58 protein-coding genes and 3 pseudogenes (1 of these 61 only partly in view) are annotated in these 55,315 nt (G+C 57.6%); 30 read left to right on the top strand and 31 right to left on the bottom strand.

Annotation, left to right across the window (positions count from 1 at the left end; all coding sequences use genetic code 11):
• Window positions 1–23: 23 nt before the first annotated feature.
• Together GHN92_RS07425 and GHN92_RS07420 are read right to left on the bottom strand one after the other, a co-directional pair.
• Window positions 24–920, bottom strand: coding sequence for a sigma 54-interacting transcriptional regulator (locus tag GHN92_RS07425; RefSeq protein WP_153379787.1), 897 nt, complete (start codon window positions 918–920; stop codon window positions 24–26).
• A gap of 49 nt (window positions 921–969) precedes the next feature.
• Window positions 970–1,551, bottom strand: a complete 582-nt coding sequence (locus tag GHN92_RS07420) for an alpha/beta hydrolase (RefSeq protein ID WP_153379785.1) — start codon at window positions 1,549–1,551, stop codon at window positions 970–972.
• 120 nt (window positions 1,552–1,671) lie between these two features.
• Between GHN92_RS07420 and GHN92_RS07415 the strand changes: the two genes are divergently transcribed.
• A complete protein-coding gene (locus GHN92_RS07415; RefSeq protein WP_094999762.1) occupies window positions 1,672–2,151 on the top strand; it encodes a DUF962 domain-containing protein in 480 nt (159 codons plus the stop codon).
• Between the two features lie 100 nt (window positions 2,152–2,251).
• Here GHN92_RS07415 and GHN92_RS07410 read toward each other — a convergent pair whose 3' ends face one another.
• A complete protein-coding gene (locus GHN92_RS07410) occupies window positions 2,252–2,899 on the bottom strand; it encodes an HAD family hydrolase (protein WP_094999761.1) in 648 nt (215 codons plus the stop codon).
• 22 nt (window positions 2,900–2,921) lie between these two features.
• Complete coding sequence (locus tag GHN92_RS07405) at window positions 2,922–3,470, bottom strand: gamma carbonic anhydrase family protein (protein WP_095017850.1); 549 nt, start codon at window positions 3,468–3,470, stop codon at window positions 2,922–2,924.
• Between the two features lie 102 nt (window positions 3,471–3,572).
• On the opposite strand from GHN92_RS07405, the gene prlC reads away from it, so the two are divergent.
• Window positions 3,573–5,624 carry an oligopeptidase A gene (gene prlC, locus GHN92_RS07400; protein WP_094999976.1) on the top strand — a complete coding sequence of 684 codons (2,052 nt, stop codon included), beginning with the start codon at window positions 3,573–3,575 and terminating at the stop codon, window positions 5,622–5,624.
• Entirely contained in the window at window positions 5,621–5,899 is a 279-nt protein-coding gene (locus GHN92_RS07395) for a YheV family putative zinc ribbon protein (RefSeq protein WP_094999759.1), read from the top strand. The genes prlC and GHN92_RS07395 overlap by 4 nt, the downstream gene beginning before the upstream one ends.
• Before the next feature lie 126 nt (window positions 5,900–6,025).
• On the opposite strand, the gene GHN92_RS07390 is transcribed toward GHN92_RS07395, so the two are convergent.
• The 5 genes from GHN92_RS07390 to oscA form a co-directional block, all read right to left on the bottom strand.
• The gene (locus GHN92_RS07390; protein ID WP_094999758.1) at window positions 6,026–7,006 is read right to left on the bottom strand and encodes a sulfate/molybdate ABC transporter ATP-binding protein; all 981 of its coding nucleotides are present in this window, start codon (window positions 7,004–7,006) and stop codon (window positions 6,026–6,028) included.
• A gap of 3 nt (window positions 7,007–7,009) precedes the next feature.
• Window positions 7,010–7,882, bottom strand: coding sequence for a sulfate ABC transporter permease subunit CysW (cysW, locus tag GHN92_RS07385; RefSeq protein ID WP_094999757.1), 873 nt, complete (start codon window positions 7,880–7,882; stop codon window positions 7,010–7,012).
• A 13-nt stretch (window positions 7,883–7,895) separates the two neighbouring features.
• Window positions 7,896–8,714: a sulfate ABC transporter permease subunit CysT gene (cysT, locus tag GHN92_RS07380; RefSeq protein ID WP_095017851.1), complete on the bottom strand. Its 819-nt coding sequence runs from the start codon at window positions 8,712–8,714 to the stop codon at window positions 7,896–7,898.
• A 90-nt stretch (window positions 8,715–8,804) separates the two neighbouring features.
• A complete protein-coding gene (locus GHN92_RS07375; RefSeq protein ID WP_095017852.1) occupies window positions 8,805–9,818 on the bottom strand; it encodes a sulfate ABC transporter substrate-binding protein in 1,014 nt (337 codons plus the stop codon).
• 65 nt (window positions 9,819–9,883) lie between these two features.
• On the bottom strand, window positions 9,884–10,066 hold the full coding sequence (oscA, locus tag GHN92_RS07370; protein WP_016782652.1) for a sulfur starvation response protein OscA: 183 nt from the start codon (window positions 10,064–10,066) through the stop codon (window positions 9,884–9,886).
• A gap of 431 nt (window positions 10,067–10,497) precedes the next feature.
• Between oscA and GHN92_RS07365 the strand changes: the two genes are divergently transcribed.
• The gene (locus GHN92_RS07365) at window positions 10,498–10,746 is read left to right on the top strand and encodes a TIGR02647 family protein (RefSeq protein ID WP_094999754.1); all 249 of its coding nucleotides are present in this window, start codon (window positions 10,498–10,500) and stop codon (window positions 10,744–10,746) included.
• A 36-nt stretch (window positions 10,747–10,782) separates the two neighbouring features.
• Window positions 10,783–12,024 (top strand): annotated as a pseudogene (locus tag GHN92_RS07360) (class I adenylate cyclase); the annotation flags it as partial.
• 23 nt (window positions 12,025–12,047) lie between these two features.
• On the opposite strand, the gene rnk reads toward GHN92_RS07360, so the two are convergent.
• The 3 genes from rnk to cyaY all read right to left on the bottom strand — a co-directional run bounded on the left by rnk (window position 12,048) and on the right by cyaY (window position 13,301).
• Window positions 12,048–12,461, bottom strand: coding sequence for a nucleoside diphosphate kinase regulator (gene rnk, locus GHN92_RS07355; RefSeq protein WP_019828269.1), 414 nt, complete (start codon window positions 12,459–12,461; stop codon window positions 12,048–12,050).
• A gap of 292 nt (window positions 12,462–12,753) precedes the next feature.
• Window positions 12,754–12,972: a DUF1289 domain-containing protein gene (locus GHN92_RS07350; protein WP_153326713.1), complete on the bottom strand. Its 219-nt coding sequence runs from the start codon at window positions 12,970–12,972 to the stop codon at window positions 12,754–12,756.
• Window positions 12,969–13,301 carry an iron donor protein CyaY gene (gene cyaY, locus GHN92_RS07345; RefSeq protein ID WP_094999751.1) on the bottom strand — a complete coding sequence of 111 codons (333 nt, stop codon included), beginning with the start codon at window positions 13,299–13,301 and terminating at the stop codon, window positions 12,969–12,971. The genes GHN92_RS07350 and cyaY overlap by 4 nt, the downstream gene beginning before the upstream one ends.
• 203 nt (window positions 13,302–13,504) lie before the next feature.
• Here cyaY and GHN92_RS07340 point away from each other — a divergent pair, with 203 nt between their 5' ends.
• From GHN92_RS07340 to GHN92_RS07315, 6 genes are read left to right on the top strand one after another with little or no spacing between them, the layout of a single operon-like run.
• Window positions 13,505–13,660, top strand: coding sequence for a lipoprotein (locus GHN92_RS07340; RefSeq protein WP_019828266.1), 156 nt, complete (start codon window positions 13,505–13,507; stop codon window positions 13,658–13,660).
• A 9-nt stretch (window positions 13,661–13,669) separates the two neighbouring features.
• On the top strand, window positions 13,670–14,917 hold the full coding sequence (lysA, locus tag GHN92_RS07335; RefSeq protein WP_153379783.1) for a diaminopimelate decarboxylase: 1,248 nt from the start codon (window positions 13,670–13,672) through the stop codon (window positions 14,915–14,917).
• 4 nt (window positions 14,918–14,921) lie between these two features.
• Window positions 14,922–15,752: a diaminopimelate epimerase gene (dapF, locus tag GHN92_RS07330; RefSeq protein WP_094999749.1), complete on the top strand. Its 831-nt coding sequence runs from the start codon at window positions 14,922–14,924 to the stop codon at window positions 15,750–15,752.
• A 13-nt stretch (window positions 15,753–15,765) separates the two neighbouring features.
• Window positions 15,766–16,482, top strand: coding sequence for a DUF484 family protein (locus GHN92_RS07325; RefSeq protein ID WP_094999748.1), 717 nt, complete (start codon window positions 15,766–15,768; stop codon window positions 16,480–16,482).
• Entirely contained in the window at window positions 16,483–17,379 is an 897-nt protein-coding gene (gene xerC / locus GHN92_RS07320; RefSeq protein ID WP_153379781.1) for a tyrosine recombinase XerC, read from the top strand.
• Window positions 17,376–18,062 carry an HAD family hydrolase gene (locus GHN92_RS07315; protein ID WP_094999746.1) on the top strand — a complete coding sequence of 229 codons (687 nt, stop codon included), beginning with the start codon at window positions 17,376–17,378 and terminating at the stop codon, window positions 18,060–18,062. Before xerC ends, GHN92_RS07315 begins: the two co-directional genes overlap by 4 nt.
• Window positions 18,063–18,230: 168 nt before the next feature.
• Here GHN92_RS07315 and sutA read toward each other — a convergent pair whose 3' ends face one another.
• The 3 genes from sutA to glnK all read right to left on the bottom strand — a co-directional run bounded on the left by sutA (window position 18,231) and on the right by glnK (window position 20,749).
• The gene (gene sutA, locus GHN92_RS07310; protein WP_094999745.1) at window positions 18,231–18,557 is read right to left on the bottom strand and encodes a transcriptional regulator SutA; all 327 of its coding nucleotides are present in this window, start codon (window positions 18,555–18,557) and stop codon (window positions 18,231–18,233) included.
• 482 nt (window positions 18,558–19,039) lie between these two features.
• Window positions 19,040–20,377 (bottom strand): ammonium transporter, encoded by a 1,338-nt coding sequence (locus GHN92_RS07305; RefSeq protein ID WP_094999744.1) that lies wholly within the window; start codon window positions 20,375–20,377, stop codon window positions 19,040–19,042.
• A gap of 33 nt (window positions 20,378–20,410) precedes the next feature.
• Window positions 20,411–20,749 carry a P-II family nitrogen regulator gene (glnK, locus tag GHN92_RS07300; protein ID WP_002555808.1) on the bottom strand — a complete coding sequence of 113 codons (339 nt, stop codon included), beginning with the start codon at window positions 20,747–20,749 and terminating at the stop codon, window positions 20,411–20,413.
• A gap of 416 nt (window positions 20,750–21,165) precedes the next feature.
• On the opposite strand from glnK, the gene GHN92_RS07295 reads away from it, so the two are divergent.
• Together GHN92_RS07295 and GHN92_RS07290 are read left to right on the top strand one after the other, a co-directional pair.
• Window positions 21,166–21,426 (top strand): accessory factor UbiK family protein, encoded by a 261-nt coding sequence (locus tag GHN92_RS07295; protein WP_094999743.1) that lies wholly within the window; start codon window positions 21,166–21,168, stop codon window positions 21,424–21,426.
• A 46-nt stretch (window positions 21,427–21,472) separates the two neighbouring features.
• On the top strand, window positions 21,473–21,901 hold the full coding sequence (locus GHN92_RS07290; protein ID WP_095017856.1) for a VOC family protein: 429 nt from the start codon (window positions 21,473–21,475) through the stop codon (window positions 21,899–21,901).
• A gap of 1 nt (window position 21,902) precedes the next feature.
• On the opposite strand, the gene GHN92_RS07285 is transcribed toward GHN92_RS07290, so the two are convergent.
• Together GHN92_RS07285 and GHN92_RS07280 are read right to left on the bottom strand one after the other, a co-directional pair.
• Window positions 21,903–22,208 (bottom strand): HigA family addiction module antitoxin, encoded by a 306-nt coding sequence (locus tag GHN92_RS07285; RefSeq protein WP_094999741.1) that lies wholly within the window; start codon window positions 22,206–22,208, stop codon window positions 21,903–21,905.
• Window positions 22,209–22,215: 7 nt separating this feature from the next.
• Window positions 22,216–22,494 (bottom strand): type II toxin-antitoxin system RelE/ParE family toxin, encoded by a 279-nt coding sequence (locus GHN92_RS07280; RefSeq protein ID WP_153379779.1) that lies wholly within the window; start codon window positions 22,492–22,494, stop codon window positions 22,216–22,218.
• Between the two features lie 175 nt (window positions 22,495–22,669).
• Between GHN92_RS07280 and GHN92_RS07275 the strand changes: the two are divergent.
• The 6 genes and pseudogenes from GHN92_RS07275 to GHN92_RS07250 all read left to right on the top strand — a co-directional run.
• Window positions 22,670–22,906: pseudogene (locus tag GHN92_RS07275) on the top strand (magnesium chelatase domain-containing protein); the annotation flags it as partial.
• 101 nt (window positions 22,907–23,007) lie between these two features.
• Complete coding sequence (locus GHN92_RS07270) at window positions 23,008–24,282, top strand: site-specific integrase (RefSeq protein ID WP_153379777.1); 1,275 nt, start codon at window positions 23,008–23,010, stop codon at window positions 24,280–24,282.
• Window positions 24,283–24,383: 101 nt separating this feature from the next.
• On the top strand, window positions 24,384–25,952 hold the full coding sequence (locus tag GHN92_RS07265) for a hypothetical protein (RefSeq protein ID WP_153379775.1): 1,569 nt from the start codon (window positions 24,384–24,386) through the stop codon (window positions 25,950–25,952).
• A gap of 3 nt (window positions 25,953–25,955) precedes the next feature.
• Entirely contained in the window at window positions 25,956–27,971 is a 2,016-nt protein-coding gene (locus GHN92_RS07260; protein WP_153379773.1) for a hypothetical protein, read from the top strand.
• Entirely contained in the window at window positions 27,968–28,372 is a 405-nt protein-coding gene (locus GHN92_RS07255) for a hypothetical protein (protein WP_218580730.1), read from the top strand. Before GHN92_RS07260 ends, GHN92_RS07255 begins: the two co-directional genes overlap by 4 nt.
• Window positions 28,373–28,501: 129 nt before the next feature.
• Window positions 28,502–29,761: pseudogene (locus tag GHN92_RS07250) on the top strand (YifB family Mg chelatase-like AAA ATPase); the annotation flags it as partial.
• A gap of 9 nt (window positions 29,762–29,770) precedes the next feature.
• On the opposite strand, the gene GHN92_RS07245 reads toward GHN92_RS07250, so the two are convergent.
• Window positions 29,771–30,691 (bottom strand): LysR substrate-binding domain-containing protein, encoded by a 921-nt coding sequence (locus GHN92_RS07245; protein ID WP_094999739.1) that lies wholly within the window; start codon window positions 30,689–30,691, stop codon window positions 29,771–29,773.
• A gap of 152 nt (window positions 30,692–30,843) precedes the next feature.
• Between GHN92_RS07245 and GHN92_RS07240 the strand changes: the two genes are divergently transcribed.
• A complete protein-coding gene (locus tag GHN92_RS07240) occupies window positions 30,844–32,241 on the top strand; it encodes a NorM family multidrug efflux MATE transporter (RefSeq protein WP_095026821.1) in 1,398 nt (465 codons plus the stop codon).
• A gap of 45 nt (window positions 32,242–32,286) precedes the next feature.
• Here the strand turns inward: GHN92_RS07240 and GHN92_RS07235 are convergent, their stop codons facing one another.
• A complete protein-coding gene (locus tag GHN92_RS07235) occupies window positions 32,287–33,954 on the bottom strand; it encodes a bifunctional diguanylate cyclase/phosphodiesterase (protein WP_094999737.1) in 1,668 nt (555 codons plus the stop codon).
• Between the two features lie 261 nt (window positions 33,955–34,215).
• Between GHN92_RS07235 and rep the strand changes: the two genes are divergently transcribed.
• Entirely contained in the window at window positions 34,216–36,225 is a 2,010-nt protein-coding gene (gene rep, locus GHN92_RS07230) for a DNA helicase Rep (protein WP_016782673.1), read from the top strand.
• A 56-nt stretch (window positions 36,226–36,281) separates the two neighbouring features.
• Window positions 36,282–36,854 carry a xanthine phosphoribosyltransferase gene (locus GHN92_RS07225; RefSeq protein ID WP_016782674.1) on the top strand — a complete coding sequence of 191 codons (573 nt, stop codon included), beginning with the start codon at window positions 36,282–36,284 and terminating at the stop codon, window positions 36,852–36,854.
• Between the two features lie 82 nt (window positions 36,855–36,936).
• On the opposite strand, the gene GHN92_RS07220 is transcribed toward GHN92_RS07225, so the two are convergent.
• The 6 genes from GHN92_RS07220 to dadA all read right to left on the bottom strand — a co-directional run bounded on the left by GHN92_RS07220 (window position 36,937) and on the right by dadA (window position 43,051).
• Entirely contained in the window at window positions 36,937–38,865 is a 1,929-nt protein-coding gene (locus tag GHN92_RS07220; protein ID WP_095023182.1) for an acetyl-CoA hydrolase/transferase C-terminal domain-containing protein, read from the bottom strand.
• A gap of 115 nt (window positions 38,866–38,980) precedes the next feature.
• A complete protein-coding gene (locus tag GHN92_RS07215) occupies window positions 38,981–39,394 on the bottom strand; it encodes a cytochrome c5 family protein (protein WP_094999735.1) in 414 nt (137 codons plus the stop codon).
• A gap of 180 nt (window positions 39,395–39,574) precedes the next feature.
• Complete coding sequence (locus GHN92_RS07210; protein WP_016782677.1) at window positions 39,575–40,123, bottom strand: cupin domain-containing protein; 549 nt, start codon at window positions 40,121–40,123, stop codon at window positions 39,575–39,577.
• Window positions 40,124–40,250: 127 nt separating this feature from the next.
• On the bottom strand, window positions 40,251–41,324 hold the full coding sequence (gene alr / locus GHN92_RS07205) for an alanine racemase (RefSeq protein ID WP_153379772.1): 1,074 nt from the start codon (window positions 41,322–41,324) through the stop codon (window positions 40,251–40,253).
• 100 nt (window positions 41,325–41,424) lie between these two features.
• Window positions 41,425–41,778: a RidA family protein gene (locus GHN92_RS07200; RefSeq protein ID WP_094999733.1), complete on the bottom strand. Its 354-nt coding sequence runs from the start codon at window positions 41,776–41,778 to the stop codon at window positions 41,425–41,427.
• Window positions 41,750–43,051, bottom strand: coding sequence for a D-amino acid dehydrogenase (gene dadA, locus GHN92_RS07195; protein WP_095017863.1), 1,302 nt, complete (start codon window positions 43,049–43,051; stop codon window positions 41,750–41,752). Before dadA ends, GHN92_RS07200 begins: the two co-directional genes overlap by 29 nt.
• Window positions 43,052–43,206: 155 nt before the next feature.
• On the opposite strand from dadA, the gene GHN92_RS07190 reads away from it, so the two are divergent.
• Window positions 43,207–43,695: an Lrp/AsnC ligand binding domain-containing protein gene (locus GHN92_RS07190; RefSeq protein ID WP_016782681.1), complete on the top strand. Its 489-nt coding sequence runs from the start codon at window positions 43,207–43,209 to the stop codon at window positions 43,693–43,695.
• A 90-nt stretch (window positions 43,696–43,785) separates the two neighbouring features.
• On the opposite strand, the gene GHN92_RS07185 is transcribed toward GHN92_RS07190, so the two are convergent.
• Window positions 43,786–44,139: a YkgJ family cysteine cluster protein gene (locus GHN92_RS07185; RefSeq protein WP_003437837.1), complete on the bottom strand. Its 354-nt coding sequence runs from the start codon at window positions 44,137–44,139 to the stop codon at window positions 43,786–43,788.
• Window positions 44,140–44,286: 147 nt separating this feature from the next.
• Between GHN92_RS07185 and GHN92_RS07180 the strand changes: the two genes are divergently transcribed.
• Window positions 44,287–45,588 (top strand): FAD-binding oxidoreductase, encoded by a 1,302-nt coding sequence (locus GHN92_RS07180; protein WP_153379770.1) that lies wholly within the window; start codon window positions 44,287–44,289, stop codon window positions 45,586–45,588.
• Between the two features lie 31 nt (window positions 45,589–45,619).
• Here the strand turns inward: GHN92_RS07180 and GHN92_RS07175 are convergent, their stop codons facing one another.
• Window positions 45,620–45,853, bottom strand: coding sequence for a DUF1127 domain-containing protein (locus GHN92_RS07175; protein WP_150629260.1), 234 nt, complete (start codon window positions 45,851–45,853; stop codon window positions 45,620–45,622).
• Window positions 45,854–46,022: 169 nt separating this feature from the next.
• Between GHN92_RS07175 and GHN92_RS07170 the strand changes: the two genes are divergently transcribed.
• Window positions 46,023–47,444: a PLP-dependent aminotransferase family protein gene (locus GHN92_RS07170; protein WP_094999730.1), complete on the top strand. Its 1,422-nt coding sequence runs from the start codon at window positions 46,023–46,025 to the stop codon at window positions 47,442–47,444.
• 32 nt (window positions 47,445–47,476) lie between these two features.
• Complete coding sequence (locus tag GHN92_RS07165; protein ID WP_153379767.1) at window positions 47,477–49,027, top strand: phospholipase D family protein; 1,551 nt, start codon at window positions 47,477–47,479, stop codon at window positions 49,025–49,027.
• Window positions 49,028–49,273: 246 nt separating this feature from the next.
• Here GHN92_RS07165 and GHN92_RS07160 read toward each other — a convergent pair whose 3' ends face one another.
• The gene (locus GHN92_RS07160; protein WP_130872184.1) at window positions 49,274–50,767 is read right to left on the bottom strand and encodes an aldehyde dehydrogenase; all 1,494 of its coding nucleotides are present in this window, start codon (window positions 50,765–50,767) and stop codon (window positions 49,274–49,276) included.
• A 169-nt stretch (window positions 50,768–50,936) separates the two neighbouring features.
• Here GHN92_RS07160 and GHN92_RS07155 point away from each other — a divergent pair, with 169 nt between their 5' ends.
• Both GHN92_RS07155 and GHN92_RS07150 read left to right on the top strand, forming a co-directional pair.
• Window positions 50,937–51,299 (top strand): cupin domain-containing protein, encoded by a 363-nt coding sequence (locus GHN92_RS07155; RefSeq protein WP_094999727.1) that lies wholly within the window; start codon window positions 50,937–50,939, stop codon window positions 51,297–51,299.
• A gap of 211 nt (window positions 51,300–51,510) precedes the next feature.
• Complete coding sequence (locus GHN92_RS07150; RefSeq protein WP_094999726.1) at window positions 51,511–51,804, top strand: I78 family peptidase inhibitor; 294 nt, start codon at window positions 51,511–51,513, stop codon at window positions 51,802–51,804.
• Window positions 51,805–51,874: 70 nt separating this feature from the next.
• Here GHN92_RS07150 and rpmG read toward each other — a convergent pair whose 3' ends face one another.
• Together rpmG and rpmB are read right to left on the bottom strand one after the other, a co-directional pair.
• On the bottom strand, window positions 51,875–52,030 hold the full coding sequence (gene rpmG, locus GHN92_RS07145; protein ID WP_003437824.1) for a 50S ribosomal protein L33: 156 nt from the start codon (window positions 52,028–52,030) through the stop codon (window positions 51,875–51,877).
• 11 nt (window positions 52,031–52,041) lie between these two features.
• Entirely contained in the window at window positions 52,042–52,275 is a 234-nt protein-coding gene (rpmB, locus tag GHN92_RS07140; protein WP_019410280.1) for a 50S ribosomal protein L28, read from the bottom strand.
• 512 nt (window positions 52,276–52,787) lie between these two features.
• Here rpmB and GHN92_RS07135 point away from each other — a divergent pair.
• Window positions 52,788–54,374: an ABC transporter substrate-binding protein gene (locus tag GHN92_RS07135; RefSeq protein ID WP_094999725.1), complete on the top strand. Its 1,587-nt coding sequence runs from the start codon at window positions 52,788–52,790 to the stop codon at window positions 54,372–54,374.
• A gap of 3 nt (window positions 54,375–54,377) precedes the next feature.
• Here the strand turns inward: GHN92_RS07135 and radC are convergent, their stop codons facing one another.
• Window positions 54,378–55,052, bottom strand: coding sequence for a DNA repair protein RadC (radC, locus tag GHN92_RS07130; protein ID WP_095017867.1), 675 nt, complete (start codon window positions 55,050–55,052; stop codon window positions 54,378–54,380).
• Between the two features lie 122 nt (window positions 55,053–55,174).
• On the opposite strand from radC, the gene coaBC reads away from it, so the two are divergent.
• On the top strand, window positions 55,175–55,315 hold the 5' end (the start) of the coding sequence (coaBC, locus tag GHN92_RS07125) for a bifunctional phosphopantothenoylcysteine decarboxylase/phosphopantothenate--cysteine ligase CoaBC (protein WP_095024854.1). It continues 1,068 nt past the right edge of the window; only the first 141 of its 1,209 coding nucleotides appear in the window; it begins with the start codon at window positions 55,175–55,177; its stop codon lies off the right edge, out of view.

Below are 55,315 nucleotides of genomic sequence, written 5' to 3'. Positions count from 1 at the left end.
CGGGCAAGCCCGCTCCCACAGGGTCAAGGCAACAACTGCCTGATCGCCGCCAACTCCTGTGCCGTGGCGCTTTTTACAAACAGCTCGATCTGGCTCAGGGCGTCAGGCAGGTTCAAGTGCTCGGGCTGGATCTCCTCGCCCGTGCTCACCAGCAAAGCAAAATGAATCACGTTTTCCAGCTCACGGGTATTGCCCGGCCAGCTGTGGCGCTCAAGTACCCGCTGGGCTCTGTCGCTGATAAACGGCACGGGCAGGTTCAGGCGCTGGCTGTAAATGCCCAGGAAATATTCGGCCAGCGAAAGGATGTCCCCCGGCCGCTCGCGCAACGCGGGTAAGTCCAGCCGCCCTTCGCTGAGGTAGTGATACAGCCGCTCGTGGAATTTTCCGGCAGCCACCGCCTGCGCCAGATCGATACTGGTGGCCGCCACCAGGCGCACGTCCACCGGGCTCGGTTGATGGGCGCCCACACGGGTGACTTCGTGGGTTTCCAGGGCCGCCAGCAGCTTGGTCTGGATTGCCCACGGCAAGTCGCCGATTTCGTCCAGATAAAGAGTCCCGCCATTGGCCGAACCAAACCACCCGGCGCGGCTGCTGGCCGAACTGCTGTGTGTTCCGGCGGCATAGCCAAACAGCTCGGCGTCAGCGTAAGTGGGGCTGATGGCACCGCAATTGACTGACACAAACAGGCCGGTGCGGTCACTGGCGCGGTGGATATGTCGAGCGAGCAGCTCTTTGCCGCTGCCGGTTTCACCACGAATCAGCACGGGCAAGGCGCGCGGCGCGAGCAGCTCCAGATCGTTGCGTAATTGGCGCGAGCGGGGGTCGACAAACACCAGCGCTTTGGCGCGAATGCTCAGCGGGCTTTTTTCCGCGTCAGGAAAGGTCAGCAGCGGCTGACCGAAGGTTTCATGCAGGCTCATGGCAGGCTCCCGCCCGCCGCCGGAGGGTGGGCGCGGGCGTTACAGGAATTCACGCGCGACGCAGGGCGCCGTGCTCGATACGGGTTTGCAGGCGGTATAAAAAGGCGAAGCCTTGCTCCCAGCGCTGGTGTCCGGATTTAACGTTGATATGCCCGGCGCCGCTGATGATGCCGATCTCGGCGCCCCATTGACGGGCAAATTCCATAGCCCGTGGCGCGCTGACAGCACCATCGTTATCCGAGCTGACGATGTGGCTTGGAAAAGGCAACGACCGGGTCGGGATCGGGGGAAAGTTGCGCAAGGCCGGCGCACAGGCCGGGCGCTCGACGTCTGCCGGGGCCACCAGCAACGCGCCGCGCACTTGGTTTAACAGGCTTTCTGGCGCACGCTCGGCCCAATGGGCTACGGTAATGCAACCCAGGCTGTGGGCGATCAGGATCACGGGGGTGCTGTCGGCAGCAATGGCTTCGGCCAGGGCGGCGATCCAGTCTTCGCGGCGGGGCGTCAGCCAGTCGGCCTGCTCCACCCGAGCACTGTTCGGCAAGCTGTTTTGCCAGTGGGTTTGCCAATGATCGTCGGACGAACCTTGCCAGCCCGGCACTATCAAATAGCGAATCGAATCGTTGCCCATGGGTGTGCGCCTCCAGCGGTATGTGTGTTACCGAGTCAGTATAGGGACGGTTTTTAGATTCGCTAAGGAATAAGAAGCTATTTGTTTATAACTAAAAATAAAATTTGAGGGTTCTGCACCATGAAAAGCCTGGTCGACCATTTGAGCCAATATGCTGCCTATCACCGCGACCCGCACAATATCGCCACGCATTTCGTGGGCATCCCGCTGATCGTGATTGCCGTTGCAACGCTGCTGTCGCGCCCGCAATGGATGGGTATTTCACCGGCAGTGCTGGTGATGCTGGCCAGTGCCGTGTTTTACCTGCGCCTTGAGTTGCGCCTGGGGTTGTTGATGACGCTGCTGCTGGCTTTGACGGTGTGGCTGGGGCACGCGCTGGCGGGGTTGGGCACCGCTGCCTGGCTAGGCTGGGGCATTGGACTGTTTGTGGTGGGCTGGGTGTTTCAGTTTGTCGGGCATTACTACGAGGGGCGCAAGCCGGCGTTTATCGATGACGTCACCGGGCTGATCGTGGGACCGCTGTTTGTGGTGGTGGAACTGGGGTTTTTGCTGGGCTGGCGCGAGGATTTGCGTCGAGAGATGGCGCTGCGCGCCGGTTAGCGCATTGTGGGAGCGGGCTTGCTCGCGATTGGGCCACCGCAGGGTGAAAGAGTCACCGCGTCGTGGCCATCGCGGGCAAGCCCGCTCCCACAAGGGCAGGTCAGCGCTTGAACGCCTGATGCAACTGCGCCAGGGTTTCGAAGTGGTACTTGGGTGCAAACGAGTTCAGCTCTTCAAAGCTGCCAAAGCCATAGCCCACCGCCGCTGCGTCCATGCCGTTGTCGCGGGCACCGATCAGGTCGTGCTTGCGATCACCGATCATCAGGGTTTGCGCCGGGTCCAGTCCTTGTTCGTTGACCAGATGGGCAATCAGCTCAACCTTGTTGGTGCGGGTACCGTCCAGTTCGCTACCGTAGATCACCTTGAAGTGCCTGGCGAAATCAAAGTGGCGGGCAATTTCGCGGGCATAGATATGCGGCTTTGAGGTAGCGATAAACAGTTGGCGGCCCTGTGCAACCAGCTCTTCCAGCAAGGGAGTGACACCCTCGAACACTTCATTTTCGTACAGCCCGGTCACGGCAAAACGCTCGCGGTAAAAGCCCATCGCTTCCCACGCCTTCGCCTCGTCGAAGCCATAACTGGCCATGAACTGTTGCAGCAGCGGCGGGCCTATGAAGTGCTCGAGTTTGCTCAGGTCTGGCTCATCAATGCCCAGTTTGCTCAAACCGAACTGGATCGAGCGGGTGATCCCTTCCCGTGGGTCGGTCAGGGTGCCATCGAGGTCGAACAATACGTTCTGGTAATGCATGCAGGGCTCCAAAAAGGGGGGCTTAAACGGGCTGGGCGTAGCCTTCGGCCAAGTGCTGGTCCTTGAGCTTGACGTAATTGCCGGCACTGTAGGTAAAGAAGGCCTTTTCTTTTTCGGTCAATTCGCGCACTTGCTTCACCGGGCTGCCCACATACAGAAAGCCGCTGGCCAGGCGTTTGCCCGGTGGCACCAGACTGCCCGCACCGACGATCACGTCGTCTTCAATCACGGCGCCGTCCATCACGATGCTACCCATGCCGATCAGGATGCGGCTGCCCACGTTACAGCCGTGCAACATGACTTTGTGGGCGATGGTCACGTCATCACCGATCAGCAGCGGGAAGCCTTCAGGGTTGAAGGGCCCGGCGTGGGTGATGTGGAGTACGCAACCGTCCTGCACGCTGGTGCGCGCACCGATGCGGATGCGGTGCATATCGCCGCGAATCACGGTCAGTGGCCAGATGGAACTGTCGGCGCCGATTTCGACGTCACCGATCACCACCGCCGAGCGATCGACAAAGGCACGCTCTCCCAAGGTCGGTGTGTGCTGCTGGAATGGACGAATGGACACAAATAGCTTCCTTCTTTAGCCGTAATAGGGCGTTGCAATGCTGCGGTCAGCGTCGATTGTAATTAAGATGAGCCAATGTTTCTTCCAGCCAAGGTGCCAAACGTGAGCGAGAACAACCCTCTATTGCAGCCCTATGACCTGCCGCCGTTCTCGGCGATCCGTCCTGAGCACGTACAGCCGGCCATCGAGCAGATCCTCGCCGACAACCGTGCCGGCATTCAAGCCATCCTCAAGGATCAGGGCCAGAACCCGACATGGGCAGGCCTGGTATTGGCGATGGATGAGTTGAACGACCGGCTGGGCGCGGCCTGGAGCCCGGTCAGCCACCTTAACGCGGTGTGCAACAGCGCAGAGCTGCGTGAAGCCTATGAGGCCTGCCTGCCGGCATTGAGCGCTTACTCCACCGAGATGGGCCAGAACCGTGAACTGTTCCAGGCCTTTGAAGCCCTGGCCCACAGCCCGCAAGTCGGCGACTTCGACCAGGCCCAGAAAACCATTCTTGAGCATTCGCTGCGCGACTTCCGCCTGTCGGGTATCGACCTGCCGGAGGCCGAGCAAAAGCGTTACGCCGAGGTACAAAGCAAGCTTTCCGAGTTGGGCAGCAAGTTCTCCAACCAGTTGCTGGACGCCACCCAGGCCTGGACCAAGCACATCACCGACGAAACAGCACTGGCGGGCCTGACCGACTCGGCCAAGGCGCAAATGGCGGCTGCCGCACAGGCCAAGGGCTTGGACGGCTGGCTGATCAGCCTCGAGTTCCCCAGCTACTTCCCGGTGATGACCTACGCCGAAGACCGCGCCCTGCGCGAAGAAGTCTACGCGGCTTACTGCACCCGCGCCTCGGACCAGGGCCCGAATGCCGGCAAGTTCGACAACGGCCCGGTAATGGAAGAAATTCTCGACCTGCGTCAGGAGCTGGCCAAGCTGCTGGGTTTTGCCAGCTTCGCCGAGCTGAGCCTGGCCACCAAAATGGCCGAGACACCGGATCAGGTGCTGACCTTCCTGCGTGACCTGGCCAAGCGCAGCAAGCCGTTCGCTGCCCGCGACCTTGAGCAACTGCAAGCCTACGCCAGCGAGCAAGGTACCCCTGAGCTGAAAAGCTGGGACACCGGCTTCTTTGGCGAAAAACTGCGTGAGCAGCGCTACAGCGTGTCGCAAGAAGCCCTGCGCGCCTACTTCCCGATCGACAAGGTACTGGGCGGGCTGTTCGCCATTGTCCAGCGCCTGTACGGCATCGAAATTGCCGAAATCAAAGGTTTCGATACCTGGCACCCGGATGTTCGCCTGTTCGAAATCAAGGAAAACGGCCAGCACGTCGGGCGCTTCTTCTTCGACCTCTATGCCCGCGCCAACAAGCGTGGCGGTGCCTGGATGGACGGTGCTCGCGACCGTCGCCGCACCGCAGCCGGCAAGCTGCAAAGCCCGGTGGCCAACCTGGTGTGCAACTTCACTCCAGCCGTTGCGGGCAAGCCTGCACTGCTGACCCACGACGAAGTGACCACCCTGTTCCACGAATTCGGCCACGGCTTGCACCATATGCTGACCGAGATCGAACACGCGGGTGTGTCGGGCATCAACGGCGTAGCCTGGGATGCGGTCGAGCTGCCGAGCCAGTTCATGGAGAACTGGTGCTGGGAACCTGAAGGCCTGGCGCTGATTTCCAGCCACTACGAAACCGGCGAAGCACTGCCAAAAGACCTGCTGGATAAAATGCTCGCAGCCAAGAACTTCCAGTCCGGGCTGATGATGATTCGTCAGCTGGAGTTCTCGTTGTTTGACTTCGAACTGCACGCCACCCACGGTGACGGTCGCAGCGTTGCGCAGGTGCTTGACGGCATCCGCGACGAAGTTTCGGTGATGCGTCCGCCTGCCTACAATCGCTTCCCGAACAGCTTTGCGCATATTTTCGCCGGCGGTTACGCCGCGGGTTACTACAGCTACAAGTGGGCAGAAGTGCTGTCGGCCGATGCGTTCTCGCGTTTTGAAGAAGAAGGCGTGTTCAACCCGCACACCGGCAAAGCGTTCCGCCAGGCGATCCTGGCCCGCGGCGGCTCGAAGGCCCCGATGGAGCTGTTCAAGGACTTCCGTGGCCGTGAGCCGTCGATTGACGCCCTGTTGCGTCACAGCGGCCTGACCGAGGACTCGGCAGCATGAGTGATGCACCGGTGAACGTGAGCAAAAAACGCTTTATCGCCGGGGCTGTCTGCCCGGCGTGCAGCGAACCTGACAAGTTGATGATGTGGAACGAAGACGAAGTGCCGCACCGCGAATGCGTGGCCTGCGGTTATTCGGATACGTTGAATGAACAGGGTTTGTCGGTGCCCAAGGAGTTGGGTACGCGGGTCAATACGTCAGCGCTGAAAAAAGCACCGGATCCCAAGGTGCAGGCGGTGCAGTTTTTTCCTAATCCGAAACTGAAAAAGCCCTGAAGATCAACAGCCCCTCACCCTCTCCCGGAGGGAGAGGGGGCTGAAGTCAAAAGCAGATTCACGCAACGCCATAGATCAAGCCCCCTCTCCCTCCGGGAGAGGGTTGGGGTGAGGGCGCTCGTGCTTTTAAGCCTTCTGCCACACCTTGGGCTTGAAGAACAACGTCTCGCCCCGCGCCAGATCGGTCAGGCTGTCATGGTCCTTGACCACTTCCACTTCGATCAACTCGCTCTGCCCTTCAACCTTCAATGTCACCCGGGTGGTTGCACCCAATGGGCGAATGTCACGCACCTCTGCAGCATGATGGTCTTCGATCTCGTGACGCGACAGTGACACTTCATGCGGACGGAACAGCACATGCTGGTCCTCACCGATATGCAGGCGGTTGGAGTCACCCAGGAAGTGATACACAAAGTCGCTGGCCGGGTTTTCATAGACTTCGCCCGGTGAGCCGATCTGCTCGATTACACCCTTGTTCATCACCACGATACGGTCGGCGACTTCCATCGCTTCTTCCTGGTCATGGGTCACGAACACGGAGGTCAGGTTGATATCTTCGTGCAGGCGCGCCAGCCAGCGGCGCAGTTCTTTGCGCACCTTGGCGTCCAACGCACCAAACGGTTCGTCCAGCAGCAGTACCTTGGGTTCTACCGCCAGGGCACGGGCCAGGGCGATACGCTGACGCTGACCGCCTGACAGCTGCTCAGGGTAGCGATCCGACAGCCAGTCCAGCTGCACCATGTTCAGCAACTCGTGGACTTTTTCAGCGATGCGGGTTTCGCTCGGGCGTTCCTTTTTCGGCTTCATGCGCAGGCCGAAAGCCACGTTATCGAACACCGTCATATGGCGGAACAGGGCGTAATGCTGGAACACAAAACCGACGTTGCGATCACGCACATCGTGCCCAGAGACGTCTTCACCGTGGAACACGATGTTGCCTTCGTCCGGGGTTTCGAGGCCGGCGATAATGCGCAGCAAAGTGGTCTTGCCGCAGCCCGACGGGCCGAGCAGGGCCACCAGCTCACCGCTATGAATGTCCAGATTGATGCTGTTCAGGGCCTTGAAGGCATTGAAATTCTTGCTGACGTTACGGACTTCGATCGACATGGTTTATTCCTCCGCGGCGCTGGCGCGCAGGCGGTTAATACGGGATTCGCTCCACTGCTTGAGCAGCAGGATGAAGAGCGCCAGGATCAGCAACAGGGTGGCCACGGCGAAGGCGGCAACGTGGTTGTATTCGTTGTAGAGAATCTCGACGTGCAGCGGCAGGGTGTTGGTCACCCCGCGAATGTGCCCGGAAACCACCGACACCGCACCGAACTCACCCATCGCCCGCGCAGTACACAGCACCACGCCGTAGATCAGGCCCCATTTGATATTGGGTACGGTCACGTGCCAGAACATTTGCCAGCCGTTGGCGCCCAGCAGGCGTGCGGCCTCCTCTTCCTGAGTGCCCTGCTCCTGCATCAGCGGGATCAGTTCCCGGGCCACAAAGGGCACGGTCACGAAGATGGTGGCCAGCACGATACCCGGCAAGGCGAATACGATCTGGATGTCGTGGTCCTGCAACCACGGACCGAGAAAGCCCTGCGCGCCAAACATCAGCACGTAGACCAGACCGGCGATCACCGGTGAGACTGAAAACGGCAGGTCGATCAGGGTGACCAGGATGCTCTTGCCGCGAAAGCTGTACTTGCTCACGCACCAGGCCGCGCTGACGCCGAAGACCACGTTCAGTGGCACCGAAATCACCACGGCGATAATGGTCAGCTTGAGGGCCGACAGGGCGTCGGGTTCGAGGATGGCGTCGAAAAAAGTACCGACCCCCATTTTCAAACCCTGGGACACCACGATCAGCAGCGGCAGCAGCAGGAACAGGGTGAAAAACAACCAGCCGAAGCCGATCAGCAGGCGCCGCGACAGCGGGCTGCCACGGCGGGCGGCATTGGCCACGGATGAAGCGCTCTGTGTTGAGCTGGACATGGTCAGGCCTCCTTCACGGTTTTTCGATGCGACGCTGAATCAAATTGATGATCAGCAGCAAAATGAAGGAAACCACCAGCATCATCACGCCAATGGCCGTGGCGCCGGTGTAGTCGTACTGGTCCAGCTTGACCATGATCAGCAGCGGCAGTATTTCGGTTTTGAACGGCATGTTACCCGCGATAAAAATCACCGAGCCGTACTCGCCCACACCGCGGGCAAAGGCCAGGGCAAAACCGGTCAACCAGGCGGGCAGCAAGGCTGGCACCAGGATGTAGCGGAACACTTGCAGGGGCTTGGCGCCCAGGCAGGCAGCGGCTTCTTCGATTTCACGGGGGATATCGGCCAGCACTGGCTGCACGGTGCGCACCACAAACGGCAGCGTGACGAACGTCAGTGCCAGGGTGATGCCCATCGGGGTGTAGGCAATCTTGAAACCCAGGTCGTTGGCGAACTGGCCGATCCAGCCGTTGGGGGCGTACAGGGCTGTCAGAGCGATACCGGCCACGGCAGTCGGCAGGGCAAACGGCAGGTCGATCATGGCATCGATGACCTTGCGTCCGGGGAAGGTATAGCGCACCAGCACCCAGGCCAGCACGGTGCCGATCACGCCGTTGATAATGGCGGCGACAAAGGCGGTGCCAAAGCTCAGTTGCAGGGCGGCCAGCACCCGGGGGGCAGTGATAATGGCCCAGAACTGGTCCCAGGTCAGTTGGGCGGCATGCACGAACATCGCAGCCAGCGGGATCAGCACAATCAGACTGAGGTACACCAAGGTGTAGCCCAGTGTCAGCCCGAAGCCGGGTATGACGGGGGAGATACGACGAGACATAAGAGTCCTTGGTTAACGCACGAAGCCCGCAACTCGGTCGCGGGCTCTATGTTCTAGCTTTCAGCGAGGCCAAAGGCCCCACCCCACAGGTTACTGCGCCTGGTAGATCTGGTCGAACACACCACCGTCATTGAAAAATTTCGGCTGCGCAGTTTTCCAGCCACCGAAGTCTTTGTCGATAGTCACAAGTTCCAGTTTCGGAAACTGCTGTGCGTACTTGGCAGCGATTGCTGCGTCACGCGGGCGGTAGAAATTTTTTGCAGCAATTTCCTGGCCGGCCGGGCTGTACAGGTGTTCGAGGTAGGCTTTGGCGATTTCGGCATTGCCCTTTTTATCGGCGTTTTTGTCGACTACAGCCACTGGCGGCTCAGCCAGGATCGACAGGGAAGGTACGACGATGTCGAATTTATCGGTACCGCCATCCTCCTTGAGTGCCAGGAATGCTTCGTTTTCCCAGGCCAGCAACACATCACCCTGACCGTTGTTGACGAAGGTGATGGTCGAACCGCGTGCACCGGTGTCCAGCACTGGCACGTGTTTGAACAGGGTTTTTACATATTCTTTGGCTTTTTCTTCGTTGCCGCCGTTGGCTTTCAGGCCGTAAGCGTAGGCTGCAAGGAAGTTCCAGCGCGCGCCGCCGCTGGTTTTAGGATTCGGGGTAATGACCGATACGCCGTCCTTGGTCAGGTCGCCCCAGTCCTTGATGCCTTTAGGGTTGCCCTTGCGCACCAGGAACACGATGGTCGAGGTGTACGGGGTGCTGGCGTCCGGCAGGCGGGTTTGCCAGTTTTCCGGCAGCGAGCCCTTGTTCAGCCTGGCGATTTCGTCGATGTCACCGGCCAGGGCCAGGGTTACCACGTCAGCGCGCAGGCCGTCGACCACGCCGCGGGCCTGTTTGCCCGAGCCGCCGTGGGATTGCTGGATTTTGACGTTGTCACCCGGGTGGCTGGCTTTCCAGAACTGGGTGAACTCAGTGTTGTAATCCTGGTACAGCTCGCGGGTTGGATCGTAGGAAACGTTCAACAACTCGTAATCTTTGGCTACAGCGGAGCCAGCAAAAATGGCACTGGCCAGCGCGGCCAAAGCGTAACGGCGTAGGGACATAGGTGAGGCTCCAAAGCATTTTTTAATTTTTATTGAGCGCACTCAGGTGAATGCGCTTGAACGATTCAGGCGTTTTTCTGACTCGGGTTTTGCAGGCGGAATTTCTCTTTGCGTTCGATCTGCACCACTTGCGCGTTATGCACAGTGATTTCCACAGCACCAAAGCGCAGGTCTCGCAGCGCGCTCTGGATTTCCCGCAGGATGGTTGCTTCGTCCTGGCCGTCAACGCTACGCAGAGATGCGCTCATGGTGCTGCTCCTGAAAAATGGGGTGCCGACAGGGTTGCTGGCGTAGGGGCAATAGTAGTGAGGTGTAGATATTCTTAAAAATACTATTTAAGAATGTTTATATAACTGAAAGCTCAAAATAGGCGCTTGAGCACCATGTGTAGCAGCTGCCGAGGGCTGCGTCCGGTTGCGAAGCGACCGTAAATACTGCGCGCGATGTTTTTCTGACACAGCCCAGGGTTCGGTTTTACGACCGCGGCGCGGCCGGACGCAGCCTCGTTCCTTCGGCAGCTGCTACGAATTTCCCAGCGGCAAAGTGGGACGCGACTACACTCCAACTGCCTTATAACGACAGGATGTTTTGCAAAGGTGGGAACTGTTGCTGGACAGTCAGCACAAGTGGGATCACCTTAGAGCGGCTGTCGTCTTTTCCTGCATAGTCTGGAGTCTTTATGTCGTTTACCCCTGAGTTGGTTGCCGAACTGGAAGTCCTTGCACTGTTTGACTTGGAAAGTACCCTTGAGGGCCTGAAGATTCATCAACATGCCGCGCCAGAAAAAGTCGCCGCGGCGCAGCGCCTGTTCGAGAAAAAACTGATCGATCAACCCGATGGTGGCTATCTGACAAGCCTGGGACGTGATGCTGCCGAAAGTGTCCAAGTACTGCTGTCGATTCTTGTTGAATCCAAAGAAGTTGCCTGACGCCACGCCCCGCCCTCGGGATCTGAACGATTAATGATTCCGCGGGCACACTTATCTCCGCCCGCACTGAACCAGAGAACTGAGCGACAGGTTCTCCAGCAGTTGCGTGGGCGCTTTTTGCGCGTCAATCAGGGTCGCCTGGCCCGAGCGGTAGAGGGGCTGGCCCCTCGTCAACAAGCGCTACTGAACCTGTTGGCGCTGCTCTTTCATATCAATCACCCGCTCTTGCCCGGTTATGTGTCTGACTGCACTCCCGCCGGGGTGTCGGGTTATAAACCTGACGCACTCGCCCTCGCCTCTGCCCGACATCTGGTTCACGACTTTTCTTGCAGCATGGGCAACGCTTGCCAGTCACAACCGATCCATGGGCTTTTTTTGATGGGCAGCCTCGGCACATTGGCCCAGACCGCGCAAAGCGATATGGACGTGTGGGTTTGCCTCGCTCCGGACTTGAATGATGCCGCCGTGTCGGCCTTACGCAAAAAATGCCGACGCCTGGAAGCCTGGGCGACGAGCCAGGGCTGTGAAGCACACTTCTTTTTGATCGATGCACAATTGCGCAACGACGAGGGCGACGAGCCACGACAGAGGTTGTTGCTCGATGAGTTTTATCGCACCGCCATCTGGCTCGCCGGGCGCACACCGATGTGGTGGTGGGTGCCGGTGCATGAGGAAGCGCGGTACGCTGAATTCGCCTGTGGGCTACTGGAAACAGGGGTAATCGACCGTGACGAAACCATTGATCTTGGCCACCTGGCCCATATTGCCCCCGGCGAGTTTCTGGGCGCCGGGCTGTGGCAATTGCTCAAGGGCATTGAGGCGCCCTACAAGTCGCTGCTCAAGCTGCTGCTGATTGAGGTGTACGCCAGCGAGCACCCGCAGGTGAGCTGCCTGAGCCTGGGGTTCAAACAGAGGGTGTACGCCAATCAACTGGACCTGGATGAGATGGACCCCTACGTGGTGGTTTACCGACGTATTGAGCGTTACCTGGAGGGCCGGGGTGAGTTGCAGCGACTGGAACTGGTTCGCCGCAGCCTCTACCTGAAGGTCGGCCACGAGTTGAGCAATGGCGAGGCAGGCATGTTGTGGCAGCGGCGGTTACTCAAGCGCCTGACCCGCGAATGGGGCTGGGATGAGCAGCACCTGGCAATGCTCGACAATCGCTCGCAATGGCAGGCGCAGCAGGTCAGTCATGAGCGTCGGGCCCTGGCCCGGGAGCTGAGCGTCAGCTACCGGTCTTTGCGTCAGTTTGCCCGTGACGAGCAAACGCCTGCGCTGTGACATGACTGATCCGGAAGGTCTTAAGCGCTGAAATCGCTTGCTGCTTTTGGCTGGTATTCCACTTCAAGCAGTTCCAGCTTGAGGGTCTTGCCACCCGGAGCAGGCCAGTTGATGTGCTGGCCAACTTGCAGCCCCAGCAACGCGCTGCCCACAGGGGCCAGAATCGAAATCTTGCCTTCGTCGGCGTTGGCGTCTTTTGGGTATACCAGCGTCAGGCGGTAGTCCTTGCCACTGCTTTCTTCGCGACAATGCACACGGGAATTCATGGTCACGACGCCGGCAGGCACTTCTTCGTGGCCAACGATGGTTTCGGCGCGATCGAGCTCGGCTTGCAGTGCCTCAATGCCAGGAGTCGTTTCTGGCAAGCTGTCGATCAATTGCTCCAGACGCTGTACGTCCAGGCGGGTGAGGATGAGTGGGGTTGGTGTGCTCATGACCTGGCAGACTCCTTTTTTCTGCACGAAAAAGCAAAACCCCGCCGGAATATGGCGGGGTTTTGACGAACCTCGTTAGTGCGAGGCGAACCCGGACACTACCACAGCAAAATAAATACACAAGCAGGGGGGACACTGCCCCCTGATTGCGTACGACGATTATTCGTAGCAGCTGCCGCAGGCTGCGTTCGGCGACGCAGTCGTCGTAAAGTCAGGCTCTGCGGTGTGTCAGTTGAACAAAGGGCTCAGGTTTTGCGATTGCTACGCAATCGAACGCAGCCTGCGGCAGCTGCTACGGGAGCCGCTGCCGCAATTGGGCCTGTTCACAAATCACCCGGCGCCGCTGGTCGTCTGCCGAGCGCCACTCGCGAATATCTTCAACGTGGCGAAAACAGCCCAGGCAGACTTTGTGCTCATCCAGCCGGCAGGTGCTGATGCAGGGGGACGGCACTGCCGGACTGACGTTACTGTAGAGCGGTTTTGCAGGTTTAGCAGAAGCGGTCACTGTCAGATCTCTTCAAATTCCAGCTCGGCGCCTGCGTGTTCCAGTGTCAGGCGCTGAACCATTTCGCTGAGCAGCTCGTCGCTTTTATCGCACTTCCACGAACTGCGTTTTTCATCGTAGTCGAAGTGAAAACCGCCGCTGGGGGCCGCCAGCCAGAGCTGCAGCAGCGGCGCCTGACGGCTGAAGATCAGGGCTTTGCCATTCTCGAACTTGATTGTCAGGATGCCGGCGGAATTCTCTACATCTACATCCAGATCAGAGTCATCAAAGATGTCTTCCAGATTTTCCTGGGTGGCATCGACCAGATCGTGAAAACGGGCTTCAGTCAAACTCATGGTGGAACCTCGTAATATCTAGTCATGCTCGGAGCTCGCAAGATACGGGCGCTCCAGGCCGATTGCAAACCCCATAACAGCCATCTGCCCGCGACCACTGATCATCCACACAGGACGTAACGCTCGGCCGCTCTGCTGCATAGGCAAGCTGGTGGGTGCTCGGTATACTCGGGCGCAATTAATGCTTTTCAAAGGATTTCGCCATGAAGCGCCTGATCTCTTCTATTGCTGCGCTCGTCGCGGTCGCCTGCCTTGTTTCTGCCTGTGGTCAAAAAGGACCGCTGTATCTTCCCGATGACAGCAAATCCCCTGAAGACCAAGCGAAGTCGTCGCAATCGCAATCGCACAAGCACCAATAAGGGAACACCATGGACGCTTTTAATTACCGGGACGGCGAGCTGTTCGCCGAAGGTGTTGCGCTGACGGCCATTGCCGAGCGTTTTGGCACGCCGACGTATGTTTATTCCCGGGCACACATCGAGGCGCAGTACAACGCTTTCGCCGATGCCCTGAACGGCATGCCGCACCTGGTGTGCTTCGCGGTCAAGGCCAACTCCAACTTGGGCGTGCTCAATGTCCTGGCGCGTCTGGGCGCCGGTTTTGACATCGTGTCCCGTGGCGAGCTGGAGCGTGTTCTGGCCGCTGGCGGCACGGCTGACAAGATCGTGTTTTCCGGTGTCGGCAAAACCCGCGATGACATGCGTCGCGCTCTGGAAGTGGGCGTGCACTGCTTCAACGTCGAGTCCACCGAAGAGCTTGAGCGCTTGCAGGTGGTGGCCGCCGAAATGGGCGTTCGCGCCCCGATTTCGCTGCGGGTCAACCCGGACGTCGATGCGGGAACCCACCCGTACATCTCCACCGGTCTGAAAGAAAACAAGTTCGGCATCGCCATTGCTGACGCCGAAGATGTCTACATCCGTGCCGCTCAATTGCCGAACCTGGAAGTGGTCGGCGTCGATTGCCATATCGGATCCCAACTGACCAGCCTCGAACCGTTCATCGACGCTCTCGACCGCCTGCTGGCACTGATCGACCGACTGGGCGATTGCGGCATCTACCTGCGCCATATCGACCTCGGTGGCGGCCTGGGCGTGCGTTACCGCGATGAAGAGCCGCCACTGGCCGGTGATTACATCAAGGCCGTGCGTGAGCGCCTCGACGGGCGTGACCTGGCGCTGGTGTTCGAGCCGGGTCGCTACATCGTGGCCAATGCTGGCGTGCTGCTGACTCAGGTCGAGTACCTCAAGCACACCGAGCACAAGGATTTCGCCATCGTCGATGCGGCGATGAACGATCTGATCCGCCCGGCCCTGTACCAGGCCTGGATGGACGTGACTGCAGTTCGCCCGCGTGACAGCGAAGCCCGCGCCTACGACATCGTCGGCCCGATCTGCGAAACCGGTGACTTCCTGGCCAAGGACCGCCAGCTGGCGCTGGCCGAAGGTGATTTGCTGGCCGTGCATTCGGCCGGTGCCTATGGTTTTGTCATGAGCTCGAACTACAACACCCGTGGCCGCGCCGCCGAAGTACTGGTGGATGGCGATCAGGCGTTTGAAGTGCGTCGTCGCGAGACTGTTGCCGAGTTGTTTGCTGGCGAAAGCCTGCTGCCGGAGTAAACCCATGTTGCTGCGTTTTACCAAAATGCACGGCCTGGGCAATGATTTCATGGTTCTCGACCTGGTCAGCCAGCACGCGCACATCCTGCCCAAGCATGCCAAGCAATGGGGTGACAGGCACACGGGTGTCGGCTTTGATCAGCTATTGATCGTTGAAGCACCGAGTAACCCGGAGGTGGACTTCCGTTACCGGATCTTCAACTCCGACGGTTCCGAAGTGGAGCAATGCGGCAACGGGGCGCGCTGCTTTGCGCGCTTCGTGCTCGACAAGCGCCTGACCACCAAGCGCCAGATCAAGGTCGAAACCAAGAGCGGCATTATCGAACTGAACGTGCGCAGCGATGGGCAAATCAGCGTCGACATGGGGCCGCCGCGCCTGGTTCCGGCAGATATCCCGTTTGTGGCCGACGCCCAGGCGTTGAGCTATGAGCTGGATGTCGATGGCCAGACCGTCGAGTTGGCTGCCGTTTCGATGGGCAACCCCCATGCGGTGCTGCGCGTAGACGATATCAACGCTGCACCGGTGCATGAACTGGGCCCCAAAATTGAACACCATCCGCGCTTTCCCGCACGGGTCAATGTCGGTTTTCTGCACGTGATAGATCGTCAGCGCGGGCAACTGCGGGTCTGGGAACGCGGCGCCGGGGAAACCCAGGCCTGCGGCACCGGTGCCTGTGCAGCGGCCGTGGCAGCCATCAGCCAGGGCTGGATGGACTCACCGCTGATCCTCGATCTGCCTGGCGGCCGGTTGTCCATCGAATGGGCAGGCCCTGGCCACTCTGTGATCATGACCGGCCCGGCCATGCGTGTTTACGAAGGACAAGTCCGTTTATGAGCGAGCGCAACCGATGACCGACAAGACGCAGCCAGCAGCACTCGACGTACCTGTGGATAACTCGCAAGCCGCAACGGTTGCAGCGTATCTGCAGGAGCATCCGGATTTCTTCAGCCAGCGCGAAGAGCTGTTGCTGTCGCTGCGCATTCCGCATCAGCGTGGCGACACCATTTCGCTGGTGGAACGTCAACTGGAGCTGCTGCGCAGTCGCAATATCGAGATGCGTCATCGCTTGTCGCAACTGATGGACGTGGCCCGTGACAACGACCGTCTGTTCGAAAAAACCCGTCGCCTGAACCTGGCCCTGATGGACGCCACCAGCCTCGAAGAGCTGGTGATTGCCGTCGAAGACAGCCTGCGCCAGGACTTCCAGGTGCCCTTTGTCAGCCTGGTGCTGTTTGGTGACAACCCGATGCCGGTCGGCCGTTGGGTCAGCAGCGCCGATGCGCAACGGGCGCTGGGTGGCTTGTTGACTGAAGGCAAGACCGTCAGCGGCAGCTTGCGCGAGCACGAGCTGGACTTCCTGTTTGGCGAAGAGCAGCGCAAGCAAATCGGTTCCACGGCCGTGGTAGCCCTTAATCATCTGGGGTTGCACGGTGTACTGGCGATTGCCAGTCGCGATCCGCAGCACTACAAAAGCTCGGTGGGCACGCTGTTCCTCGGCTATATCGCCGAAGTGCTGGGCCGGGTGCTGCCGCGCTTTACCAACGCGCTGCGCTCGGTGCGCTAGATGGAACGGCAACTGGACGCTTACTGCATTCACCTGCGCAGTGAGCGCCAGGTGTCCCCGCATACGCTTGAGGCCTACCGCCGCGACCTGAACAAGGTGCTGGCGTTTTGCGCCAAGGAATCAATCCCCAGCTGGGCGGCACTGGATATCCAGCGCATGCGCCAACTGGTGTCGCGTCTGCATCAGCAAGGGCAGTCCTCGCGCAGTATTGCCCGTCTGCTGTCGGCGGTACGCGGGCTTTATCACTACCTCAATCGAGAAGGCCTGTGCGACCACGATCCGGCAAACGGCCTGACCCCGCCAAAAGGCGAACGTCGCCTGCCCAAGACCCTGGATACCGATCGCGCCCTGCAATTGCTGGAGGGTGGTGTCGAGGACGATTTTCTGGCCCAACGCGATCAGGCCATTCTGGAGCTGTTTTACTCGTCGGGCCTGCGCTTGTCGGAGCTGACCGGGCTAAATCTGGAACAGCTGGATCTGGCTGACGGGCTGGTCGAAGTGCTCGGCAAAGGCAGCAAGACCCGCGTGCTGCCCGTCGGCAAGAAGGCCCGGGAGGCGCTTCAGGCCTGGCTGGCAGTGCGGTTGCTGGCCAACCCCAAGGACGACGCCGTATTCGTCAGCCAGCGTGGTACGCGCCTTGGGCCAAGGGCAATTCAAATGCGGGTCAAGGCTGCCGGTGAGCGTGAGCTGGGACAGAATCTGCACCCGCACATGCTGCGCCATTCATTTGCCAGCCATCTGCTGGAGTCCTCCCAGGACTTGCGTGCCGTGCAAGAGTTGCTCGGGCATGCGGACATCAAAACCACGCAAATTTATACTCATCTGGATTTCCAGCATCTGGCATCGGTCTACGACAGCGCCCATCCAAGGGCCAAACGCAGTAAGGACAGTGAATGACGATTGAGCTGATTACCTTCGACCTCGACGACACTCTGTGGGACACCGCCCCGGTGATCGTCAGCGCTGAAGCCGTGTTGCGTAACTGGCTGACGGATAACGCACCAAAATTGGGCGCTGTTGAGGCCGGGCATTTCCAGGCGATTCGCGAGCGGGTATTGAGCGAGGAGCCGCAGCTCAAGCACCGGATCAGTGCCCTGCGTCGGCGCATTCTGTTTCATGCGCTGCACGGTGCGGGTTACGCCAACGCTGCGTCTTTGGCCGATGATGCCTTTGAGGTGTTTATTGAGGCGCGTCACGCCCTGGACGTGTTCCCCCAGGCCGAGCCGACCCTGATGGTGCTGGCACGGGATTACGCCCTGGGTGTGGTGACCAACGGTAACGCCGATGTGCGAAGAATAGGTTTGGGCCATCACTTCAAGTTTGTGTTGTGTGCTGAAGACATTGGCATTGCCAAACCGGACGCGCGCCTGTTTCACGAAGCGCTGGCGCGCGGTGGCGTGGCAGCAGGGGCGGCGGTGCATGTGGGCGATCACCCCGGTGACGATATTGCCGGAGCGCAATTGGCAGGCCTGCGTGCAGTGTGGTTCAACCCCGGCGGCAAGCACTGGGACGGGGACAAGGCTCCCGATGCGGAAATTGGCTGTTTGAGCGAGTTGCCGCTGGTGTTGAAGCACTTGTAACTGTGGGAGCGGGCTTGCTCGCGATGCGGGCACCGCGGTCGCCAGACAAACCGGAATGTTGCAATCACGATAAGCCCGCGCCACAGGGATGTGAAGTTTTCCAACACCCACAAAAAAACCCGCAGCGACGGCGGGTTTTTTCTTCAAGCATGCAAGCGGTCCTTATCCTTAGATAGGACGGCTGCCGTACTTGTTGTCAGGCTTTTTGGGCGGGTCAGCCACCACATTGGCCTCAACTTCCTGCACCTTGCCGCCCTTGGACAAAAACTCTTCCATGGCGCGGGCCAGAGCATCACGCTCCTTGTTTTTGGCTTCTACGCTCGGCAGGTCATCAACCGACACAGCGGCCTTTGACTTGCCTTTGGCCGCAGGGGCCGGCGCATCATCGCCACCATCGTCGTCAGCAACATCCTCGGCGGCCGTTTCCAGGCCCTCTTCGGTATCGTCGTCTTCGCCTACTTCGAGGTCATCGTTTTCCAGATCGTCGTCGCTCATGTTCTACCCCATGACATACGTATAGCAGATTAGTTATAGACCAGCTGTGGCGACTGTCGACCACCGCTGGTGAAAAAGTAGCCTTGGGCAAACCGCGGCTTACGCCTCTTCATCGTTGTAAGGTGAAGAGGGTTTGGCGAATACCACCATCATTACGGCGTCCGCCTGAATTAACACCTCGCCAGGCGCCCTGTGCCGAATGCTCCAGCACACGGATCACGGGCCTTGAAAGCGTCGGGAGATCATCCTCGCCTTCGTCGTACTCGAGCATTGTTTTCTGCCCTCGGCGCGCATTCTAGCGTGCTGAAGAAAAAAGCAAAGCGGCTAATAGTCGAGTTGTGTCGCAAGCACGGGTCGCATAAACAAGCGTAGAACTTCGCAACCCCAATAACCTGTAGGGGAAATCATTTCATAGCACCGAATATCGCCTTATTACCGGCAAAAAAAAACCCGGCACGCCGGGTTTTTTTATAGAGGGAACCTTACAGGTTGTAACCACGCTCGTTGTGCTGAGCCAGGTCGAGGCCCACAGCCTCTTCCTCTTCTGTCACGCGCAGCCCCATCACGGCATCCAGTACCTTGAGGATGATGAAGGTGACGATCGCGGTGTAGACCACAGTGAAGGCTACGCCCTTGAACTGGATCCAGACTTGCGCTGCGATGTCGGTCACGGTGCCGAAGCCGCCCAGTGCCGGGGCTGCAAACACGCCGGTGAGGATTGCACCGACGATACCGCCGATACCGTGCACACCGAACGCATCCAGCGAGTCATCGTAGCCCAGCTTGCGCTTGAGGCTGGTGGCGCAGAAGAAGCAGATCACGCCAGCCGACAAGCCGATCACCACCGAGCCCATCGGGCCTACGGTGCCGGCAGCCGGGGTGATTGCCACCAGGCCTGCTACCACGCCCGAGGCGATGCCCAGTGCGCTAGGTTTGCCATGGGTAATCCACTCGGCAAACATCCAGCCCAGGGCTGCGGCTGCGGTGGCGATCTGGGTCACCAGCATGGCCATGCCGGCAGTACCGTTGGCGGCCGCTGCAGAGCCTGCGTTGAAGCCGAACCAGCCGATCCACAGCATGGCAGCGCCCACCAGGGTGTAACCCAGGTTGTGTGGCGCCATCGGGGTGCTTGGGTAGCCTTTGCGCTTGCCGAGCACGATGCACGCTACCAGGCCGGCGATACCGGCGTTGATATGCACCACAGTGCCGCCCGCAAAGTCGAGTACGCCCCAGTCCCACAGCAGGCCGCCGTTGCCGCTCCACACCATGTGCGCAATCGGTGCATACACCAGGGTGAACCACACGCCCATGAAGATCAGCATGGCGGAAAATTTCATGCGCTCTGCAAAGGCACCGACGATCAGCGCCGGGGTGATGATGGCGAAGGTCATCTGGAAGGTGATGAACACGGCTTCCGGGAACAGCGCGGTGGATGAGGTCAGGCTTTCAGGCGTTACACCCGCCAGGAATGCTTTGCCAAACCCGCCGATAAAGGAATTGAAGTTGGTGACGCCCTGCTCCATGCCCGTGGTGTCGAACGTGATGCTGTAGCCGTAAATGACCCACAGAATGCTGATCAGACCGGTAATGGCGAAGCACTGCATCATCACGGAAAGAATGTTTTTGGAGCGCACCATGCCGCCGTAGAACAGCGCCAGGCCGGGAATGGTCATAAACAGCACCAAGGCTGTAGCAGTCAGCATCCAGGCGGTGTCGCCGGAGTTGAGGACTGGAGCAGCCACTCCGTCTGCCGCCATGGCCAGGCCAGGCATTACGACGGACAACAGGGCTCCGAGCCCTGCGATTTTACGCAGAGTCATAGTGTTTTCTCCTGGGGCGTTGGGTTTGGCGGCTTAGATTGCGTCGGTATCGGTTTCGCCGGTACGGATGCGAATAGCCTGTTCCAGATTGACTACGAAAATCTTGCCGTCACCAATCTTGCCGGTGTTGGCAGCCTTGGTGATCGCCTCGATAACCCGATCAAGATCCTTGTCGTCAATGGCGACATCAATCTTCACCTTTGGCAGAAAATCGACCACATATTCCGCACCGCGATACAGCTCGGTATGGCCCTTCTGACGGCCGAAGCCTTTGACCTCAGTAACGGTAATGCCTTGTACGCCGATCTCAGACAGCGACTCGCGCACGTCATCCAACTTGAACGGCTTGATAATGGCGGTGACTAGCTTCATGAAACTTCTCCCGAATTGGTGGACTTGCCCCAGGAAAACAAACCCGGCTCAAGTCTAAGCGCAGTGTCTGGCTTTGTAACGCGTCGTCAGCCTTCTTCAGGCTGTACAACGTGTGTAAATCGCTGGTGACGAAAACACTCCTTGAACCACCTGCCGCACTGCCTTCGTCACAGCTACTGCATCAGTGCATGAGTCATGTTGGTCTTAGCAGAAACCTTGCCATGTCTGGAAAAATCAATAATTACAGCGATTTAGAGGAAGTTGATGGCTTTTGGCCTGATTTCTCGGGGTATTTGTGCTCGATGATGGTGCGCAGCTTGCGGGGGTGGTGCGCGAAAAATGTGCAGAAAGCCCCCGCCAATGGGGGCCTACACCCCGTGATACACTCGTCACCATCAGTTTTAAGGACCTTATCCATGCTCGCGCCCAAAGATTTTCTCGACGCCCTTGGCGGCCACGCCTCCCGCTTGTTCAGTGGCGAAACCGCGCTGCCGCGCAATGAAATCGAAAGCCAGTTCAAAGCCTTGCTGCAAAGCGGTTTCAGCAAGCTTGATCTGGTGAGCCGCGAAGAGTTCGACAGCCAGATGGTGGTTTTGGCGCGCACCCGTGCTCGCCTCGAAAGCCTGGAGGCCAAAGTGGCCGAAATGGAAGCAAGGCTGTTGCCGCCGAGCGAATAACGCTCAAAGGCGGTGCATTCGCCTGTATTAACAAGGATGTTTTTATATGCTGGTGATGAACCCGCTAGTGCCCGAGATGATCGTCTCGGACCTTTCGCGCAGTCTGCATTTTTACTGTGAAGTGCTCGGTTTCAAGATCGAGTACCAACGGCCCGAGCATCTTTTTGCGTTTCTGTCATTCCATGGCAGCCAGTTGATGCTGGAACAGGACGACCTCGAAGAGTCTTCCTGGCGGGTCGGCCCGCTGGAGCAGCCGTTCGGCCGGGGCATGAACCTGTCGATCAAATGCCCGGATGCCGATTGCCTGATCGAGCGCCTGCAAGCCGCTGGCCACACCCTGCGCAAACCCCTGGAAGAACGCTGGTACCGCAGCAATGAAGTGCTGTTTGGCGAGTGCAACTTTTTGGTGCTCGACCCCGATGGCTATTTGTTGCGCTTTGCCGAGGATCTGGGGACCCGAGCACTGGAGCAGTGAGTCAGGCGCAGTGGTGAATGGGTTGCACCTGTTCGCGAATCGCTGCACCGCGGTCGATTTCTGCCGTGCGCAGGTCGTAAGTGGTTTGCAGGTTAAGCCAGAACTCCGGGGTGGTTGCCAGGCAAATTGACAGGCGCAGTGCCATATCGGCACTGACGCCACGGCGCTGCAGCACGATATCATTGACCGTCGGCGCGGACACCCCCAGCGCCCTGGCCAAAGCAGCAGACGAGAGGCTCAGGGGCTCAAGGTATTCTTCCTTGAGAACTTCACCCGGGTGAACCGGGCGCATGCCATTTTTGATCATGATGACCTCAGTGGTAATCAACTATTTCTACTGCTTCAGGGCCATTGGCGCCCCAGACGAAGCAGATTCGCCATTGTGCGTTGATGCGGATGCTGTGCTGGCCCTTGCGTGTACCGCTGAGAGCCTCGAGCCGGTTGCCAGGTGGTGACGCTAGATCTGTCAGCACGCTTGCAGCGTCCAGCATGGTTAATTTTCGTTCAATGACATTGAGAATGTCTGACCATAAGCGCGTCTTGCCACTTCGATACAGACTTTCAGTTCTGTTGCATTTAAAACTTACAATCATGATTAATGAATAACGTTATTGATTAATCATAGGGTCTTATAATTTTTTCGCAACCGCACTTTGGCAGTTCGTTGGCCGTGCTCCCATACCCGTTAACATCCCGTATCCATTCCATGCCTGCCCCTGGCTTGAGATTCGCGCACCATGGTTTTTTTGCGAACTCAAGGAAAGAGTCATGGCTCTGGCGATTGTTTACAGCCGCGCCCAAGTGGGCGTCGAGGCGCCTGCCGTTACGGTCGAAGCGCATCTGGCCAATGGGTTGCCTGCGTTGACGCTGGTTGGTTTGCCCGAAACAGCGGTCAAGGAAAGTAAAGACCGGGTACGCAGCGCAATCATCAACTCCACCCTGGATTTCCCGGCCCGGCGTATCACCCTCAACCTCGCGCCCGCCGACCTGCCCAAGGACGGCGGGCACAGGTTAATAGAGGGTATGGACAGCGCACACTGTGTTGGTCACGCTATGGACACCTAGGGTGACGAGCATCCTCCTGGCGGAGGAGAGAGAGTGTGTCGATGGCGCGGCAGGAATATATCAATTACGTACCAGCATACGCGTCTGTCAGCACAGAAAGCGTGGCTTGGGAAACGCTAAAACATCAACGACCTATCGAATCATTACCGCAGTTATTTTGGGCCGATGGCTCACCGTGGCGCGAAGCAAACTTATGGCTTATGTTACAAGGTACAACAGTTCAAAAAGATATTCAGACACTAAAATCAAAGTCCTCCGCAATTCACGGCTATATGAAATGGCTGGAGACTACGGGCACAGACTGGCGGGATTTTCCAGCTCGGGAAAGTGAAAGATGCTTGGTAAAGTTCCGGGGCTATTTGGTAAGAGCCCGAAAAGCTGGTGATCTTGCGCCTTCCACTTCTTCGCAACGCATGCGTGTGGTCATTCAGTTTTATCGCTGGCTACGTGCTAACGGTGTTCTAACTCCAGAGTGGCCCATGTGGCGAGAAAGCTTTGTAAACATAAACTACAGTAATGCCTATGGTCTAGAGCGAACGATTACTGTTAATACTACCAGCCTATCTATACCAAATCGGCCATCTGTAGGCGACAAGTTGGAAGGCGGCCTATATCCAGTATCAGAGGCAGACAGGGCAAAAATCATCGATGTGGCGAAGGTATATTGTACGCATGAGTTTTGGTTGATGCTGATGTGCGGGTTCTTCACCGGCATGAGGGTTCAAACGTTGACGGGGCTCAAGGTGTCCACATTGCTTAACGCTGTGGCGGACCCTGCTTCCACCAATCTGTATCGACTGGCTGTAGGGCCTGGTGCAAATCCGCCAGTCCCTACAAAAGGAGGGGTCACTGGACAAATCTTAATTCCGCAGATCCTCCTAGAAAGTTTATTAACCTATTGCTATGACCCGGAGAGATTGAAACGCGAGGCAAGGGCGTCCGTAGAAAACAGGGACTTGGTCTTTTTGACAAAGAACGGAAATCCTTTCGGCGAGCGCAACAAGGATAGATCACCATCGTTAAATACAGCAATGTCCTCCTTTCGAAAGATAGGAATAAAAGTTGGAGTAAGTGCGCTATATAAATTTAAGTTTCACCAAACTCGTTGCACTTTCGCAACTGAACTCGCTAGATTGGCAATTAAAGCGGGTGGCTCGATTCACGCGCTTGCTATCGTAAAAGATGCGATGCTGCATGCTGATGAAAAAACAACAATAAAGTACATAAAATTCGTGGAAAAATCTCCTATAAAAGCCTTCATCGCAAACGAATTTACGCAAGCATTTTTTAATGCTGCTAGCAAAGAGTCTGTTTGATCATGCAGGATCTCACGATAAGAGAAAACGTTGAATATGGGCGCCTAGAAACACCGTGGAGTCTAAATTCATTGCTTTACGAAGGATTGAGTTGCCTTTCCATGAAAGAAGCTACCCGATTTATTTCGAATAATGCACTTCCCCGCCCAGAACAGGCACGACTCTCACTAGCTACGTTGTTCTACGAAACGCTAACAGCAGACTTGGTGGCCGGAAAAAGTCAACACACAGTCAAATCTGCCATTCAAAAAATTAGGGCCTTTTACGCCTGGGGCGACAAAAATAATCAGGCAATGACGATCAAAAATGTTGAAATGGCATTTATCAACTGGTGCAATTGGACACTTGACGAATCACGCGCTGGGACAAAAAAACTGCACAGCGCATTTGGCAGAGTGGGTGGAGTTGGCAGCGTTATAGATAGGGCGCTAAATCGTAAAAAAAAGATAATCTCTCTAACGCGTGTTCGCATTGGACGAAGAAGCAAAGATTGGAGTCGTAGTAGTGACAAGCTAAACTTCAGTGATCTGTTTGTATTCGGAAGCGCCCTGCTTGACATTTGTACTTCTCTGGACGACAAGACGGTGTTTGGTGCATTGCCAGCAGCTTTGAACTTTCGCTCGGGGCAGACAATAGAACTGTGGAGCGGGTTGGTCCCTCCTGAAAAATTAAAAAACACAAACAACACTAAGGTAAGTGAACCGCGAGAAAGATATATAGCCGAAAAAACCTGGAGAACGAGATATCCGTTGATGAATTTGAGAATCGAAGCCGAGATCCTGATATTCATCGCACAAACTCAAATTAACTTCACACAGGCGATGTCTTTACAAACTGGAAAGTTTACATATCAGAGCTTTAGTGGGGGCTACCATGTAAATCGGATTCACAAAGACCGAAGAGGTGGCGAAACCGAATTCGACATATTCAGCGAGTATCGGGAACACTTTGACCGATATCTAAAATGGCGTGATGCATTATTTCCTGAAGATGAGCTTTTGTTTCCAATAAGATCACACTTTAGAAGGGCGCCAGGTTCGAGTTACGATTTCCAATCGGTCAAAAGGATTATGTCAATCTTAGATATCAAGGTTGTATTGCCCAGAGCGCTGAGACTCTCGAAAGTCAATTGGCTGTTGAGAAAGACTAATGATCCTATTCTAACATCTGAGATGGCTCAGCATACTGAACTTACGTTGCTAACCTCTTATGATCGCCCTAATCATCAGACCGCCCTCGCGGAAATAAGCAGATACCATCAGAAGACCGATCCAGCTTTTGCAGCCCCAGGACCTGTAGTTTGCGTCAAACCTGAACCACAGGCCGCTGAGGCATTATCGAAAGAGGCCCCAAAGCCCGACTGTACTAATCCTGCAGGGTGTCTATTTTGTATTCATCAAAGAGACATCGCAGATTTTGATCACATTTGGTCCCTCATGAGCTATCGGCACTTGAAGTCGTTGGAGCTTGCAACTCAACGGCCCAACGCTTTAACAAAAGAAGATCATCCGGCATTTCTGGCTGTAGATGCGATTACAAAAAAATTCGACGCCTTCAAGAATGATGAGCAATTTTTGCCGTGGCTTGCAGAATCGACAACCCGTATTGAAGAAGGTAGCTATCATCCTAAGTGGGATGGGTTTGTCAAACTTGCGGAAATGAGATTATAGAGCATGGATTTTTCCGAACTACACTTCGCCCTAGGCATGGACGTGCATTTTGTTAGCCCAGAGTCTGAGAATTTCAAACCTAAAACTTGGCCCCCCACATCGGACTGCATTGTTGTAACGGACCATGCCGGTAAAGTCATAAGTAGATATGGTGATCCGATATGGGACTTGTCACCATGGGCCGAACGCCGGATGAATCTTAATTTTAGAATCATTTCAAATCTGAACACGGCCACATCAGACGCATGTGTTGACATGGCAAAACTTATATGCGCTTGGTGGTTGTGGGGTCCCAGATCAGTGAACACTGCTGGGACTCTGAATCGTAGGTTTACGCAGCTCATACCGTTGTTCAAACTTTGTGCCCGGAAAAATATTGAGGTCTCCGATCTATATCGCCATCCCGAAGTCGTTGATGAGCTTCATAGTGGATTTTCTTCATCGAGCGCACAAAGCGCTTTAATTCTTCTTCACGTACTATATGAATATCGGCACGCGTTCGGACATACCATCTTAGATAAGGAAGGGCTGCGTCGGCTCGCAAACAATATCAGTCGTCATGAGCGATCACAAACTGCCTATATTCCCCCAAGGATTTGGCTATACCAGGTCAACCGGCTGAAAGAATTCATAGATGACTATTTGGTCTGTGCTGACCGTGTTGCCGACTGCTACAACGAATGCATTTCTCTTTACATAGATAGGTTTGGATCACTAGACGCGATCTACGAAAGCGGAGAGCGTAACATAGACGAATTTTCGTTCTCTCGAAATTTCGAACCTTTTTCATACTATGCCGAAAAACATAATCTACTGGCTACGGTTATGAAGTGGACGCTTAAAGCAGGCGCCCCGAAAGAAAAATTAACTATCTTATCATTAAGCAGCTACATGACGCTTGCGTCCCGCGTCGGAATGGCATACTTATTAAACTTCTCATTAATGCGTGTGGATGAGGCTTGGAAGCTCAGAATTGGATGCCTAGATGTCGAGAATGATCCTCAATTTGGCGCCATCTACACACTCGGCGGTATTACAACAAAGACGATACAAGACTCGGACGCTCGCTGGGTTACTTCGCCATCAACACAGTCTGCTGTTACCGTACTTACACACGTAGCTACCTTAAAAATGAATACAGCACTGAAAAGATCCTCCATCTCTATTCCAAAGGATCTGATTGAAAAGCCGTGGCTTCATCTCCGACAATATGAACCTTGGGCTCCAGGCACATGGAGTGGAGAAAAGTTCCAAACGCGACCGGCATATCCGAGCTACCTCTCTCTTCTAAAATCCAATCCTGTGTTATTTGATCTTAAAGAACTGACTATAACTGAGCCTGATTTGGAGTATGCTCGATTGCTTACCCCATCACTGGGCGCTTCTTACAATGTCGGAAAGGTCTGGCCGCTTGGCTGGCACCAACTTCGCCGGACTGGCGCGGTTAACATGCAGGCTTCGGGACTGGTATCAGATCCATCAGTACAGTATCAGCTCAAGCATGCGACGCGCTCTATGAGCCTTTATTATGGCCGCGGTCATTCGAGAGTTAACCTCGACCCGGTTGCCTATGCAACGTACGTGAAGACCATGTACGAAGTGTTGAGCAAGGAAATAACAAGATTAATGACTCCGCGCTTCGTTAGCCCATATGGAGAGTCCAGGAAGCAGAACTTACTTAACATTGTTTCAACCAGCGATGCAAAAAAGCTCGCAAGTTCAGCTAGAAAGGGTTTAGTCAGTTGGAAAGAAACGCTTGCTGGTGGTTGCGTAAAGAGAGGGCACTGTTCGCTTGGAGGCGCTGACACACTCATTCATTGTGGTGGTGGGCATGGAAAAGGGCCATGCACCGAGGCACTGTTCGACAAGGAGCGCGTGCCAGAACTGATTGTTCTTCAATCAGTAATTGAAGAACGTATGGAACTTGCACCACTTGCATCTCCATACCATGAATCTCTCACCCTGCAACATAAAGCAGTGAGCAATATTTTGATTACTCTTGAAGAGGGTGCATTGTGAGTAAAGCAGAACAGGGTTTTAGAGAAGCATTTGAACGACTTAAAAAAGATCAACCAATTCGTGTGCCTCAAGGAACTCCTTTATCTCAAAATCTCGTTGCTAAGGAGGCAGGTAATGATCCTTCAGCACTCAAAAAGTCGCGTTTCCCTGATCTTGTTGCCGAGATTCAACACTGGGTCAGCAACCACGCTCAGCAAAGGATAGAGTCCCCTCGGCAGGCAACTATGAAAAAACGTCGGGAGAACAGGTCTTATCGGCAACGAATTGAGGAACTAAAAACTCAACGTGACAGGGTTGCCTCACTTTTGCTCGAAGCTGACGCCAAGATTCTTGAACTGACTCAAGAGATAGAAGGCCTCCGGACTTCACCTTTACCACCGAACGTGACGAGACTACGTTAGTCCCGAGGACAAAATGGGATTTATTTCCGCTTTTTTGCGATAGTCCCATGGACACACCAATACCGCCTGCAAGCCCCGATCTAAGCTGCGCGAGAGGTTTGTCCATACCCTGCATACATGCCGGTGCAGAGTCGTTTTGATGTGGCCATTGCCCTGGGCATTTTGGCGGCCAGCGGGCAACTGCCGGCTGTGGCGCTGGAGCAGGTGGAGTGTTTGGGCGAACTGGCGCTATCGGGCGCAATCAGGCCAGTGCAGGGCATATTGCCTGCCGCCCTGGCAGCAAGGGCCGCAGGCCGGGCGCTGGTGGTACCGCAGGCCAATGCCGAAGAAGCCTGCCTGGCCTGCGGGCTGACAGTAATTGCGGCCGAGCACTTGTTGCAGTTGGTGGCCCATTTCGCAGGTCGGGAGGTGATAGAGCCCTATATCCCCAGCGGCTTGCTGCATATCAGCAAACCCTATCCCGACCTGAGCGATGTCCAAGGGCAGCTTTCGGCCAAACGGGCATTGCTGGTCGCTGCTGCTGGCAGTCACAACCTGCTGTTTACCGGGCCGCCGGGCACGGGTAAAACCTTGCTGGCCAGCCGCCTGCCCGGCTTGTTGCCACCGCTCAATGAGCAAGAGGCGCTGGAAGTGGCCGCCATTCAGTCAGTGGCCAGCCAAGTGCCATTGAACTGCTGGCCACAGCGACCGTTTCGCCAACCTCATCATTCGGCCTCGGGGCCGGCGCTGGTGGGCGGCGGCTCCAAACCGCGGCCCGGGGAAATAACCCTGGCCCATCACGGCGTATTGTTTCTGGATGAGCTTCCCGAGTTTGATCGCAAGGTTCTGGAAGTCTTGCGAGAGCCCATGGAAAGCGGCTTTATCGTGATTGCACGGGCGAAAGATCGCATGCGTTTTCCGGCGCGCTTCCAACTGGTTGCGGCGATGAATCCCTGCCCCTGTGGATATCTTGGCGAACCCACTGGCCGCTGCCGCTGTACACCGGAGCAAATCCAGCGCTATCGCAACAAACTTTCCGGCCCGTTGCTCGATCGCATCGACCTGCACCTGACCGTAGCCCGCGAGACCACCTCTCTCAACCCGCCGCTTGCTTCAGGTGAGACCACGGCCAACGCCGCCGGGCTTGTGGCTGCGGCGCGTGAGCGCCAACTGCAACGTCAGGGCTGCGCCAATGCCTTTCTCGATCTGCCGGGCGTGCGAACCCAATGCCGCTTGAGCGATATGGATAACAGCTGGCTGGAAGCGGCTTGCGAGCGCATGACCTTGTCACTGCGAGCGGCACACCGACTGCTGAAAGTGGCAAGGACCCTGGCGGACCTGGAGCAGGCACACAATATAGAGCGCAAGCATCTCGCAGAGGCGTTGCAATATCGGCCATTCAGTGGCTGATTATGGCGGTCAGTGCAACTGCTCAACGGTTGGCAGCACCATGGCAGCGACTTCCTGCTGCAAAAAGTCGCTGAGTCGACGCAAACGCTCGCCCCCGGGACGGGTCTTGGGCCAAACCAGATAGTAATTATCGCCGCTGGCCACGGCAGCAGGGAACGGCAGGCTCAGGCGCCCCTGGGCAACGTCTTCGGCCACCATCAACAAATCCCCCATGGAAATGCCGTAGCCCCGGGCGGCGGCAATCATGCCCAGCTCCAGGGTGTCGAAAACTTGCCCGCCCTTGAGTGACACTTGCCCGCCCAGGCCCATGCAATCGAGCCAACGCCGCCAGTCGCGGCGGTCAGGCGTAGGGTGCAGCAGCTCAGTGCTCGCCAGGCGTGTGACGTCCCATGGCGCGTCGCCCTGAATGGCGGGCGCACCGACCGGGATCAGCATCTCCGGGAACAGCAGCGTGGCCTCCCAGTCAGGCGGAAAGTGGCCGTTGCTCAACAGCACTGCACAGTCGAATGGCTCGTGATTGAAATCCACATGGTCAATGTCCATCCAGGCACTGGTCAGTTGCACCTCATTGCCGCTCTGCAAGTGGCGAAAGCGGCTCAGGCGGGCCAATAACCAGCGCATGGTCAGGGTCGAGGGGGCTTTCATGCGCAAGATGTCATCTTCAGCGCGCAAGGTAGTACAGGCGCGCTCCAGGGCGGCAAAGCCTTCGCGCACTCCCGGCAGCAGCAAGCGCGCGGCTTCGGTGAGTTGCAGGCTGCGCCCGCTGCGCTGAAATAACCGGCAGGCGAAATGCGCTTCCAGGGTTTTGATATGGCGACTGACAGCGCTCTGGGTAATGGACAGCTCTTCGCCCGCCCGGGTGAATGAACTATGGCGAGCTGCAGCCTCAAAGGCGCGCAAGGCGTAAAGCGGAGGAAGGCTACGAGCCATTACTCATATTCCTATAGCTCAAAAGGTGATGGCACAGAAGGCAAGATCAACCATGAGTTTAAATCATGCCAGTGATCGTTTTTATCCCTTTGCTTAAAACACTCAACGCGCCGAGAATCAAGCCTTTCAACGCACCTATAGAAATTTCTACAATGACCAAACAGCATCCTGCACGTATCGAACTCTCGGCCATTATGAGGTTGGCCGGGCCGCTGATCGCTTCGCAGCTGGCTCACATGCTGATGGTACTCACCGATACCCTGATGATGGCGCGCTTGAGCCCGGAGGCTCTGGCTGGCGGGAGCCTGGGAGCGGCCAGCTACTCGTTCGTGTCGATTTTCTGCATTGGCGTCATCGCTGCCGTGGGCACGCTGGTGTCGATTCGCCAAGGTGCAGGGGATATCGAAGGGGCGACCCGCCTGACTCAGGCCGGGTTGTGGCTCGCCTGGGCACTGGCGCTGGGCGGCGCGGTAATGCTGTGGAATATCAAACCGCTATTGTTGCTGTTTGGCCAGACGCCCACCAACGTTGAAGCGGCTGGCCAGTTTCTGCTGCTGCTACCGTTTGCCCTGCCCGGCTATATGACTTTTATGGCCCTGCGCGGCTTTACCAGTGCAATGGGCCGGGCCACACCGGTGATGGTGATCAGCCTGATCGGTACCGTGGCCAACTTTGTGCTCAATTACGCGCTGATTACCGGCATGTTCGGCCTGCCAAAACTGGGCTTGATGGGTATCGGCCTGGTCACGGCGATTGTGGCGACCTGCATGGCGCTGGGGTTGGCCTGGCATATCCATCGGCATCCGGCCTACAACGCGTACCCGATCAGCAAGGGCCTGTCGCGGATCAATCTGACTTATCTGCGGGAACTGTGGCGGCTCGGCCTGCCGATTGGCGGGACCTATGCCGTGGAAGTCGGTTTGTTTGCCTTCGCAGCACTGTGCATGGGCACCATGGGCAGCACACAGCTGGCAGCGCACCAGATCGCACTGCAAATCGTATCGGTGGCATTTATGGTACCTGCAGGCATGTCGTATGCGATCACCATGCGTATTGGCCAGCACTATGGTGGTGGTGACTTGCAGCGGGCGCGGCTGGCAGGACGGGTCGGTATCGGTTTTGGTGCATGTGTGATGCTCGGGTTTTCCGTGGTGTTCTGGTTTTGGCCAAGGGATCTGGTGGGGTTGTTCCTCGATTACAACGACCCTGCATTCCGTCCGGTATTTGAGCTGGCCGTCAGCCTGCTGGCGGTAGCGGCATGGTTTGAGCTGTTTGATGGCGCACAAACCATCGCCATGGGCGCGATTCGCGGGCTCAAGGATGCCAAGACCACCTTTCTGGTGGGGCTGTTCTGCTATTGGGTGATTGGCGCGCCAATGGCCTGGATGCTGGCCTTTACCTTCGGTTGGGGCCCGGCAGGTGTCTGGTGGGGGCTGGCGACGGGCCTGGCCTGTGCAGCGATCAGCTTGACCCTGGCGTTCGAGTGGAAGGTACGGCGCATGATCAAGCTGGAGCGCAAGGCGGCCAAAGTGGCGGGCGTAGCTGTGTAGCAGCTGCCGAAGGAACGAGGCTGCTACGGAAGTTTTTCTTAAGCCCTAGAGCGCAATTGGCACCTGCTGCCCGGCCCCAAACGTCAAATACTCCACCAGTTCGGCCAGCGGCAGCGGCTTGCTGATGAAGTAGCCCTGCACCTGATCGCAACCAAAATCACGCAATAGAGCAAGCTGTTCGGGAGTTTCGACGCCTTCGGCAACCACTTCCAGTTTCAGGTTGTGGGCCAGGTTGATCATGGCGTGGACCAGTTTGCGGTTCTCTTCGCGGCTTTCCATGCCGCCCACAAAGCTTTTGTCGATCTTGAGCAGCGTAATCGGCAGGCTATTGAGGTGCACAAACGATGAAAAACCCGTACCGAAATCATCCAGCGAAAAACGCACACCCAGTCGGCCCAGGGCATCCATGGTCTGTTTGACCAGATCACTGCGCCGCATCACGGCCGTTTCGGTCAGCTCGAACTCCAGCCACTGTGCTTCTACGCCGCGTTCGCTGATCAGGCGGCTGAGGGTCGAAAGCAACTGGCTGTCCTGAAACTGGCGAAACGACAGGTTGACCGCCATGTGCAGCGGCTCAAGCCCGCGTTCGCGCAACGCCTGCATATCCCGCAGGGCACGGGAGATAACCCAGTACCCCAGCGGCACAATCAGCCCGCTTTGCTCGGCCAAAGGCACGAACTCACTCGGAGCCAACAGACCACGCTCGGCATGGCGCCAGCGCACCAGCGCTTCCAGCCCGACGATTTGCCCCGTGCCAAGATCCAGGCGCGGCTGGTAATGCAGTTCCAGTTCGTCACGGCGCAACGCCCGGCGCAACTCGCTTTCGAGGTCGGCCAGGCTGCGGGCATTGCGATTGATACGCTCGTTGAATACGTGGAAGGTACAACCCTGGGTGCTTTTGGCCTGTTGCATGGCAATGTGCGCGTGCCACATCAACGGGTCGGCCCCGGCGTTGGCGCGGGCATGGGCAATACCCAGGCTGCAGCCGATCAACAGGCTTTCGCCGTCGACCCAGTAGGGCTCGGCCATCACCTCGGTAATGCGTTCGGCCATCCATTCGGCACGCTCGGGCGCGCGATGGGTGTTGATCAACAGGGCGAATTCATCACTGCCAAGACGGGCCAGTTGGTCACCCGCTTCAAGCTGGCTTTTGAGGCGCGCCACTACTTGCAGGATCAGGCGGTCGCCAGCCTGATGGCCCAATGCATCGTTGGCGTGACGAAAGTTGTCCAGGTCCAGATGGCCCAGGGCAATGCCACGGCCGTCACTTTCGGCCAGACGCACGGCCAGCAGGGTCTGGAAGCCTTGCCTGTTGGCAATGCCGGTCAGTGGGTCCTCTTCGGCGAGGCGCTGCAAGGTGTGTTCCAGCAGGCCGCGTTCACGCACATGGCGCAGACAGCGGCGCAGTACATCGCCCGTCAGGCTGGCGCCGACCAGCCAGTCGCTGACGCCCGCTGGAGCGCTATCAGGCTCGCTGTCGAGCAGCAAAACCGTGGGCAGGCGGCAGCGGCCCGCTGGGGGCTGCAGGGCCGGGGTCGTCAGGAGCAGCGCATTGCGATCGTTTTCGAACAGATGGCTGACAGACTCCCAGCTCGGCGCGCATATCAGGACGGCCGCACTTCCCATTGGCGCCAGACACTCGCGCAACAACGCTGCCCAAGATGGCTCTTCGGCCAATAGCAGCAAACGCAAGGGTTCGACAGGCGTAGACAAGCTAGCTCCCTAGACTCTGCAAAAATTCGGGCAGTGGGCATTATGACGTGCCGGCAACCAATGGCAATGACACTGGTTATCAAATACTTATTTGCTGCATTAACCCTACGGTAGCTGGAAATACTCTTTACATCCTGTGCGAAAGTAACAAAAGCAGTAAATTTAAAGGATGTGGCATGTCACACCGTCGCACAGAGGCAGCAATATTTGCTCAGCCTGTTAAAATGCCCGCCCTTTTTACAAACGACCCCTGATCTCGTCATGTCCCGACTCAATCCCCGGCAGCAAGAAGCCGTGAGCTACGTCGGCGGCCCTCTATTGGTGCTCGCCGGCGCAGGCTCCGGCAAAACCAGCGTGATTACCCGCAAAATCGCGCACCTGATCCAGAACTGTGGCATCCGTGCCCAATACATCGTCGCCATGACCTTTACCAACAAAGCCGCCCGCGAGATGAAAGAGCGTGTCGGCACCCTGCTTAAAAAGGGTGAAGGCCGCGGCTTGACGGTGTGCACGTTCCACAACCTGGGCCTCAACATCATCCGCAAGGAGCACGCGCGGCTGGGCTATAAGCCCGGCTTCTCGATCTTTGACGAGGCTGACGTCAAGGCGCTGATGGCCGACATCATGCAAAAGGAATATTCGGGCGACGACGGGGTCGACGAAATCAAGAACATGATCGGCTCGTGGAAAAACGACCTGATCCTGCCGCCCCAGGCTCTGGAAAACGCGCGCAACCCCAAGGAGCAGACGGCAGCCATCGTCTACACCCACTACCAGCGCACGCTCAAGGCCTACAACGCGGTGGACTTTGACGACCTGATCCTGCTGCCGGTCAAGCTGTTCGAAGAACATGCCGACATTCTGGAAAAGTGGCAGAACAAGGTGCGTTACCTGCTGGTGGACGAATATCAGGACACCAACGCCAGTCAGTATCTGCTGGTTAAATACCTGATCGGCAAGCGCAACCAGTTCACCGTGGTAGGTGACGACGACCAGTCGATCTACGCCTGGCGCGGCGCTCGCCCGGAAAACCTGATGCTGCTCAAGGATGATTACCCGTCCTTGAAAGTGGTGATGCTGGAGCAAAACTACCGCTCCACCAGCCGTATTCTGCGCTGCGCCAATATCCTGATTGCCAACAACCCCCACGAGTTTGAAAAGCAGTTGTGGAGCGAGATGGGCCACGGCGACGAAGTGCGGGTGATCCGCTGCCGCAACGAAGACGCCGAAGCCGAGCGAGTGGCCGTCGAAATCCTCACCCTGCACCTGCGCACCGATCGACCGTACAGCGACTTCGCGATCCTGTACCGCGGGAACTATCAAGCCAAACTGATCGAATTGAAGCTGCAGCACCATCAGATCCCGTACCGTTTGTCGGGCGGCAACAGCTTCTTCGGACGTCAGGAAGTTAAAGACCTGATGGCTTACTTCCGCCTGATCGTAAACCCGGATGACGATAACGCCTTCCTGCGCGTAATCAACGTCCCACGTCGCGAGATCGGTTCGACTACCCTGGAAAAGCTGGGTAACTACGCGACCGAGCGAAAGATCTCGATGTATGCCGCCACCGATGAAATCGGCCTGGGCGAACATCTGGACGCACGCTTCACTGACCGCCTGGTACGTTTCAAGCGCTTTATGGACCGTGTACGTGAGCATTGCTCGGGCGAAGACCCGATTGCAGCGCTGCGCAGCATGATCATGGACATCGACTACGAAAACTGGCTGCGCACCAACAGCTCCAGCGACAAGGCGGCGGACTACCGCATGTCCAATGTCTGGTTTTTGGTCGAGGCGTTGAAAAACACCCTCGAAAAAGACGAAGACGGCGCCATGACCATCGAGGAAGCCATCGGCAAACTGGTGCTGCGCGACATGCTCGAGCGCCAGCAGGAAGAGGAAGACGGTGCCGAAGGCGTGCAGATGATGACCTTGCACGCCTCCAAGGGTCTGGAATTTCCCTACGTGTTCATCATGGGCATGGAAGAAGAAATCCTCCCGCACCGCTCCAGCATTGAAGCAGACACCATTGAAGAAGAACGGCGCCTGGCCTATGTGGGCATTACCCGTGCCCGTGAGACGCTGGCATTCACCTTTGCCGCCAAGCGTAAACAGTACGGCGAGATCATTGACTGTGCGCCGAGCCGTTTCCTCGATGAGTTACCCCCGGACGATCTGGCCTGGGAAGGCAACGATGACACCCCCACCGAAGTTAAAGCGGTTCGCGGCAATACAGCACTGGCTGATATACGCGCGATGCTAAAACGCTAAAATCGACTATTTTTTACTCTACCTTCAGCGCAAAAGCGCTATTTGAGGACGTTACGTTGGAAGCACTGCACAAGAAAATTCGCGAAGAAGGCATCGTGCTTTCCGATCAGGTTTTGAAAGTCGACGCCTTTTTGAACCATCAGATCGATCCTCAGCTGATGAAGGAAATCGGCGACGAGTTCGCGCGTTTGTTCAAGGATTCGGGCATCACCAAGATCGTCACTATCGAAGCATCGGGTATCGCCCCTGCTGTGATGACTGGCTTGAACTTGGGTGTACCTGTGATTTTTGCGCGTAAGCACCAGTCCCTGACCCTGACTGAAAACCTGCTGTCGGCCACGGTGTATTCGTTCACCAAGCAGACTGAAAGCACCGTTGCGATTTCCCCGCGCCACCTGCAAAGCAGCGACCGCGTGCTGGTGATCGACGACTTCCTGGCCAATGGCAAGGCCTCGCAAGCGCTGATTTCGATCATCAAGCAAGCTGGCGCCACCGTGGCCGGTCTGGGCATCGTGATCGAGAAGTCGTTCCAGGGCGGCCGTGCCGAGCTGGATGCACAGGGCTACCGCGTTGAATCCCTGGCCCGGGTCAAATCCCTGGCGGGCGGTAAAGTGACCTTTATCGAGTAACCCTTTCAGTCCGTAGCAGCTGCCGAGGCACGAAGGCTGCGCCGCCGAACGCAGCCTGGCGGCAGCTGCTACGAAAGGCGCGTCAATTGCTTTTCGCGGTTGCCTGCAGCCCTGCCAGCAGCAAACGCTGGTACAGCTCATCGCGCAACCCGTCGGGTTGTGCGAGCTGCATGCGCTCCAGGTGTTCGGGGAATGCCTGGGGCGAAGGCGCGTCCAGCGTAGCCTTGCCCAGTTGGTACATCTGCGTGAGCTTGAATTTGCTTTTAAGCCAGTTCAACGCTCGCAGCAGGTCTTGCTCCTGCGCGCTGAAATCACTGCCCAGCGGGTATTCCGGGAACAAATGCGGGTGCCGATCGGCGATCTCCTGCAAACGCTGCGGGCTGTTGTCGGCAAAACGTGGATCAAGGCGAAAGTCCTTGGGCAGCTTGCCCATCAGTTGTGCCTGGGTGGTCAGTTCGGTCTGGAAGCGCGAGTCGGTGATGTTGAGCAGCGCCTCGATGACTTTGCTGTCGGTTTTGCCGCGCAAATCAGCAATCCCGTATTCGGTGACCACAATGTCGCGCAAATGCCGCGGGATGGTGCAGTGACCGTATTCCCAGACAATATTGGAACTTACATCACCGCCCGACTCTCGCCAGCTGCGCAACATGATCACCGAGCGTGCGTCATGCAGGGCATGGCCCTGGGCAACAAAGTTGTATTGCCCGCCGACCCCGCTCAGCACCCGGCCGTCTTCGAGCTGATCAGCCACGGCGGCACCGAGCAAGGTCACGGTGAATGCGCTGTTGACGAAGCGCGCATCACGCCGTTGCAGGCGTTTCAACTCTTCCTGGCCGTATAATTCGTTGATATAGCTGATGGCGGTCATATTGAATTCAAGGCGCTTGCTGTGGGGCAACTCCCTTAGCCGCTGGTAAAAATCGCGGGGGCCGAGGATAAAACCGCCGTGGATGCTGACCCCGTCACCCTGCAAGCTTTCATCCAGGGTGCCCGCATTGGCCTGGGCTTGCCTGTCGGCATCGGGGTAGACCTTGCGTCGCACAATCCCGGCATCGGCCAGCACCATCAGGCCGTGGACAAACATCTCGCTGCAACCATACAGGCCCCGGGCAAATGGCTCGACGCCACCTTGTTGCTCGATCAGCGTGCGCCACGGGGTGATATCGATAGCGTCGAGCAGGTCGCGGTAGCCCTCGTTGTCACCCTGGCGTGCGAGCAGGGCTGCACTCAGGGCATCACCCATCGAGCCAATGCCGATCTGCAGGGTGCCGCCGTCGCGTATCAGGGTGCTGGCATGCAGGCCGATCATATGGTCTTGCAGATTGACCGGCATGCTGGGCGTTGAAAACAACGTAGTGTGCTCATCTTCGTCAATCAACAGATCAAAATCGTCGATACTCAGCTCCGAGTCGCCGGGCATATAAGGCAGGTCACCATGTACCTGGCCCAGTATCAGAATGGTCTCGCCCGCCGCACGCCGCTTGGCAATCATGGGCAACAAATCGAGGGTGATATCCGGGTTGCAGCTCAGGCTCAGACGCGCGGTATCCTCGGGGTGTCGAGCAACCAGTTGGGCCACCAGGTTCAGGCCGCTGGCATTGATGTCGCGGGCCGCGTGACTGTAATTGCTGCTGACGTAATCCTGCTGGGCAGGCGGGCTGTTGAGCAAACTGCCCGGCTGCAAAAAGAACTGCTCGACGTGGATGTTGGTGGGCATGCTGTTGTGAAGCAGGTCGGCCAGGTAATCCAGCTCAATGTAATCGCCAAATACCCGCTCGACAAAAGGTTCCAGAAACAACCGTTGCAGTCCGTCCCCAAGTGGGGGGCGGCCCAGACTCAAAGCGGTATAGATCGTCAGTTGGCGTTCGGGCAGCTGCCTGATCCGCTGATACAGCGCATTGACGAAGCGGTTGGCCTTGCCCAGGCCCAGCGGCAGGCCAAGGTGAATATGCATCGGTAATCGCGCCAGCACATCATCGACTGCGCGTTCGATCGAACAGGACTGCACCATCTGATCCTCCTTATCCAGTCTTGAATATAGACGTGATAGCGCAGAGGACGCGGACGAGCTCAAATTTCGGGCACAAAAAAGCCGCCCATCAGCGGCTTTTTCAGAGAAGGTCGGGTTATTTCAAACCGGACATTTTCTCGATGGCGCCTTTTAGCTCTTCATCGGTACAGGTCATGCAAGTGCCTTTTGGCGGCATGGCGTTGATACCGGTGATGGCTTTGGCCAGGATGCCATCAAGGCCGCCCTGATGATCGGCGCGCTCTTTCCAGGCCGCGGTGTCACCGATTTTCGGTGCGCCCAACAAGCCGGTGCCGTGGCAAGCACTGCAGTGCTTGGCAATAATGTCGTCGGGGGTCATGCCACCGCCGCCGCCCACCGAGGCTGCTACGTCCATCCCTTTGCATTCTTGCCCTTGAACACAGACCTTACCCACTGGCTCAAGACGTTTTGCGATGTCATCGTTCGTTGCTGCCTGAGCGTTGACTGCCCATAGGGCCACTACTGCTGCTGGTACGGCCAGCATTTTCATAATTAGGTTCACGCGTTCACCCTCAATGGTGGCTATTCACGCCCACAACCACGGTTTCGCGGGCGGCGAAAGTATAACGGTTAGCCCGCCTCTCTGAAACAACCCTAAAGACAAAGGGGGAATAGAGCTGGCGAAATGCATCTACGGGTGCCTCTGCAAGCAGACAGGGCGCCTCTGTTCTTAGAAATTCGCCGGGGTGGCTGCGCTGATTAGTCGCGCCGCGACGTCGAACGGATTACGAAAGCGGTGTGGTTTGGAGCTTTCGAAATAATAGCTGTCACCGGCTTCCAGCACGAAGGTCTCAAGACCCACGGTTAACTCTAGGCGACCTTCCACCAAAATCCCGGTTTCTTCGCCTTCATGAGTCAGCATTTCGTCCCCGGTATCGGCACCCGGTGGATAAATCTCGTTGAGAAAGGCAATGGCCCGGCTCGGATGTGCCTTGCCCACCAGTTTCATGGTCACCGCACCGTCGGAAATGTCGATCAGCTCATTGGCTTTGTAGACAATTTGAGTTGGGTTTTCTTGAAGGATTTCTTCGGAAAAAAACTCGACCATGGACATGGGGATGCCACTCAGCACTTTTCGCAGGGAGCTTATGGACGGGCTCACGCTGTTCTTTTCGATCATCGAAATGGTGCTGTTGGTGACGCCCGCGCGCTTGGCGAGTTCACGCTGCGACAGGCCTTTGAGTTTGCGGATGGATTGCAGTCGTTCACCGACGTCCAATGCGGGAGCCTCCTGGGGGTCAGATTCGGGTCGAGAAGCCGCCATCATGGCGATAGCGTTCAGTATTTACAACACTTCGACTTCAAACCCGGACGCCCATTCGCCCCTGCATATTGGATACAACCCATCAGTTACCGGAATAGAGCCGTGGAACGCGTTTGAGGTTGCAGAAAATCTGGTAAGGAATGGTATCTGCTGCAGTGGCCACTTCGCTGGCGAGAATGTTTTTACCCCACAACTCGACCGTCGAACCCAGGCCCGCTTGCGGCACATCGGTGAGGTCGATGCACAGCATGTCCATCGACACACGACCCAGCAACTGGCTGCGCACACCGTCCACAAATACCGGGGTACCGGTGGGAGCCTGGCGCGGGTAGCCGTCGGCATAACCCATGGCCACCACGCCGATTCGCATGGGTTTTGGGGTGATGAACCTGGCACCGTAGCCCACTGGCTCACCAGCGGGCAGTTCGCGCACGCAGATCACTTTGGACTCCAGGGTCATCGCCGGTTGCAAGCGAGAGGCAGTGGCCTGTGGCTCGTCAAATGGCGAGCTGCCATACAACATCAAGCCCGGGCGTACCCAGTCACTTGGCACGCGTGGCCAGCCGAGTACGGCCGGCGAGTTGCGCAAGCTGATTTCTGCCGTCAAATCGGCGCGAGCGCCGAGGAACACAGCAACCTGCTCTACGCTTCGGGTGCAATCGAGCTCATCGGCGCGGGCAAAATGGCTCATCAGCACGATTTTCGCCACATTGGCACTGGCCTGCAGACGCTGGTAAGCGGCCTTGTAATCGTTGGGGTGCAAGCCAACGCGGTGCATGCCACTGTCCAGTTTCAGCCACACATGGATGGGTTTGGCGAGTCGGGCCTGCTCGATGGCATCAAGCTGCCACAGCGAATGCACCACACACCAAAAGTCATGTTCGACGATCAGTGGCAGTTCATCCGCTTCAAAAAAACCTTCCAGCAGCAGGATTGGCGCGCGAATACCGGCGGCGCGCAGTTCCAGTGCTTCTTCAATACAGGCCACGGCAAAACCGTCAGCCTCGGCCTCAAGAGCCTGGGCGCAGCGCACGGCACCGTGGCCGTAGGCATCGGCCTTGATCACAGCAAGGGCCTTGGCCCCCGTGACTTCACGGGCCAGTTGGTAATTGTGACGCAGGGCTTGGAGGTCGATCAGGGCACGGGCTGGGCGCATGGCGGCGGGCTTCTAACGGCAAAAGAATAAAAAACGGTGCACACCCGCAGCGTGAACTGCGTGCTGCACCGCAAGAGGGACTGTTACGTGATCAAAAAACTTACGGCAATGCTGCCACAACAGACAGTTCAACCAGGATTTCGGGCTCGCACAGCTTGGCCTCGACAGTTGCGCGGGCCGGCGCTACACCCTTGGGCAGCCATTGGTCCCAGACGCTGTTCATGCCGGCAAAGTCAGCATCGATGTCTTTGAGGTAGATAGTGACCGACAGGATACGGCTTTTATCGGAGCCCGCCAGGTCCAGCAAATGCTCGATATTGGCCAGTGTTTCACGGGTCTGTTGCTCGACCCCGGCGTTCATGTCGTCGCCGACTTGCCCGGACAGGTAGACAGTGCCGTTATGGGTAACGATCTGGCTCATGCGTTCATTGGTGAGCTGGCGCTGGATTGCCATGTTTTGCAGTCTCCTGGTGGTTGCCGTAGCGGGAAATATCAAGGCCTTCGGCGCTGATTTGCGGGGTCTTTTTGGCCATTACGTCCGCGAGGAAACGACCGGAACCGCAGGCCATGGTCCAACCCAGTGTGCCATGCCCGGTGTTCAGGAACAGGTTTTTGAACGGGGTTGCGCCCACAATCGGCGTGCCGTCCGGGGTCGTCGGGCGCAGGCCGGTCCAGAAACTGGCCTGGCTCAGATCACCGCCCTGAGGATAAAGGTCGTTGACGATCATCTCCAGGGTTTCGCGTCGGCGCGGGTTCAGCGACAGGTCAAAACCGGCGATTTCAGCCATGCCGCCAACGCGAATGCGGTTGTCGAAACGGGTGATCGCGACCTTGTAGGTCTCATCGAGAATGGTCGAGGTCGGTGCCATGTCCGAATTGGTAATCGGAATGGTCAGCGAGTAGCCCTTGAGCGGGTAAACCGGCGCCTTGATGCCCAGTGGCTTGAGCATTTGCGGCGAGTAGCTGCCCAGTGCCAGTACGTAACGATCGGCGGTTTCGAGTTTGCCGTCGATCATCACGCCATTGATGCGATCACCTGCGTAGTCCAGACGCTGGATATCCTGGCCGAAGCGGAACTCAACACCCAGGTTTTTGGCCATTTCAGCCAGGCGGGTGGTAAACATCTGACAGTCGCCAGTCTGGTCATTGGGCAGGCGCAGGGCGCCGGCCAAAATGTCGGTCACGCTGGCCAGTGCGGGCTCAACCCGGGCAATACCGGCACGGTCGAGCAGTTCGAACGGTACACCGGATTCTTTCAGGACCGCGATGTCCTTGGCGGCGCCATCGAGCTGGGCCTGAGTGCGGAACAGTTGTGTGGTGCCGAGGTTACGGGCTTCGTAGGCAATACCCGTTTCGGCACGCAGTTCGTCGAGGCAGTCACGGCTGTACTCGGACAGGCGAACCATGCGCTCCTTGTTCACGGCATAGCGGCTGGCGGTGCAGTTGCGCAGCATCTGTGCCATCCACAGGTACTGATCAACGCTGGTCGTGGCCTTGATGGCCAGAGGTGCGTGGCGTTCGAGCAACCACTTGATCGCCTTGAGCGGCACGCCCGGTGCGGCCCACGGCGAAGCGTAGCCCGGGGACACCTGGCCCGCGTTGGCAAAGCTGGTTTCCATTGCAACGGCTGGCTGACGGTCCACGACAACCACATCAAAACCGGCTCGGGCCAGATAATAGGCGCTGGCAGTACCAATAACGCCGCCACCCAATACCATAACTCGCATATTCATTCCCTCATCGCGGCCAGCCGCAGACGTTTATTGTTCGATGCAAAGATGAGCGCAGTATATGAAGCATTGAGCAGTGGTATTCACTGTATAAGAAGCTATATTTGGCGACAAATCTCGGGCATAACCCTTTTCACGGAGGAGAATCTCCTATGCGTACAAATCATCAAACAAAGCGTGAATTGGACAAGATCGATCGCAACATTTTGCGCATCCTCCAGGTCGATGGCCGCATCTCGTTTACCGAGCTGGGAGAGAAGGTTGGGTTGTCGACCACTCCCTGTACAGAACGAGTGCGCAGGCTGGAACGTGAAGGGATCATCATGGGCTACAACGCCCGGCTGAACCCGCAACATTTACAGGGCAGCCTGCTGGTATTTGTGGAAATCAGCCTGGACTACAAATCAGGCGATACCTTTGATGAATTCCGACGCGCCGTGTTGAAGTTGCCCCATGTGCTGGAGTGTCATCTGGTGTCGGGGGACTTCGACTATCTGGTGAAGGCGCGGATCAGCGAGATGGCTTCTTACCGCAAGCTGCTGGGTGACATCTTGCTCAAGCTGCCCCACGTGCGTGAGTCCAAAAGCTATATCGTGATGGAAGAAGTCAAAGAGAGCCTGAATCTGCCGATTGCAGATTGACGGCTTTCCCTTAGAGGGGCTGCGCAGACCGGCTTTTGCCTTTAGTCCCCTCTCCCTCCGGGAGAGGGTCAGGGTGAGGGGGCTCTTGATCTAGACCAGCACCTGCCGCGTACTGGCGATGTATTCATGCACCAGCTTCTCTGCGCTGGGGTGAATCATCTCTACCGGGCGTCGGCCGTTGGGGCACGGCAAGGTGGGGGTAGTGCCAAACAACCGACAGATCAATGGCCGCTCTTCATACACCGTGCAGCCATTGGGCCCCAGATGCACACAGTTCAGCTCATCCATTGCTGCTTCTTGTTCGGCAGCCGTCTTGCGCGGCAAGCGGGCCATTTCTTCGGATGAAGTGGTCACAGGCCCGCAGCAGTCATGGCAACCCGGCACGCATTCGAACGAGGGGATTTGCTGCCTGAGAAAGCGGATCTTGTGACTGTTACAGCTCATCCAGAACGTACCGATTGAGAAAAGGCCGCAGAGTCTGCCTGAAACCCCCTGCCCTAGACAGGGCCATTCGGCTGTTCTTGCCCCACGGGAATGGCACGGCTTATGCTCCGTCAAATTTTCCAAACATCAATAATCAGGATTACGCACATGAACGCCCCTGTTCAGCGCAGCCAGCACACCGCTTCTTATTACGCCGCCAGCAGCCTGCCACAACCCGATCATCCGGTGTTGCAGGGCGAGCTGGTAGCGGATGTGTGTGTGGTGGGCGGTGGCTTTTCCGGCCTGAATACGGCGCTGGAGCTGGCCGAGCGCGGCATGAGCGTGGTCTTGCTGGAAGCGCACAAGATCGGTTGGGGCGCCAGCGGGCGCAATGGCGGGCAACTGATTCGCGGGGTCGGCCATGGTGTTGAGCAGTTTGAAGGCATCATCGGCAAGGACGGTGTGCGGCAAATGAAGCTGATGGGGCTGGAGGCGGTGGAAATCGTGCGCCAGCGCGTCGAGCGTTTCAATATTGCCTGTGACCTGACCTGGGGCTATTGCGACCTAGCCAACAAACCCCGTGACCTTGAAGGTTTTGCTGAAGAGGCCCAGGAGCTGCGCGATCTGGGTTATCGCCATGAAACCCGTCTGTTGCAGGCCAACGAAGTGCACAGCGTGGTGGGTTCGGACCGGTATGTCGGCGGCTTTGTCGACATGGGCTCGGGCCATTTGCACCCGCTGAATCTGGCGCTGGGCGAAGCGGCGGCCGCTGCGCAACTGGGTGTAAAGCTGTTTGAAAACTCCGCAGTAACCCGCATCGATTATGGCCCTGAAGTACTGGTGCACACGGCCCAGGGCTCAGTGCGGGCCAAAAGCCTGGTACTGGGCTGCAACGCCTATCTCAAGGACCTCAACCCGCAACTAAGCGGCAAAGTGCTGCCTGCGGGCAGCTACATCATTGCCACCGAGCCGTTGAGCGAAGCCCGGGCTCACGCCTTGCTGCCACAGAACATGGCCGTGTGCGACCAGCGCGTGGCGCTGGACTACTACCGTCTTTCGGCAGATCGGCGTCTGTTATTCGGTGGGGCCTGTCATTATTCTGGGCGTGATCCGCAGGATATTGCCGCGTACATGCGTCCTAAAATGCTCGAGGTGTTCCCGCATCTTAAAGACGTGAAAATCGACTACCAGTGGGGCGGCATGATCGGCATTGGTGCCAACCGCCTGCCGCAGATTGGCCGCCTGCAAGAGCATCCCAATGTGTATTACGCCCAGGCGTATTCAGGGCACGGGGTTAACGCAACCCACCTGGCGGGCAAGTTGCTGGCCGAAGCTATCAGTGGCCAGCACAGTGACGGTTTTGATCTGTTTGCCAAGGTCCCGCATATCACCTTCCCGGGTGGCAAATACCTGCGTTCGCCATTGCTGGCGCTGGGGATGCTGTGGCACCGGTTAAAAGAGCTGCGCTGATTCAAACCTGTAGCCGCTGCCGCAGGTTTGGTTACGAACGCCAAAATGGCTTGCAGCCTTCCTGCCGGGCCATTTCGCGGGTCAACCCCACATCGCGCAGCTGCTGTTCGTCCAGGTTCAGCAGCATCCGGCGACTGCGAGCACGGTGGCAGAACAGCCCCCACACCCCAAGATCGGCCGGGGTGCTGGTGACTTGACGGGCTTCATGCTCAGCCAGTAATTGTTGGCTGTGCAGCGTCAGGCGCACATCGCTCAAACCATTCATCAGACAGCTCCTTTTGACTCGATTGCCATGAGTCAGCATGATGGCCGTGCGCTGGAAACCATGACAGATTCAGCAAAGTCTTTTTAAATACATACAGATCTGCCATTTCAGGCGCTGAATCCTTGGTTTACGCCCAATCTGTACTGGTCCACCCTTCGGGAGTTCTGCCATGACCCTTTATGTCAACCTCGCCGACCTGCTCGGTACGCGCATCGAGCAGGGCTTTTATCGCCCTGGCGACCGTTTGCCGTCGGTGCGGGCGCTAAGCGCCGAGCATGGTGTGAGCCTGAGTACGGTGCAGCAGGCGTATCGCTTGCTGGAGGACAATGGCCTGGCGTCGCCGCGGCCCAAGTCCGGGTACTTCGTGCCGATGGAGCGTGAGCTGCCCGCCCTGCCGGGCATGGGTAAACCTGCCCAGCGACCCGTTGAAATTTCACAGTGGGAGCAAGTGCTGGAACTGGTTCGCTCAGTGCCGCAAAAGGACGTGATCCAGTTGGGGCGCGGCATGCCGGACGTCACCACGCCAACCATCAAGCCGCTGTTGCGCAGCCTGGCGCAAATCAGCCGGCGTCTGGACTTGCCCGGTCTGTATTACGACAACGTCTACGGGGTACTCGGCCTGCGCGAGCAGGTGGCGCGGTTGTTGCTCGATTCGGGCTGCCAGTTGGGCGCAGAAGATCTGGTAATCACCACGGGCTGCCATGAGGCCTTGTCGTGCAGTATTCGAGCCGTGTGCGAACCGGGTGATATCGTCGCGGTCGACTCGCCAAGCTTTCATGGCGCCATGCAAACCCTCAAGGGCCTGGGGATGAAGGCCCTGGAGATCCCTACCGATCCGCTGACCGGCATCAGCCTCGAAGCCCTGGAACTGGCCCTGGAACAGTGGCCGATCAAGGCTATCCAGCTCACCCCCAGTTGCAACAACCCACTGGGCTACATCATGCCCGAAGCCCGCAAGCGGGCGCTGGTGACCCTGGCCCAACGTTTTGATGTGGCGATCATTGAAGACGATGTGTACGGCGAACTGGCCTACACCTACCCTCGCCCGCGAACCATCAAGTCCTTCGACGATGACGGTCGTGTCCTGCTGTGCAGTTCATTCTCCAAAACCCTGGCACCCGGCTTGCGCGTTGGCTGGGTGGCGCCGGGGCGTTATCTGGAGCGGGTGCTGCACATGAAATACATCAGCACCGGCTCTTGCGCACCGCAGCCGCAACTGGCGGTTGCCGACTTCCTGAAAAACGGTCATTTCGAGCCGCACCTGCGCAAAATGCGCAGCCAATACCAGCGCAATCGCGACCTGATGCTGGGCTGGATCAGCCGCTACTTTCCGCCAGGCACCCGTGCCAGCAGGCCCCAGGGCAGCTTTATGCTGTGGCTTGAGCTGCCTGACGGCTTCGACAGCCTGCGCCTCAACCGCATGTTGCTGGACCAGGGCGTGCAGATCGCGGTGGGCAGTATTTTTTCGGCTTCGGGCAAGTACCGTAATTGCTTGCGCATGAACTACGCTGCAAAGCCTACGCCGCAGATCGAAGAAGCGGTGCGCAAAGTGGGTATGGCAGCCAGTAAACTGCTGGCAGATACCGTTTAACTTCAGTGACGTCTGGCCCGAGGCTTTACCCGTTGAAATCACTTTGCGCATTGTTTTTAGTCGTCTTGCTGGGAGGCTGTGCCACGTTGGACGTACCCCGTGAACCCACCCAGGCGTTACCCGCCGCAGACTCGACCTTTGGCCGCTCGATCCAGGCCCAGGCCGCGCCGTATCAAGGTCGCTCGGGGTTCAGGCTACTGCCCAACAGCGGCGAAGCCTTCAGGGCCCGGGCCGAGTTGATTCGCAACGCGCAAACCAGCCTCGACCTGCAGTACTACATCGTCCACGACGGCTTGAGTACGCGCATGCTGATTGACGAATTGCTCAAGGCCGCAGATCGCGGCGTGCGTGTGCGCATCCTGCTCGATGACACCGCCAGTGATGGCCTGGACGATATCCTGGCCACCCTCGCCGCTCATCCCAATATCCAGATTCGCCTGTTCAACCCCCTGCAACTGGGCCGTGGAACGGGTGTAACCCGGGCGATGGGACGGCTGTTCAACCTCTCGCGCCAGCACCGGCGCATGCACAACAAACTCTGGCTGGCCGATAACAGTGCGGCGATCGTGGGCGGGCGCAATCTGGGCGATGAGTACTTCGATGCCAAGCCGGAGCTGAATTTTACCGATATCGACCTGCTTGGCGTCGGCCCGGTGGCCGAGCAGTTGGGGCACAGCTTCGATCAGTACTGGAACAGTGCCCTGAGCCAGCCGATTGGTGATTTTGTCTCCTCGCAACTCTCTGAGCAGGAGCTGGGCAAGGCACGCAAACAACTGGAGACCTCGCTCAAGCGTGCGCAGCAACGCAACCCGGCGCTCTATCAGGAGCTGGCCTCATACGAAACCCGCCCGCAGCTCGACGTGTGGCGCAAGGAGCTGATCTGGGCCTGGAATCAGGCGCTGTGGGATGCTCCGAGCAAGGTGCTGGCCCGGGATGAGCCTGACCCGCATCTACTGCTGACCACACAACTGGCGCCGGAGCTGGTAGGCGTTAATCAGGAGCTGATTCTGGTTTCAGCCTACTTTGTGCCGGGTGAAACCGGGCTGGTGTACCTCACGGGCCGCGCCGATGCCGGGGTCGATGTACGTTTATTGACCAACTCCCTGGAGGCTACAGACGTGCCCGTGGTGCATGGCGGTTATGCACCCTATCGCAAGGCGCTGCTGGAGCATGGGGTCAAACTCTTCGAATTGCGCCGCCAGCCGGGCAGCAGCGGTGGCAGTGGCCCGCACTGGTTCAAGCCCGGGATGAGTTCGGATTCGAGCCTGCACAGCAAGGCGATGATCTTTGATCGGCAAAAATCCTTTATCGGTTCATTCAATTTCGATCCGCGTTCAGGCTTGTGGAACACCGAAGTCGGCGTGCTGGTGGACAGCCCCGAGCTGGCCGCCGAGGCCCGCAAACTGGCGTTGCAGGGCATGGCCCCGGCCTTGAGTTATGAGCCGAAACTGGAGCAGGGCAAGATGGTCTGGGTGACCGAAGACAATGGCCAGTTGCACACTTTGCATCATGAACCGGGCAACTGGTGGCGCCGGCTCAATGCCTGGTTCAGCAAAAGTGTGGGGCTGGAAAAAATGCTCTGATTGGCGGCTGCCCTCTCCCCAACCCTCTCCCGGAGGGAGAGGGAGCTGATCGACGGCGATTCTATAGACGTATGCGACCAGCACGGCGAAACAAGTCGCCCGACGCATGTCTGTGCTCCAATTATGTGGTGTAAAAACCATTGTGGGAGCGGGCTTGCTCGCGATGAAGGCACCGCGGTCTGTCAATCAGACCCGGTGCTGTCATCGCGGGCAAGCCCGCTCCCACAGGGTGTTGCGTTTAGAGGATTACAGCTTGATCCAGGTGGACTTCAGCTCGGTGTATTTATCAAACGCGTGCAGAGACTTGTCACGGCCGTTGCCCGACTGTTTGAAGCCACCAAACGGCGCGGTCATGTCGCCGCCATCGTATTGGTTGACCCATACGCTACCGGCGCGCAGGGCCTTGGCGGTCAGGTGAGCCTTGGAGATATCGGCCGTCCAGACGGCTGCCGCCAGGCCGTATGGCGTGTCGTTGGCAATCTTGATGGCCTCTTCGGCACTGTCGAAGGTGATAACCGACAATACCGGGCCGAAGATTTCTTCCTGGGCGATTTTCATCGCATTGCTGACGCCGTCGAAAATGGTCGGTTCAACGTAGGTGCCGCCGGTTTCTTGCAGAATTTGATTACCGCCTGCTACCAGTTTTGCGCCTTCGCTATGGCCGGACTTGATGTACGACAGGACGGTGTTCATTTGCTGGGTATCCACCAGCGCGCCCACGGTGGTTTCCGGGTCCAGCGGGTTGCCGGGCTTCCAGCCCTTGAGGGCGTCGATCACCAGCGGCAGGAACTTGTCCTTGATCGAGCGCTCCACCAGCAGGCGCGAACCCGCGGTGCAAACTTCACCCTGGTTAAAGGCAATGGCGCTGGCAGCGGCTTCGGCAGCCGCTTGCAGATCCGGCGCATCAGCGAAAACGATGTTCGGGCTCTTGCCACCAGCTTCAAGCCAGATGCGCTTCATGTTGGACTCGCCAGCGTAGATCATCAGCTGCTTGGCGATTTTGGTCGAACCGGTAAACACCAGCGTATCGACGTCCATATGCAGGGCCAGCGCCTTGCCGACCGTGTGGCCGTAGCCTGGCAGCACGTTGAAGACGCCCGCTGGAATGCCGGCTTCAACGGCCAGCGCAGCGATACGGATAGCCGTCAGAGGGGACTTTTCGGACGGCTTGAGGATGACCGAGTTACCGGTCGACAGGGCCGGGCCCAGTTTCCAGCAGGCCATCATCAGCGGGAAGTTCCACGGCACAATGGCAGCGACAACGCCCACCGGCTCGCGGGTTACCAAGCCCAGTTGGTCGTGCGGGGTGGCGGCGACTTCGTCGTAGATCTTGTCGATGGCCTCGCCGCTCCAGCTCAGCGCGCCGGCAGCACCGGGCACATCGATGTGCAGGGAGTCACTGATCGGCTTGCCCATGTCCAGGGTTTCAAGCAGGGCCAGTTCTTCAGCGTTTTGCTTGAGCAGGCCGGCAAAGCGGATCATTGCGGCTTTGCGCTTGGCCGGAGCCAGGCGGGACCAGACGCCGGACTCGAACGTCTTGCGGGCCACTTCCACGCCGCGCTGGGCGTCAGCGCTGTCGCAGCTGGCAACCTTACCCAGCAAACGGCCATCGACCGGGCTCAGACACTCGAACGTTTCATTGGAGACCGCATCGGTGTATTCACCGTTGATGAAGGCGCGACCTTCGATTTTCAGCTGTTGGGCCCGTTGTTCCCAGTCAGCACGCGTCAGGGTGGTCATTCGAGTGTCCTCCTCTTGTTGAAATGGAAGCGCCACCCTAAACCAGTGGCCCTGGAACTTTCAATATATTTGACACAGGTGGCGTAAACACCATGGCTTGTTCGTTTTAATAAACATAGACTTTAATTTTGCTGACCACACATGCCACAATTTCGGGGGGATAACAAAGATGAGCATCGCAAGCGTAGTCGACTTCAGCACTGCCAATACCCAGGCTGAACGTTTTAGCCCGGCCCCGGAAAAGGTGCTTAAAGGCAACCCTGAGCAAGTTATCCACAACCACTACGACAGCCCCTGTGGGCAAATGAACGCCGGGGTGTGGGAAGGAGCTGTGGGCCAGTGGACCGTCAATTACACCGAGCACGAATACTGCGAGATCGTGCAGGGCGTTTCCGTTTTGCGTGACCATGAAGGTAACGCCAAGACCCTGCGCGCCGGCGATCGCTTTGTCATCCCCGCGGGATTCAAAGGGACATGGGAAGTGCTGGAGCCCTGTCGGAAAATTTACGTAGTCTTTGAGAGCAAGGCCTGAGACAGCTGATACAGAGCCTTCAACAAGCCCTGCCACGCTTTGATGGCGGGGCTTTTTTATGCCTGCCCTCCAGGGCTACAGGCTACAAATTCAGAAATACGTCGCCAGCGCCCTTCGCGTCAATGTGAGCCAGTCTTGAGAGAACGCCGTGCACTTAAGGAATGAGCAGGCCCGCAGCGTTATTTCATTTATCTGAAAACAGGGAAGACCCATGTCCAGTCTGAATACTTTGAAACGCCTGTTGTTGACCACCAGCGTCCTGCTGGGGTTTTGCTCCATGCCCGCGATGGCTGAGGAGGACGGCAAGTGCAAAACGGTTGCGATCAATTTTCTGGTTGCGCCTGAGGCGACGCCTGCTTTGCTGGAGATGCTGCGCCGGGAGTCCGGGGCAACCGAGTTGCGTGTCGAGAGGCCGGGCATAGGCTACACCCGAGAGCACAACGCAGACCGCCTTCGCGTGGTCGTCGACGAAAACAACCTTATGCAGAGCTATATGTGCGGCTAGGGCTGACAAACGCGCACAAAAAAGGCCCGTATCGTGAGATATGGGCCTTTTTCGTAAGAAGAAAAACCAATTACTTGATTTTGGCTTCTTTGTAGATCACGTGCTTGCGAACCCGCGGATCGAATTTTTTGATTTCGATTTTGTCCGGAGTGGTGCGCTTGTTCTTATCAGTGGTGTAGAAATGGCCTGTACCAGCGCTCGACACCAAACGGATCAATTCACGCATGATTAGCTCCCTTAGATCTTGCCAGCACGGCGGATTTCGGCCAGCACGACAGTGATGCCACGCTTGTCGATGATACGCATGCCTTTAGCAGATACGCGCAGACGTACGAAACGTTTCTCTTCTTCAACCCAGAAGCGGTGATGCTGCAGGTTCGGCAGGAAACGACGACGGGTTTTGTTATTTGCGTGGGAAATGTTATTCCCAGTCACCGGACCCTTACCGGTAACTTGACAGACTCTCGACATGCCTCAGCCCTCTAAAACCACATGCCCAACCCGGCATGGGTTGGCCGCTTAATCTCTCAGTCATGGCGCCAGGCGCCGCGTTTCTTTAAGGGTCTTACCGGCTACACCTACAAACGCAGGAACCGGGCCCCTAGAAAAGAGCGCTGCTTTATACCAGAAAGACTAAAGAGCAACAACAAGCAGTGTGATTTGGTGTAATTAATGAAGCCGCCATTTTAACGCCAATCCGCGCGGCGTCTATGCCTTGTGGCGTTTTACCGCTCGTCGCTGGGTGAAAGGTTTCGGGGGCTGGTGCCCGCTCGTAGCCGCTGCCGAAGGCTGCGATCGAGCACGTAGTGGTCGCCTTTTCACGCTTGCTCAAGGCCCTGGAAGCCCTTTCCCGGCCTGCGACAGCGACTACAGGATGTCGAATGCCATTAAAAAGTGGTCATTTGAGTACCAGAACACTAGGGTAAGACTTTTCCAGACTGCACTTGCAGATGGGCCTTATCGACTTGTACAGGAAACAGATCATGCGCCTCGCTGCCGTCCCCTTTTTGCTCACCTTTTGCCTGAGCCCGCTCGTACACGCGGCCACCTTGAGCGTTTGCACCGAGGCCAGCCCTGAAGGGTTCGACGTTGTGCAGTACAACTCGCTCAGTACCACCAATGCCTCGGCAGACGTGCTGATGAACCGCCTGCTGGACTTTGACGCTAAAGCCGCGAAGCTGGTGCCTTCGCTGGCGCAAAGCTGGTCAGTGTCCCCTGATGGTCTTGTGTACGATTTCAAGCTGCGTCCCGGGATCAAGTTCCACAGCACGCCTTATTTTTCCCCCAGCCGTGAGTTGAATGCCGATGACGTGCGTTTCAGCTTCGAACGCATGCTTGACCCTGCCAACCCATGGCACAAGGTGGCGCAAAGCGGTTTTCCCCACGCGCAATCCTTGCAGTTGCCTGAGCTGATCAAAAAAATTGAAACTCCGGATCCGCTGACCGTGCGCTTCACCCTGAGTCGCCCTGATTCGACCTTTTTGCCAGCGCTGAGCATGGGCTTTGCCTCGATCTACTCGGCCGAATATGCCGACAAGCTGATGAAAGCAGGCACACCGGAGCTGATGAACAGCCAGCCGATAGGTACCGGGCCTTTTGTATTCAACCGTTTCCAGAAAGACGCGGTGGTGCGCTACAAGGCCAACCCGGACTACTTTGCCGGCAAGCCAGCCGTTGACGGGCTGATTTTTGCCATCACCCCGGACGCCAACGTGCGGCTGCAAAAATTGCGTCGCAATGAATGCCAGATTGCTCTCTCGCCCAAGCCGCTGGACGTCGCAGCTGCCGCCAAGGATCCAGCGCTGGCTGTAGCGCAGACCCCGGCCTTCATGACCGCGTTTGTGGCCATCAATAGCCAGCATCCACCGCTGGATAAACCCGAGGTACGTCAGGCCATCAATCTGGCTTTCGACAAGGACACTTATCTCAAGGCCGTGTTTGAAAACAGCGCCCAAGCGGCCAACGGTATTTACCCGGCGACCACCTGGAGTTATGCCAAAGACTTGCCGGGCTATGCCCACAATCCGCAAAAAGCCCGTGAATTACTGGCCAGGGCGGGCCTGAAAGACGGCTTCAAAACCACGATCTGGACGCGCCCGACAGGCAGCGTGCTCAATCCCAACCCGAGCCTTGGCGCGCAGTTGCTGCAAGCCGACCTGGCCAAGGTGGGTGTGCAGGCCGATATCCGGGTGATCGAATGGGGCGAGCTGATCCGTCGCGCCAAGGCTGGCGAGCATGACCTGCTGTTTATGGGCTGGGCAGGCGATAACGGTGACCCGGACAACTTCCTCACGCCGCAGTTTTCCTGTGCGGCAGTGAAATCCGGAACCAACTTTGCGCGTTATTGCGACAAGGCGCTGGACGGTTTGATCAGCCAGGGCAAAACCCTGACCGATCAGGACAAACGCAGTGCTTTGTATCAAAAGGCGCAAGCGCAGATCCAGCAACAGGCGCTGTGGCTACCGCTGGCCCATCCAACGGCCTACGCACTGACCCGTAAAGACGTACAGGGATATCAGGTGAGTCCGTTTGGGCGCCAAGACTTTTCAACAGTCAGCGTTAAGCCCTGAGCCTTACATCCAGCCGCGCTCGACCATTGAAAGCGGCTGGCCGTCACCGACTATAAAATGATCCAGCACCCGCACTTCGATCAGATCCAGCGCCTGGATCAGGCGCTTGGTCAACGTGCGGTCAGCCTGGCTGGGGTCGCTGATGCCCGAGGGATGGTTGTGGCAGAAAATCACCGCTGCCGCATTGTGCGCCAGGGCACGCTTGACCACCTGGCGCGGGTAGACACTGGCGCTGTCTATCGAGCCCCTGAACAGCACCTCGAAGGCCAGCATGCGGTGCCTGGAGTCCAGAAACAGGCAGCCGAAGGCTTCGTGTGGCTCATGGCGCAGCAATGACTTGAGATAATCCCGAACGACTTGCGGGCTCTCCAGCGCGCTGTCGCGGCGCAAGCGTTCGGCCAGGTGGCGGCGGCTCATTTCGAGTACGGCCTGCAACTGGCTGAACTTGGCCGGGCCCAGCCCGAGCGGGAGACAGAATGCGCGCAGATCGGCTTCGAGCAAGGCCCGCAGGCTGCCAAACTCGCTGAGCAGATGGCGCGCCAGATCGACTGCACTTTTGCCCGAAACCCCGGTGCGCAAGAAGATTGCCAGCAGTTCGGCGTCTGAAAGACTGCCTGATCCGTGTTGCAAAAGCTTCTCCCGCGGGCGCTCCGCCGCAGGCCAATCTCGAATGCTCATAACACCTCCTTGTAAATGGGCGCCGCTGTTCCCTGGCAGGCGCTGTGTTATCTTAGCCCATCATTTTTGCGCGGCATTTGGCCATTTTCTGCGCAGTCATCATCGAACTAAAAGGCAGGCCTATGCAGCGGCTGTATCGAAAACGCATTGTTTTGGGCGTCGGCGGCGGCATCGCGGCTTACAAGAGTGCAGAGCTGGTTCGCCGTCTACTGGACCAAGGCGCGGAAGTAAGGGTTGTCATGACCCGTGGCGGCAGCGAATTC

Origin of the sequence: Pseudomonas sp. FSL R10-2964, assembly GCF_009600035.1 — a bacterium.
GTDB lineage: Bacteria > Pseudomonadota > Gammaproteobacteria > Pseudomonadales > Pseudomonadaceae > Aquipseudomonas > Aquipseudomonas bubulae.
The sequence above is the reverse complement of the archived record's forward strand: the minus strand, read 5'-3'. Positions and strand labels throughout refer to the sequence as shown.

Bases quoted from the DNA above. Each gene is read 5' to 3' on its own strand.
- GHN92_RS07365 (WP_094999754.1), top strand. From the start codon at position 10,498: ATGTCGTTTACCCCTGAGTTGGTTGCCGAACTGGAAGTCCTTGCACTG.
- dapF (WP_094999749.1), top strand. From the start codon at position 14,922: ATGTTGCTGCGTTTTACCAAAATGCACGGCCTGGGCAATGATTTCATG.
- GHN92_RS07395 (WP_094999759.1), top strand. From the start codon at position 5,621: ATGAGTGATGCACCGGTGAACGTGAGCAAAAAACGCTTTATCGCCGGG.
- GHN92_RS07200 (WP_094999733.1), bottom strand. From the start codon at position 41,778: ATGGCAATCCAGCGCCAGCTCACCAATGAACGCATGAGCCAGATCGTT.
- GHN92_RS07290 (WP_095017856.1), top strand. From the start codon at position 21,473: ATGCTGGTGATGAACCCGCTAGTGCCCGAGATGATCGTCTCGGACCTT.
- rep (WP_016782673.1), top strand. From the start codon at position 34,216: ATGTCCCGACTCAATCCCCGGCAGCAAGAAGCCGTGAGCTACGTCGGC.
- cyaY (WP_094999751.1), bottom strand. From the start codon at position 13,301: ATGAGTTTGACTGAAGCCCGTTTTCACGATCTGGTCGATGCCACCCAG.
- GHN92_RS07410 (WP_094999761.1), bottom strand. From the start codon at position 2,899: ATGCATTACCAGAACGTATTGTTCGACCTCGATGGCACCCTGACCGAC.
- GHN92_RS07135 (WP_094999725.1), top strand. From the start codon at position 52,788: ATGCGCCTCGCTGCCGTCCCCTTTTTGCTCACCTTTTGCCTGAGCCCG.
- GHN92_RS07340 (WP_019828266.1), top strand. From the start codon at position 13,505: ATGAAGCGCCTGATCTCTTCTATTGCTGCGCTCGTCGCGGTCGCCTGC.
- cysW (WP_094999757.1), bottom strand. From the start codon at position 7,882: ATGTCCAGCTCAACACAGAGCGCTTCATCCGTGGCCAATGCCGCCCGC.
- GHN92_RS07420 (WP_153379785.1), bottom strand. From the start codon at position 1,551: ATGGGCAACGATTCGATTCGCTATTTGATAGTGCCGGGCTGGCAAGGT.
- GHN92_RS07180 (WP_153379770.1), top strand. From the start codon at position 44,287: ATGAACGCCCCTGTTCAGCGCAGCCAGCACACCGCTTCTTATTACGCC.
- rnk (WP_019828269.1), bottom strand. From the start codon at position 12,461: ATGAGCACACCAACCCCACTCATCCTCACCCGCCTGGACGTACAGCGT.
- rpmB (WP_019410280.1), bottom strand. From the start codon at position 52,275: ATGTCGAGAGTCTGTCAAGTTACCGGTAAGGGTCCGGTGACTGGGAAT.
- GHN92_RS07220 (WP_095023182.1), bottom strand. From the start codon at position 38,865: ATGGTGCAGTCCTGTTCGATCGAACGCGCAGTCGATGATGTGCTGGCG.
- GHN92_RS07325 (WP_094999748.1), top strand. From the start codon at position 15,766: ATGACCGACAAGACGCAGCCAGCAGCACTCGACGTACCTGTGGATAAC.
- GHN92_RS07150 (WP_094999726.1), top strand. From the start codon at position 51,511: ATGTCCAGTCTGAATACTTTGAAACGCCTGTTGTTGACCACCAGCGTC.
- cysT (WP_095017851.1), bottom strand. From the start codon at position 8,714: ATGTCTCGTCGTATCTCCCCCGTCATACCCGGCTTCGGGCTGACACTG.
- GHN92_RS07315 (WP_094999746.1), top strand. From the start codon at position 17,376: ATGACGATTGAGCTGATTACCTTCGACCTCGACGACACTCTGTGGGAC.
- GHN92_RS07175 (WP_150629260.1), bottom strand. From the start codon at position 45,853: ATGAATGGTTTGAGCGATGTGCGCCTGACGCTGCACAGCCAACAATTA.
- GHN92_RS07280 (WP_153379779.1), bottom strand. From the start codon at position 22,494: ATGATTGTAAGTTTTAAATGCAACAGAACTGAAAGTCTGTATCGAAGT.
- GHN92_RS07185 (WP_003437837.1), bottom strand. From the start codon at position 44,139: ATGAGCTGTAACAGTCACAAGATCCGCTTTCTCAGGCAGCAAATCCCC.
- oscA (WP_016782652.1), bottom strand. From the start codon at position 10,066: ATGAGCGCATCTCTGCGTAGCGTTGACGGCCAGGACGAAGCAACCATC.
- radC (WP_095017867.1), bottom strand. From the start codon at position 55,052: ATGAGCATTCGAGATTGGCCTGCGGCGGAGCGCCCGCGGGAGAAGCTT.
- GHN92_RS07190 (WP_016782681.1), top strand. From the start codon at position 43,207: ATGCGTACAAATCATCAAACAAAGCGTGAATTGGACAAGATCGATCGC.
- xerC (WP_153379781.1), top strand. From the start codon at position 16,483: ATGGAACGGCAACTGGACGCTTACTGCATTCACCTGCGCAGTGAGCGC.
- GHN92_RS07415 (WP_094999762.1), top strand. From the start codon at position 1,672: ATGAAAAGCCTGGTCGACCATTTGAGCCAATATGCTGCCTATCACCGC.
- GHN92_RS07270 (WP_153379777.1), top strand. From the start codon at position 23,008: ATGGCGCGGCAGGAATATATCAATTACGTACCAGCATACGCGTCTGTC.
- GHN92_RS07425 (WP_153379787.1), bottom strand. From the start codon at position 920: ATGAGCCTGCATGAAACCTTCGGTCAGCCGCTGCTGACCTTTCCTGAC.
- GHN92_RS07260 (WP_153379773.1), top strand. From the start codon at position 25,956: ATGGATTTTTCCGAACTACACTTCGCCCTAGGCATGGACGTGCATTTT.
- GHN92_RS07240 (WP_095026821.1), top strand. From the start codon at position 30,844: ATGACCAAACAGCATCCTGCACGTATCGAACTCTCGGCCATTATGAGG.
- dadA (WP_095017863.1), bottom strand. From the start codon at position 43,051: ATGCGAGTTATGGTATTGGGTGGCGGCGTTATTGGTACTGCCAGCGCC.
- GHN92_RS07160 (WP_130872184.1), bottom strand. From the start codon at position 50,767: ATGACCACCCTGACGCGTGCTGACTGGGAACAACGGGCCCAACAGCTG.
- GHN92_RS07245 (WP_094999739.1), bottom strand. From the start codon at position 30,691: ATGGCTCGTAGCCTTCCTCCGCTTTACGCCTTGCGCGCCTTTGAGGCT.
- GHN92_RS07215 (WP_094999735.1), bottom strand. From the start codon at position 39,394: ATGAAAATGCTGGCCGTACCAGCAGCAGTAGTGGCCCTATGGGCAGTC.
- GHN92_RS07170 (WP_094999730.1), top strand. From the start codon at position 46,023: ATGACCCTTTATGTCAACCTCGCCGACCTGCTCGGTACGCGCATCGAG.
- GHN92_RS07375 (WP_095017852.1), bottom strand. From the start codon at position 9,818: ATGTCCCTACGCCGTTACGCTTTGGCCGCGCTGGCCAGTGCCATTTTT.
- GHN92_RS07155 (WP_094999727.1), top strand. From the start codon at position 50,937: ATGAGCATCGCAAGCGTAGTCGACTTCAGCACTGCCAATACCCAGGCT.
- glnK (WP_002555808.1), bottom strand. From the start codon at position 20,749: ATGAAGCTAGTCACCGCCATTATCAAGCCGTTCAAGTTGGATGACGTG.
- alr (WP_153379772.1), bottom strand. From the start codon at position 41,324: ATGCGCCCAGCCCGTGCCCTGATCGACCTCCAAGCCCTGCGTCACAAT.
- sutA (WP_094999745.1), bottom strand. From the start codon at position 18,557: ATGAGCGACGACGATCTGGAAAACGATGACCTCGAAGTAGGCGAAGAC.
- GHN92_RS07295 (WP_094999743.1), top strand. From the start codon at position 21,166: ATGCTCGCGCCCAAAGATTTTCTCGACGCCCTTGGCGGCCACGCCTCC.
- lysA (WP_153379783.1), top strand. From the start codon at position 13,670: ATGGACGCTTTTAATTACCGGGACGGCGAGCTGTTCGCCGAAGGTGTT.
- GHN92_RS07285 (WP_094999741.1), bottom strand. From the start codon at position 22,208: ATGATCAAAAATGGCATGCGCCCGGTTCACCCGGGTGAAGTTCTCAAG.
- GHN92_RS07265 (WP_153379775.1), top strand. From the start codon at position 24,384: ATGAAAGAAGCTACCCGATTTATTTCGAATAATGCACTTCCCCGCCCA.
- GHN92_RS07390 (WP_094999758.1), bottom strand. From the start codon at position 7,006: ATGTCGATCGAAGTCCGTAACGTCAGCAAGAATTTCAATGCCTTCAAG.
- rpmG (WP_003437824.1), bottom strand. From the start codon at position 52,030: ATGCGTGAATTGATCCGTTTGGTGTCGAGCGCTGGTACAGGCCATTTC.
- GHN92_RS07305 (WP_094999744.1), bottom strand. From the start codon at position 20,377: ATGACTCTGCGTAAAATCGCAGGGCTCGGAGCCCTGTTGTCCGTCGTA.